This is a genomic window from Cloacibacillus sp. (assembly GCF_020860125.1).
GTDB lineage: Bacteria > Synergistota > Synergistia > Synergistales > Synergistaceae > Cloacibacillus.
Genome location: NZ_JAJBUX010000070.1, coordinates 1 through 54,671 on the forward strand (window position 1 = coordinate 1; position 54,671 = coordinate 54,671).

Consider the following 54,671-nt stretch of genomic DNA (forward strand, 5'->3'; position numbering starts at 1 on the left):
GATATAGACGGGGGTTGTTTTTGCTTGCTATATTGCTACTAAACAAATCACAACGAAAAGTTGATGTGATGCGCTATTGGAAAGGACTTGCGAGAATAGGCGGGCTAATATTAATAGCTTTATTTTTATGGGTTACGCTGATACCCTTATTCTTTAGTGTTGAGCCGTTTGGGGAACGAATACTTGGGATGGCCCGCCCGATTGAAGTATTTTTGTATTGTGTAGGTGTGATGATTTTTGCAAAAGATGATTTTTTTACAAAAAATCTATGTTCTTTTTCTATAATAAGTGCAATATTTATTTCTTTATTTGCCTTTACAAGACGCCTTCTTCTGTCTTTTTCAGCAATTCGGGATGATTGGGTATTCGGTATGCACGCCGCTTTAGCGGGTCTCATCTTATCATCTTTGTTGCCTTGGATCTTTTACGCAATATGCTCGAAAAACACTGACCGGCATCGCAGAATATTCTATATAATTGCGTTGTTTTTGTCGTTAACTGCGATTTTTGTGACATATTACCGTACAATATGGTTAGCTGTCATTGCTCAAATTATTATCGCTGTGCCGCTTTCATATTATTGTTTTAACGCTAACTTGTTGAATCATAAAAAATTGTTGGTTACAATTATTATTCTTATTACCACTGCTTTCACATATTCATATCATGTAAGTTTTACTGTGAGAAATAATATAGCGAGGTCTATGTACATATGCAGCGATTTTGAAGCATTTACATCAAGAAGGGGAGAAATATGGGTAGAGGCTATATCCCTTATCTCTAAGCGTAAGTTGGGAGGGTACGGATGGGTAAGCTATGATGATTTTGCAGTGATAAAAAAACATCATCCTCATTCAAGTTACTTGGAAGCGGCTTTTCATGCTGGTATTCCTGCTGCTATTTTATATTGCGCTGCTTTACTTATCTTTTTCCTGCTTGCATTACGGTATATTTTTACGAAAACAAAGCCCTGTTCAATACCCTATGTTGTTTCTTTGATGATATTGGCTTCCGCAGTAGCTGGGCTTACCGAAGCATTCTTTTTTGTAAGCCGCGAATATCTTATACCATTTTGGTCTATGGTTTCAATGCTGATTTCTCCTTTATTTGTAAAAAGAAAACTAGAGGTATATTATGACGAATAGGCAAACCGTTCTTCTAAGCATAATAATCCCTGCCTATAATGTTGAACTATATATCAAAGAATGTTTAGATTCAATTTTTTATAGTTTGACGGTAGAGTCTGCATGTTTAGTAGAAGTCATTGTTATAAACGATGGCTCCCAGGACAGAACTACAGATATTTTAGAGCAGTACGATAGCCGTCACTGTGTCTTCCGTGTTATAAATCAAAGTAACAAAGGGCTATCATACGCTAGAAATATAGGGATAAATGCAGCAAGAGGAAAGTATCTTATGTTTGTGGACAGCGATGATTACCTAGTCCCGGATTCTTTAGACAAACTGATCACTTTTCTTTCTGTCAATGAAAACGTAGACATTGTTGAATATGATTTTTACGAATTTGTAAGCGCAGATGAGATGATAAAAGATAAGCAAGAAATGCCTTCTATTTCTAAAGGTAGTGGACAGGAAATTTATGCTGCTTGGGTAAAGCAATCTTATTTTCGTCATTTGGTTTGGACAAAAATTGTTTTAAGGGAACTCGTAACCACACATAGGATATTCTTTTATGAAGGTATTGTCCATGAAGATGATGAGTGGACTCCGAGAATATTTGCATATGCTAGAAAAGTTCTTTATTTACCATTGCATGTGTATGTTTATAGAATAAGACCTGGATCTGTTATGTCAACAATAACGTGGAAGAATTACTTTGACAAAATAAAGGTATTTGATTCGCTTGTACAGTTTTCATTGACTAAAGGATTTTCGAAGGAATATGTAAATGCCTTGAAAGTTAGTGCTTCTTCAATTTATTGGTGGTTGTTTTCCGGGATCAAGCGAAATGGGAAGTATGACGAAGAGCTGATATCGAAGATTCTCGAGCGTGAATATATAATTAAGTACAGCAGAACTTTTCACAGACGGTTTTTTTATAAACTTGTAGTAAAATTATTAGGGGTAAAGGGATTTTATTTCTTTAAATATGCAATAAAAGATTTGTTTAGATATAATTAACCGATTGTTGTTCAAAGAGATATCGATCAGAGTGGTACATAAACTTTAAATAAGTTAAAGAGGTATAGTGATGCATCCGTTGATTAGTATAGTCGTACCGGTCTATAACCTTGTAGATAGAGTAAAATTTATGATTGACTCACTGCTAAAACAGGATTATGGTGAGTTGGAAATTATTTTAGTTAACGATGCTTCAACTGATAGCTCGCTAATGTGTATGGAAGAGATTGTGAGTACTAATGTCAAATGCAATATCCATATTATAAATCACAATAAAAATAAAGGAGTATCCGCAGCTAGGAATACAGGGTTAAAAACGGCAAAGGGGGACTATGTTATCTTTGTGGATGGAGATGATATGGTCGAAACTAATTTTGTTTCTGTGCTGTATGAAACAATATCAAAAAATAATAGTGACATGGTTTCCTGTGGATATAGAACTATTGAAATAAAAAGAGGGACAAAGGAAGAACATCCATTAACAGTTCCTGCAAATATAAGCGATATTGACCTCATAAAAGGGCGTATTTTGAATAAAATAGAGGTTTCCCATTGGGCTACTTTGTTTCGTAAAGATTTTCTTCTTGAAAATAATTTGTTTTATGAAGAAGGGTGTACGGCAGGTGAAGATATAGAGTTCATTATAAAAGTACTGTGTCGCAGTAAAAAAGTTTCTTTTGTAAAAGATTGTCTATATATTTACGTTCAACACGATAACATGGGGTCACGAAAAGAGATAAAAAATAACGAAAAAAAAATAGAGCGTTATTTACATCATACGGAGGCGCATTTTAGAGAGGCCGAATATATTAAAAAATATACGAAAAATAAAACGCTGTACACGCTTGCCGAATATATGATTTTGCCGCAGGCATATCTCCGGATGCTCTCGGTTTGCGCTATGAAAAATGATAGAGATAAATTTGATAGTATGCGCAGATCTCAGAGTGTAAAAGACGTGCTTCTTAACAGCTATAGGTCTTTCTTGTATAAACCGGAGGTTTTTCTGCGGGCCTGTGTTGTTTTCTTTCTTCCTAATGTTTATTATAGCAAGTATCGTCATTACTTAAATGACTAGTTAAAAGAGAGTTGGTTATAATAAATGTATGAAGACCATGAAATTCAGGTAGCTCTAGCCTTTTGTGACCCGAAGGGAACCTATTCTCGCCATGCGGCGGTAACGATGGCGTCGATTTTTGCAAATACCAATGGTAATGTCTGTATTCATATTATACATGATGATACTCTTACGCCAACTAACAGAGAAAAACTAAGATCGCTTACCCAATTCTATAAACAGAAAATCAATTTTATCAATGTGGAAAATATGCTTGATGAAAAGAGCATAGACGTAAGTAAACTTACCATAGACGGCGCTCGCGGTACACTCTTCCGCTTGTTGCTTCCTGATATTGTAGCTGCGGATAAAATTATTTACCTTGATTGCGATATAGTCGTTAATATGGATATTTCTGAACTGTGGGGAATACAGCTCGGCGGTTATGCGGTTGCCGCGGTGAGGGATGTTTGGTCTTTAGATTTCCTCAATGGGATTCCTATACCTTGGCGTCTTAATAAAGCTTGGGAGTTACTTGGCGTGGCGCGCGGCGAGTATTTTAACGCCGGCGTACTGTTGCTGAATTTAAAAAAACTTAGGGATGAATATGACTTCTTAAAATCTGTAGCGGACTTCTATGCAGAATATAAGAAGTGCATAACCCTTGCCGATCAGGATTGTCTGAACTATATTTTTGCGAATGACAAACTGCTTATAGATGAAAAATTTAATCACATCAATTCAGAGGGAGTAGGGGAAGATGACCTTTACGGTTCAATCTGGCATATGGCCGGAGGCGCGGCTAAACCTTGGGTAACCTGTACCCGTCCTTTTGTCGATGACCTGTATTGGCGCTATCTTAGACTCACTCCATATTGCGAAGACGATAACGCGCTGATTAGGATGATGCTTAATGATCTGTCTTCTCCATCATATACGCACCTTCATTCCTCTGATTGTGTTAAACGCCTGAAAAGGCAGATCGCAGATAATATCTTCCGTGCGCATATTTGGACGGTTCCGCATATATTAATAAAGAAAATCAGTGGTGGTTCGAAATGAGGATTATAGAGGTTTTACCGGAACTTGATATCGGCGGTGTTGAAAGGCATGTCATTGACCTCGCAAATGAGCTTGCAGAACGCGGACATGATATTGTTGTGATATCCGCTGGCGGAAAAATGCAGTGTCAGCTCTCGCAGAAGGTCAGCCACCTTTGTTTGCCCGTGCATAAAAAAAATCCACTAACGGGCTGGTTTTGCGCGCGAAAAATAGCGAAATTTGCGAATGATGGAAAGTATCAGCTGATCCACGCCCATTCCAGAGTTCCCGCCTGGATCGCGCGGTGGGTTTCTAAAATGGCCGGTATCCCATACGTTGTGACAGCGCATGTGGACTTTGGTAATAAATCAAGATGGATTTACTCTCCCTACCGTGAAGCGGCTCGTGTCATATGCGTCAGCGAAGCGGTCCGCGACGGCATGAAAGACTGTTTTTATGAAAATACGCAGATCGTATTGAATGGCCTTGATGAGCCCAAAGTTCATTGGAATGATGACAATCCCAAAGACTTCGTAAAATTTCTCTTTGTCGGACGGCTCTCTTCTGTTAAGGGGATGCAAGATGTGCTGAAAGCATTGCCGTCGGATAAAAGTTGGACTTTGGATGTACTTGGCGACGGACCTATGCGTCCGGAGCTTGAGGGGCTTGTTAAAGAATTAGGGCTTAGTAAAAAGGTGACATTCCATGGCTATTCCGACAGAGCTGATGAATTTATGGCCGATTCATCCTGCCTTCTTTTCCCCTCATATATTGAAGGTATGCCTCTCACACTTGCGCGGGCGGTGCAGATCGGCATTCCCGTACTGGCCTCTGATATAGAACCGGTCGCGGAGATGGCGGGAACGCGAGACGGTCTGCTGAAACCAGGCGATATAGAAGAATGGCGCCGTGCGATAAATAATTTTCTTTGCACCAGGGCTGTAACGCTGAATATTTCATCTTCAAGGGTTCCCACCCTGAAAAAAATGGCCGATGAAGATGAAGAAATTTATGAAGAGGTTTTGCGGATGCAGTGTCAGGGAAAGGAACGTTGAATGATGCGTGTCCTGCATTATGTAGATGAAAACAACCTTACTTGGTGCGAATCCTGGAGATCGCTGCTTTGCAAATTGAAAGAACTTGGTGTGGAAAGCACTGTTGTCTGCCGTCCCGGTGGTACGCTCTCTAAATATCTGCAAGACAGTGGCTTGGCTACAATTGAATACAAACCGCTTTTACCGGCTCTCCCCTGTACGGCTTTTGGTGTTGCCTCCGCTATCGATAAAGTCCGTCCCGACATAATTCACACAAGATTATCTTCCGCTGCTATGGTAGGCGGCTGGTGGGGCAAACTTAAAAATATCCCTGTGGTGTCAACGGTTGATAAGCACGCGAAGATGAAATATTACTGGAATGCAGATATGGTAGTGCCGTGTTCAAGGGCTGTCGCTAAACACATGCAGGCGCAGGGATGTCAATTAGCGAAAACGAGGGTCATATACAACCCGATAGACCTATCGTACTACAAGGCGTTTCCACAAGTGCGCGAATCTGTCAGAGAAAGATATTCAGTACCGCCAACTGCAAAGGTGGTTGTAGCCGGCGGCCGGTTTGACGAGGGCAAAGGTTTTGAAAGTCTTATTAAGGCTTATGCCCTGTTTCTGGATCATTATAAAAATCGTGAGGATATGCGGCTGTGGCTTTTAGGGGACGGACCGTATCGCAATAAGATCGAGGATTTGATCAAAGAGTGTTCCCTTGACAATAATGTGATGCTGCCGGGGTATGTGTCCAATATCAGAGAATGGTTTTGGGCCGCCGATCTGTTTGTTTCGCCGTCAGAGTTACCGGAGGGGTTTAGCGTTATATTGTTGGAAGCTATGGCTTGCGGACTCCCTGCGTTAGCCACGAACATTGGCGGATCGCCGGAGATCGTGATAGACGGTGTAAACGGCATGCTTTTTTCTCCTGGCAGAACGGAAGAATTGGCCGAGAAACTTGGAGCGGTGCTGGATGCTCCCGACAGATTACCGACGCTATCAAAAGAGGCAAAAAAAAGTGCCGCGATATTTGATTTAAATGCCATAGCCAAACAGACTTTGGAAGTATATGCGGAGTTGGCGTCCGACGGAGCGAGGTTGTAAATTGTATAAGATAAAACGCGAAATTATCCGGCTGTGGATGCAGATGGCTGTAAAATATCCTAATCTAATCCCAGCCATATTTTCGAAATATATAAAGATGATGTGGAACGATAATCAGCGCCGCTGCGCAGAGAAGGAATATCGGACGGTGAATTTTGACGTTAAGGCCGATGATTTAAAAAAAGATACTCAAATCCTTGACCTTTCATGTACGTCGGGTTTTGGCGAGACTGTCCACCCGGACGTACTCTTTATTCCAGGCGGTTTTGGTGAGTTTGGCTGGAAGTATGTTATGACTCTGACGCCTCTGCCAAGAGGAATAGAATATTTTGAAAATCCTGAATTTTTAGTTAGCCATGACGGCATCTCGTGGGAGATACCATGCGGCGGGAAATCCCCGCTTGTCGATGCCCCCTTCGATTGGGTTGGCTACAATTCAGACCCGACCCTGTTTTATGAAGACGGTATTGTCCACATGATCTACCGCCGGACTGAGTATAAGGGAAACGGCGCGGATGTGCGGCTGCTTGTCATGCACAGCTCTGACGGAGTCTGCTGGAGCGTACCTTTGGTGATTATGGAGGAACACCACCACCGTAAGGATTTGGCGGTACTGATGTCCCCCACTGTGGTCAAGTTGGCTGGAGAATATTTAATGTGGTATGTACAGGGAAGCGGTGGCAGCTTTTCTGTGGTACGCGCACAGAGCAAAGACCTGTACCAGTGGTATGGATTCATGTCTTCGATGTTAAGGGGGATGCCCGAGGGTACGGAGCCGTGGCATCTTGATGTCATTAAGAAGGGCAAGGAAGAATTATTAATGGCACTTTGTTATCAGCATGTTGGAAATTATAAGTCCAACAGAGGAATATTGTTTGCCTCAAGCAACGACGGGGGGATATTGTGGAATATTTCAGGTAAACACCTTGAGCCTGGGGAATCAAATTTTTGTAAAAAGAGTCTTTATAAAGCATCCGCCGTTTTTGCGGAAAACGGCGGATTGCTGTTGTATTATTCTGGCCAAGATAATTTGGACCACTGGCTTACTGTGAGGAGAGAAATAACTCTTTAGACCTGCCCTCTTTCAAACCTCCACGAGTCCCTGCACATATCCTCCACCGAGCGGTGGGCCTTCCAGTCAAGCTCCTGCTCGGCTTTTTTCGTCTCCGCGTAGCAGGTGGCGATGTCTCCCACGCGGCGCGGCGTTATTTTGTAGGGGATTTTGATGCCGTTGACGCGCTCGAAGGCGGTGACCAGCTCGAGCACCGAGGTGCCGCGGCCGGTTCCGAGGTTATAGACGGAGACGCCGCCGCCCATTTTTTTCAGCGCCGCGGTATGTCCCTCGGCAAGGTCCATCACGTGTATGTAGTCGCGGACGCCGGTGCCGTCCACGGTATCGTAGTCGTCGCCGAATACGCGCAGCTCCTTCAGCTCGCCCTTCGCGACCTTTGTGATGTAAGGCATCAGGTTGTTGGGAATGCCGTTCGGCGCCTCGCCGATGAGCCCGCTCTCATGCGCGCCAATGGGATTGAAGTAGCGCAGCAGGGCCACGGAGAATCCCGGGTTGGCGGCGGCGGTGTCTGAGAGGATCTTTTCGCTTATGACTTTCGTCTCCCCGTAGGGGTTCGTCGCGGGCATCAGCGGCATCGTCTCCACGAACGGCGCTTTGTTGTCGCCGTAGACTGTGGCCGATGAGGAAAAGACGAAATTTTTCACGCCGCGCATCACGCAGGCCTTTGCCAGCTCGATGGTGCTCACTAGATTGTTGTAGTAATAGGCGAGCGGCTTTTCGACCGATTCTCCGACCGCTTTGAAGCCCGCAAAGTGGATGACGCCGTCTATCTTATTTTCGTCAAATATCCGCGTGACCGCGGCGCGGTCGGTGACGTCCGCCTCACAGAAGACGAAGCCGCGTCCCGTTATCTCCTTTATGTGCTCCAATGTCCGCGGTTTACTGTTGGAGAAGTCGTCGGCGATGACGACGGAATATCCCGCCTCAAGCAGGGCGACAGAGGTGTGCGAGCCGATGAAGCCCGCCCCGCCGGTCACTAGTATGTTCTTCATCTATAAATTTTTTCCCAGTTCATAGGCCTCGAAGAGATATTTGCGCCCCTTTTCTGCCATGTCCGTCTTGGGGTACATATCTGGCGCGCAGATCATGCCCGCGATGTTCCAGTTCGCGAAGTTACAGGCGAGGCGGAAAGAGGCTTTCAGTCCGTCGAAGCAGCTTATCTCCGTGTCGCCCGCCGTTGCCAGCAGTACCGCCCGCTTGTCCTTAAGATTGGTTTTGGCGTCCGCCGCGAAAAATGGCAGCAGCCGGTCCCATACCGGCTTTATCTGCGCGCTCCAGGAATAGTAGTAGAGCGGCGACGCGAAGACGAGGACCTCCGCCGCCGTGATGTCTTCATATACCGGGGCCATGTCGTCCTGCTGTATACATGGAGAGCCGCTGCTCCAGCATTTGCGGCAGTCAAGGCAGCCGTTCAGCTTTTTACCGGCGAGGCGCACCTTGCGCACTTCGTAGCCTCTCTCCTCCGCTCCCTTCACGAGAGAATCGGCAAGCTGTTCGCTGTTGCCCTCTTTACGCGGGCTTCCAAGCAATATCGTCATTACTTTTTTACCGGTCATCGTGGTTTCCCCCAATTATATTAATCTTTAACGGCTCTATTATATTATTTTTATGGTGAATAGGCTAATGCGGGACATTCAGGTGATACAATCTGTATTTGAAGCCATTCTTTCCATAAAGAATGCGCCGCGCCGTCGGTCCGCTGTCGTTTACGCGGAATTTTTACGGGTAAACAGTGTCGCGGCTACGTGGTAGAATAAAGTCGCGTAAAAATAAACTTAGGAGGAATAGGAATGTTACTGTGCCGTGATTTTAAATTTGATGCAGCACATAATCTTATACATTATCATGGAAAGTGTGAGCGTCTTCACGGCCACACCTACCATCTGCGGGTGACGCTTGAGGGAGAGCCTGACGCCGAGGGGATGATCTTTGACTTTGTAGACCTCAAAAAGGCCGTTAACGAGCTTGTGCTCTCTAAGCTTGACCATGCCTATATAAACGATATCCTGCCGCAGCCTACCGCGGAATATATCGCGGTCTGGATTTTCCGCGCGCTTGACGGGCCGCTTTCGCGCGCCAACTGCCGGCTACATGAGATACGGCTGTGGGAGACGGAGAGCTCTTCCGTCATCTGCCGCCGCGAGGATGTAAAAGATGCGTGACGTACAGAACGAGACCGACAACAGGAATATGGTGATCGACCGGGTCGGTATCCGCGACATCTCGTGGCCGATCTCGGTGCCTGACCGCACGAACGGAACGCAGGAGATGGTCGCCCAGGTGAGCCTCTCGGTCTCGCTGCCGCAGGACTACCGCGGCACGCACATGAGCCGCTTTGTAGAGGTCCTCGGGGCGCAGGAGAAGCGCGTCACCTTTCATAATATGGAGGGGCTGCTGGTGACTCTCAAGGAACGGCTGAAGGCCCGCGACGCGCACGCCGTATTCGATTTCCCCTATTTCATCACGAAGGCCGCGCCGGTCAGCGGCGCTAAGGGGCGGCTGCGCTGCGATGTCCGCTTTGATGCGGCGCTCCGCGGCGATGATTTTGACCTTGTGACGACGGTCACCTCTCCGATCCAGACTCTCTGTCCCTGCTCAAAGGAGATCTCCCAATTTGGAGCTCACAACCAGCGCGCGCACGCGGTGATGGAGGTGCGCCTCGCCGGTTTCGTCTGGCTTGAGGAGTTTGTTCAGATGGCCGACGACTGCGCCTCGGCACCGATATACAGCCTGCTCAAGCGTGAGGATGAAAAGTATGTTACGGAGCGCGCCTACGAGAATCCACGTTTTGTCGAGGATTCAGTGCGGGAGCTCGCTCTCGCGATGCAGGCCGACGAGCGTGTGGTCTGGTACCGGGTCTCTGTGACGAGCCATGAGAGTATACATAACCACGATGCGTTCGCCGTGATAGAGAGGGATAAACGCACCGGCAATCTTCCCTCGCGGGAAAATTTACTATGTTCGCTGCGGCGAACGGAGGAAGGTTTATTATGACATCAATAAAAAGAGCGCTGCGCCGCGCCGTCCTGAACGATAACGGCGTCGAACGCGTAAAGTCGCGCCATCCGTGGCTCTTTCGCGGCAACCTGATCCAGGCTCCCGTCTGTGCCCCCGGCGACATTATCGCCTTCACCGACAAAAGGGGGATGGTGCTTGGCTGGGGCCTTTGGAGCGAGGGGGCGCTCTGTATCCGAGTACTCTCATTTGGCAGCCATGAGCCTGACCAGATGGAGCTGCTGCGCAGCCGCGTCGAGCGTGCGCTCGCGGTGCGCAAATGCTGGTGCGCCGGCGAAGAGTCCTTTCGCTGGGTACACGGCGAGGGCGACCGGCTTCCCGGCATCACCGCCGACCTCTATGGAGACGTCCTCTCCCTGCAGCTCTCGGTGATGGGGTGGTACCGCCACGCCGACGAGGTGGCGAAGATATTCCGCAAGGTGAAGAAACTCTCCGCCGTCATCCTGCGCAACGATACCAAACATCTTGAAAAAGAGGGGATACCGCGCGAGATAAAGCCGCTGCTCGGCGAAATGCCGGCGGAACCGATCAAGGTGAAGATCGGCGAAACTTATGAGCTCGTTGACATCGCCGGTGGACAGAAGACCGGCGCCTATCTTGACGTTCGCCGTGTCCCTGCGCTGCTTGACCCGCTTTACAAAGATGCGAAAGTGCTTGACTGTTTTTCATACCAGGGGCACTTTACTCTCCACGCCCTTGGCAAAGGCGCGGCGGAGGTCACGGCGATAGACCAGTTGCAGTCCGCGCTTGAGTGCGCGAAAGAAAATATCGCCCTGAACGGCCTGCCCTGCGATAAAGTAACGTTCCGCTGCGGTAACGCCTTTGATATAATGCGCGAGATCGACGCCGACCGCGCGCGTTACGACATTGTGATAATGGACCCGCCGCCCTTCTCGCCGGCGCGCGGGCAGCTGGATTCCGCGCGGCGCGGATACAAGGAGCTAGCGGTGCGCGGCTTCCGCAGGCTGGAGGTGGGCGGACACCTTGTGTTTATGTCGTGCAGCCACGCCTTCACGCGTGACATGCTGCTTGACACGCTGAACGACGCGGCGCGGGATGCCGGCGCGGTCTGCCGCATCGTGCATGAGATACATCAGCCCCAGGACCATCCGGCGCTGCTCGGCGTGCCGGAGACGGATTACCTGAAGGGGTTTGTAATGGGAGTTGAAGAGTAATGAAGAATGAGACAAAGGCCGTTATTTTTGATTTTGATATGACACTGGCGGACAGCAGCTACGCGATACACCACTGTTCGAATCTGCTGGCGCGGAAGTTTGGGCTCAAGGAGATATCGCGCGAGGTGGTCCTCGCGGGGATCGGACTGCCGATAGAGGACTGCTGGCGCCTTTACTGGGGAGATTTTAAGGATGAGTGGCTCAGCTACTACCGCAATGAGTTCCGCGGTGTGGAGCAGACAGGTATCCGCCTCTTCCCGAACACCGTCGCGGCGCTTGAAAAGCTTCGCGGCGCGGGGATAAAGACAGGTGTCGTATCCAACCGGCGCTTTGCCCGCCGCGTGCTGGACGCGACGGAACTCACGCCCTATATGGACGTCATCGTCGGACTTGAGGATGTGACGAACGCGAAGCCCGACCCCGAGGCCCTCTTCAAAGCAGTCGGCAAGCTTGGCGTCGCCGCGGGGGAGGCCGTCTACGTGGGAGACACGGACATCGATATGCGGACCGCCGCCGCCGCCGCGGTGCGCGGCGTGGGCATGACAACGGGCAACTTCGACGAAGAGGGACTCTCCGCCGCGGGGGCGTGGCGCGTGTGCTCCGACCTCATAGAGGTACCGGGACTCTTCGGCCTTAAATAGGGAGCGCGGAATGGTCAGACGCTACACGCCGGAGGGAAAAAAGAGAAGCTTTCGCGTTGCCTACTGGCTTGGCGTCGCCGCGATCATTGTGCTCTGGATATGGGCTTTCAAGTCTTACTTTGACCGCTATGAGTACCTCCACCCGGAGATAACCTGGGCGGTCCCGGGGATAGACAACCAGATAATAAAGGTCAAGGGGCTGCTTCTCTGGAAAGAAAACGTCCTGCTCTCCCCGGCGGCGGGAACGCTCACCTACCCGCTTGGCAGGGGACCGGTGCGCGTGGCCCGCGGCGCGGTCGTCGCGCGTGTCGGCGGCCGTGAGGTGAAGGCATACCAGCAGGGCTACTTTGTCGCCGGAAAAGACGGCCAGGAATCGACGTGGCGCTACTCTTCGATATGGCCCTCCGAACAGAAAGAATTTTCTAAGCCGTACAAGCTGCAGTTCCTCTCCGACAACACCGCCGCGATGAGAGGACAGATCGTCGGTAAGATCATCGAACAGCCGCAGGAGCTGCGCTTCATCGGCTATATGCCCATGCGGGGCGACGTCGAAGAGCAGATAAGGCGTAAAAAGCTGCGTGTGCGCATCGACAGTGAGGACACCGTCTCTACGGCAAAGATCCGCGTCACGCAGAAGGCCGGTAATCTGATTAAATTCTATCTGACGATGCCGTGGTTTCCTCCCGAGCTGGCACTCTCCCGCAACTACACCCTGATAATAGACGCGGGGCAGACGGAGGGGGCTCTCGTGCCGCAGAGCGCTATACTTGAAAAGGGCGGACGCACGGGCATATATATGGTGCGCGGAGCGCGCGTCGTCTTCATTCCCGTGGAGGGGCGGAAACTTGCCAATGATAAATTTCTCGTGACAAAGGGTATAACTGTGGGAGACGCGGTCGTAGAAGACGCCGCCTCCGCCCGCGAAGGAAGGATTCAGCTATGGTAATGAACATTGCGGATAATATTGCGAAGATAAGGTCTGATATGGCGCTGGCCGCGAAAAAGAGCGGACGTGCGCTCTCTGAGATAAAACTCATGGGCGTCACGAAATACCACCCCGTTGAAATGATGACGGAGGCGGCACCGCACCTTGACCTCATCGGGGAAAACAAGGTGCAGGAGGCCGTAAACAAGCGCGCCGTCTGGCCTGTGGGAATGGAGAGCTGTCCATGGCACATGATCGGCCACCTGCAGCGTAACAAGATAAGACGCGCGCTTGAGAGCTTTGACCTCATCGAGAGCATAGACTCGCTGGAGACCGCCGTGGGGATAAACCGCGTCATCTCCGAGGGCAGGCCGCGCAGATTCCCCGTATATATAGAGGTGAACATGTCGCGCGAAGCGGCAAAGAGCGGCGTCGCTCCCGAAGAAACGGAGCGCCTGCTTGAAGAGATGATGACGGACTGCCAGCTCCTATCGGTGGAGGGGCTGATGACCGTCGCTTTAGACACGGAGGACGAACGAGTCCTGCGCGAAATATTCGGCGGCCTGCGGGAACTGCGCGAGGATCTGCGCCGTGCCACGGGGCTGCCGCTGCCGGAGCTCTCTATGGGTATGAGCGGTGATTTCATGACCGCTATTGAAGAGGGCAGCACGATAGTCCGTGTGGGAAGCGCGATCTTCGGCCCGCGAAATTACGGATAGAAACCGTCGGCTGCGCGCCGCGGGTATTTCTCATAATTGTTTTCATAAAGGAAAGGAGCAGAAAAAATGTCCGAACACTTGACCTCGCTTGATGTTGTGAACCAGTCATTCAAAAAGAGCCTTCGCGGCTACGATGCCGCCGAGGTCGACGAATTTCTCGATCACGTGGCGGAGACCCTGCAGAGCTACAACCAGAAGAACAAAGAACTTGAGCGTGAGCTCGCGGCGAAGCAGGAGAGCCTTGACGAATACGAACGCATGAAAGACGTGCTCCACGAGGCGCTGCTCATGGCGCAGAAGAGCGCCGACGAGCGCGTGAAGAGCGCGCGCGAGCAGGCGAACAAGATACTCTCCGACGCGCGTGAACAGGCCGAGGAGATGTGCCGCGAGGCCGCCGCCGAGGCCGACCGTCTGCGCGCGGGGGTCGAGCAGATACGCAACATCCGCGACATGTACGCGCAGGAATTCCGCGGCATTCTCGCGAAATTCGATACCCAGCTCAACCAGGCGCTGGGTTCCTCCCAACTGTCGGGAGCGGTGGACAGCGTCCTTGAGGGAATGGAAAAGCCTCAGCCTGAAGAGGAGCCTGAGGAGCTTCACTCCGAACCTGAGGTGAAGTCAGACCCTAAAGATTTTGAGGCGGCCTGCGGTATCCTTGGTGTCGACCCGCGGGATCTGATCGGCTCCAATAAGGGCGCCTAAGACAATACCCTCCGCAAAGAGGCCGTCCCTGCCGTCCCGGCGCATATCCCTGACAGGCTTTTGCCGGGGGCAGTGTTTTTTACTTTGTCTGCGGGAGCTCTGCGAGACTAAAAACATTATGGAACATATCAGAGTCCATGTCGACAATTATATGATGTGCCCGGCCTCTTTTTGTTCGCCCGGGCCTATTGAGATGTGAGCCGTTTGGATAAAAAAACAGCGGAAAAGAACCCCTCCCTGTCGCTCTCGGCTATTAAAGGCGTCGGTCCGCGCAGAAGCGCGCTGCTTGAGAAGTTCGGCCTGCGGACTGTGGAGGATATGCTCTGCCTCTTCCCGCGCCGCTACGAGGACCGCAGGAGCGTAAAAAAGATAGCGGAGCTTGTGCCCGGAGCTCCGGCGGTCGTCTATGCCTCAGTCTGCGGCGTAGAGGTACGCCCGCTTCCCGGCCGCGGACGGCGTCTGATAACCTGCCGCCTCTCGGACGGTAGCGGTTTTCTTGACGCCGTATGGTTCAATCGCAGGGGACTTGAGAAGACCCTCGCGAAAGATACGACGGTGGCGTTATACGGAACGCCCTCACTGAGGTCCTCCGTATTTGAGATAACGGAGCCGGAGTTCGAAGTTGTGAAAGAGGAGGGCAAAAAGAGCTCCTTCGCAGGCATCGTGCCGGTATATCCCTCCACAGAGGGGCTTCCGCAGAAGTGGTTCCGCGGCGTCGCCCGCTCTCTCGTGGAACAATATCACGATCAGGCGGAGGAAGTACTGCCCGCGTGTCTGATTGAAAAAAACGCCCTTATGCCCATATCGCGGGCGATATATGAGATGCACATGCCGGAATCGCCCGAGAGCTGGAAGGAGGCGCGCCGGCGTTTCGCCTATGGCGAGCTCTTCACCCTCCAGCTCATTCTCGCCGCCTCGCGAAAAGAGCGCGCGGAAAGTTCTGCCGTACTCCTAAAAAGAGGGGCGCTCTTTGAGGCGATGACCGCCTCGCTTCCATTTTCTCTGACCGCCTCGCAGAGACGCGTAATCGACGAAATATTCGCCGACGGCGCGTCGGGGCGTCCTATATCGCGTCTTATTCAGGGGGATGTCGGCTCCGGCAAGACCCTTGTCGCCATCGCCTTCGCCGCCGGCCTCTGTGACAGCGGCGCGCAGTGCGCGGTGCTGGCCCCCACGGAGGTGCTCGCGGAGCAGTTACACGCGCAGACGGTCAAATATCTTGCCCCGCTTGGCGTCGGATGCGCGCTGATAAAGTCGCAGCTGCCGGCGCGGAAGCGCCGCGCGGTGCTGAGCGGCGCGGCCGACGGCTCCCTTGGCGTCGTCACCGGCACTCAGGCGCTGCTCTCCGACGAAATCAAATTTAAAAACCTCGGCGCGGTGATCATCGATGAACAGCAGCGATTCGGCGTGCACCAGCGCGCGCGGCTGCTTAAAAACGGCGTAAAACCGCACCTGATCATGATGAGCGCCACCCCGATACCGCGGACGATGGCCCTTACGCTGTACGGCGACCTCGACATCTCGGTGATCGAGGATAAACCGGCGGGACGCGCGCCTGTTGAGACGCGGATAATAGGCAAAGACCAGCTGGCGAAGCTGCTGCGTTTCATCGCCGCAGAGATCATCTCGGGAGGCCGGGTCTACTGGATCTGCCCGCGCGTCGAGGAGGACGGCGGCTCAGAGCTGCCCGCGGCGGTAAAACGCTTTGAGTGGCTTGAGAAAAAACTCCCGCCTGTGAAGATGTCCCTGATACACGGGCAGATGGAAAGCGCTGATAAAGAGGCGGCGATCGCCGGCTTTCGTTCCGGCCTCTCGCAGCTGCTTGTCGGCACCACCGTCCTTGAAGTTGGGGTGGACGTGCCGGAGGCGACCGTGATCGTCATCGAATCTCCCGAACGCTACGGCCTCTCCCAACTGCACCAGCTGCGGGGCCGGGTCGGGCGCGGGGCGCGGCGCGGCCTCTGCGTGCTGCTCTCACTTTTGCCGGAAGACAGCGAACGGCTGCGGATATTCGCCTCCACCAACGACGGTTTTGAGATCGCGAAGGCCGACCTCGAGCTGCGGGGCGCGGGAGAAATCACCGGCACGGCGCAGCATGGCCTCGCCCGCTTCCGGGTCGCCGATCTGCAAAAAGACTATCTTCTCGCGGAGACCGCGCGGAACGACGCGCGGGAATTTCTCGAAAAAGAGGGGCTGGAGGCGCTGCCCTGCGCCATGCGCAAAAAGATCGACGCTATGCGTGCCGAGGAACTCTCCTGAAATAAAAATACTTGAAAAGAATTCACGGAAAGTAAAAAATAATTATAAAAGTCTGTCTCTCCGCGCGCTGCTGCCTGCTATGAAACAAAATGGCGGCTATCAGCCTCATAAGAGATTGTGGAAAATTACAAAAAAATTTTCGATTTTGTTTGTAAAAAAACTTCCAGCCGCGCACTATTATAGATAACGCCGCAGATAAGGGCAGATTACGCCCGCATACCCAGTCCAGAGTCACGGCGGCGGCTTTTCGTAAGCCGCAGCCGGTCAACCTGGACACGGCGGCGTTTACCTTTTTCGTGACGCCGCCGTGTGTGGCGGCCCCTCTGTCTTTTCCCTTTTATTCCGGTATTGTGTGTTACTCCTCAATGTACTGATTTTCCAGTCAATTGACATACGGTGGCTATCTGGATATCATAAAAACATTGAGAAAAAGCTTAACAGCCAGAGAAATATACTATATACGCTAACATTGGAATGGACTGGCGGCCTCGTAAATAAAAATTCCCGATACCGCGCCTCCGGGAGTAAGGGATTCGCGCCGGCCGGCAGAGCCGCCGGAGAAAGGAGAGATGGACGCCGCAGCTATGGGCGCGCCATATCGATAAGATGACCGACGAAAGAGAAGATGTAATCGGCCTTACAAGGGAGATATTGAATCGTTACTTTACCGAAAACGACCTGTATTTTCTCCTCTCATACCTTGACGACGACGTTGTCTGGATCGGCGGAGGCAGAAAGCAGAAGGCGGAGGGGCGCGAAGCGGTCAGCAGGTGGTTTCTTGATCACTGGGACGACTCCTTTCCAGTTATCCTTGAAAACCAGCGATATGAATACTGCAAGCTGTGTGAGGGCCACTATATATGCGAGGGGTTCAGCGAGTTCAACAGCCGCCAGGAGGACGGATTTGTTCTCAGCTCATATCAGCGCTGTACGATAGTCTACCGCCGAAAGGCCGACGGTTCGCTGAAGATTGCGCATATCCACCATTCCATCGCCTATGACGCGCTTGAAGAGGACGAACTCTTTCCCGAGACCTACGGAAAGGAGCAGTACCAGATTCTTCAGGATGCCTTTGAGAAACAGTCGCGGGAGATACAGGATGTCAGCCGCGCGCTGAACCGCCAGGCTATCCAGCTGCAGCAGCTGTACCAAAGCGTGCCCTGCGGCATCATCCAGCTGCGCCGCCGCGAGCCGTTCGACATCCTCTCCGCGAACCAGCAGGCGGGAAGGATATTTGAGGCTGCCGGCGGCGGTGAAGGCACCACCTCCTATCTTCGCTCGCTCCGTGAAAAAATCATTGCCCTGCCAGGGCTGGCGGACTCCCTCGTCGGCGACGGCCCGCGCCAGTTTGAAATATGCTTCCCAACAGCTGACGGCAAAAAAAGGTGGGTATCGGTCCGCCTGCAGTCTCTGCGTAACGAGTATGAGGAGGAAACCATCCAGGCGATCATAATCGACGTCACCTCGGAGAGGCAGATCCAAATAGAGAAGGAAAACAGACAGCTGCTTGAAAACAGACTGCTCAGCGGCGCGCTGATGGTCAGCAACAATGTCATTTCAACGATGAACCTGACGAAGGGAATGTGTACCCTCACAGTCGATGAAGGCTATATCCGCAGACTTCCGTTGGATATTACCTACGGAGAGCTCTTCGACCATATCATAGAGACGCTGCACCCCGACGACCGGGCGGAATTCCGCGAAAAATTCGCGCAGCGTGATCTCATGGAGACGGTCTCCAGCGGCTGTGACGAGGTAGGCATGGAGCTGCGTCAGCTCGGCGACGACGGTAAATATCACTGGGTCTCCTTTACCTTCATCCACGTCGATAATCCGGTAGGCGAGGATTTGATGGGGATCGGCGTCATCAAAGTGCTGGATGCGCAGAAGTCGGAGAAGCTGCGGCAGGAGAGCCTGCTGCGCGACGCCCTGGAATCCGCGAAGGCGGCCAGCGAGGCCAAGTCGGACTTCCTTTCACGAGTATCCCACGACATACGTACGCCGCTGAACGCGATAATCGGCATGAGCTCGCTTGGCCAGATGCGTATCGACGACAGGGCGGCGGTAAAAAACTGCTTTGAGAAGATAGATCAGTCGTCGAAATATCTGCTTTCGCTGATAAACGATATCCTCTGTATGTCGAAGATAGAGAGCGGTAAGATCCGCCTTGATATCGGGCCCTTTAAACTTGAGGAATTATTCGGCGGCCTTTGGCAGCTTATTGAAACGCAGGCGGCGGATAAAAACATCACCTACCGCTGTACGGGGCTGGAAAATGTGCGTGGCTCCTACGACGGCGATGTGACGAAGATACACCAGGTACTGCTTAATCTGCTGACGAATGCCGTTAAATTCACGCCGCACGGCGGGGAGGTTACGCTGTCGGTGAAGGAAAGCGGACGAGACGGCAAATATACGAAACTGTTATTCTCTGTGACCGATACCGGCTGCGGCATTTCGGAGGAATTTATGGACAGGCTCTTCCTGCCCTTTGAGCAGGAAAAATCCGGCGGGGCGAGGAACCTCGAGGGTACGGGACTCGGCCTTGCCATCGTCTACAGCCTGGTGAAGCTGATGGACGGCGCTGTCTCCGTCCGCAGTAAAAAGGGTGAGATGAGCCGCTTTGAGGTCATGCTGCCAGTGTTGGCAGCCGGCGGTGAGGCGCTTACTTGCGGAGCGGAAGAACAGCCCTCCGGAGCCGCTCCCGCCGCCGAGGATCTCCGCGGTATGAGGATTCTTATCGCCGAAGACAACGAAATAAATATGGAGATCGCTAAATCCTTCCTGAATTTCAAGGGAGCGCTTGTCGATACGGCGGAGAACGGAGCGGCGGCCGTCAATAAATATGCCGAAGCGCCGGAAGGTTACTACGGCTGTATCCTGATGGACATCCGTATGCCGGTGATGGACGGCCTCGAAGCCTCATGCCGCATCCGTGCGCTGGAGACGGACGGAAGGAAAAGGACGCCGATCATCGCCCTCTCCGCCAACGCCTTTGAGGAGGACCTCCGCTTGGCGCGGGAGGCCGGTATCGACGAGTATATTGTCAAGCCGATAGATTTCAGGAAAGTCACCGCCGCGCTCAGCAATTGCCGGTGTTTAGAACGGTAGCGCCTGTGTCCCGCGCGGGAGATTTCACGGAAGAGCTATAGGTCTTTGAACCGACCTCTTGTGAAAGAGACGTTTTTTATGTACAATACCAGACGTTGGCATAAAATTCATTATTGATTTTATCTGATACAATTTTACGTCTGACAAACAAAACATAACATGGACCATGACAAAAGAATAATGAGGTGAAAGGAAAATGGAATTTACCACAGCTGTACTTGTACTATGTATAATCACCGGACTCGCCGTAGGCGCCCTGGTAGGTTTTACATATCACAAAAAAAGCGAAGAAAAAAAATTCAGAGAAGCCCTTTCGGAATCCGAGCGCATTATACAGGAGGCCACTAAAAAGGCCGAAATTGCGAAGCGCGACATTCTCGCCGAGGGCAAAGAAGAGATACACCGGCTGAGACAGGAGCTTGACCGCGACACGAAAGAGCGCCGCGGGGAAATTCAGCGCTCTGAGCGCCGTCTGGAACAGAAGGAAGAAAATCTCGACAAAAAGATCGAGAATATCAGCCGCAAGGAAGAGGAACTTAAGAACCGCAACGAACATGTGCAGGAAAAGCTGAACAGGCTCTCCGCGCAGGAACTGGAACTTATCGCTAAGCTGGAACAGATCGCCCAGCTGACGCGTGAAGAGGCGCGCGAGCAGCTTCTCGCCGAGGTGGAGTCCGATGCGAACCATCTGATCGGGCTGCGTCTCAAAGAGCTTGAAGAGCGCGCGAAGCGCGAAGCGGACCGCAAAGCGCAGGAGGTCATCGCGACCGCCATCCAGCGCTGCAGCGTCGAATTCGCATCCGACGTGGTCGTCAGCGTCGTCAGCCTCCCCTCCGATGAGATGAAAGGCCGTATCATCGGACGCGAGGGCCGCAACATCAGGACTTTTGAAACACTCACCGGCGTCGACCTCATCGTCGACGACACCCCGGAGGCCGTCACTCTTAGCAGCTTTGATCCCGTGCGCCGCGAAGTGGCCCGCCTCTCGCTCGAGAGACTGGTCGTCGACGGCAGGATCCATCCGGCCCGCATAGAGGAAATAATAGAGCGGGCGGAGAAGGACGTTCAGGTTCAGATCCTAGAGACTGCCGAAGAGGCGCTTCTCGAAACGGGTATCAAAAACATGCATGGTGAACTGGCAAAAATAATCGGACAACTGCGTTACCGCACCAGCTACGGACAGAACGCCCTCGCCCACAGCCTTGAAGTGGCGCATCTTTCGGGCGTGATGGCGGCGGAGCTGGGACTCGATGAATTGAAGGCCCGCAGAGCAGGGCTTTTACATGATATAGGCAAGGCCGTTGACCACCAGATAGAGGGTACGCACGCGAAGATCGGAGCCGACCTGGCAAAACGCTACGGTGAAAGCCCAGACATCGTGAACGCGATAGCCTCGCACCACGAAGACGAAGAACCTCTGACGATCTACGCCGTACTCGTAGCGGCGGCTGACGCCGTCTCCGCCTCACGTCCCGGCGCGCGCCGCGAAAGTCTCGACGCCTACGTGAAACGCCTTGAAAAACTCGAAGAGGTCGCCAAGACCTTCTCGGGCGTCAGCAAGGCTTTCGCGATCCAGGCGGGACGCGAAGTGCGCGTGGCGGTGGCTCCCACCGTCACCGACGACGGCGAGATGCAGAAGCTTGCATACGACATCGCGCGTAAGATCGAGGAAGAGCTCAGATATCCCGGGCAGATAAAGGTCACCCTGATAAGGGAGACCCGCGCCGTGGAATACGCGAAATAGGCGCGGCCCGTGCGCATATTGTTCATCGGCGACATCATGGGCCGACCCGGGCGCGAAGCGGCGGCCCGGGAGATCCCCGGGCTTCGGGAAGAATTCGGCGGCTTTGATTTCATCATCGCCAACGGGGAAAACAGTGCCGGCGGCTTCGGACTCACCGAAAAGGTGATGAAAGAGCTTTTCGCCTCCGGCATCGACATCCTCACGAACGGCAACCATGTCTGGGACAAGAAGGATTTTATCCCTCTGCTGGACAGCGAAAAGGCAGTCCTGCGTCCCGCTAATCACCCGCAGGGCACACGCGGGCGAGGTTACGCTGTCTACGAGAAGAACGGCGACAGGCTTGCAGTCCTCTGTCTGCAGGGACGTACCTTCATGCCGCCCCTTGACTGTCCGTTCCAGACGGCCGAGAGGCTGGTAGCCGAATGCCCAGTACCGTCGATATTCGTCGATATCCACGCGGAGGCGACCTCCGAAAAGAGGGCGCTCGGAGTATACCTCGACGGTAAGGTCTCAGCCGTAGTCGGAACTCATACGCACGTTCAGACGGCGGACGAGGAGATACTTCCTGGGGGTACCGCCTTTCTCTCCGACGCCGGTATGACCGGCGGCCATGGAGGCGTAATAGGCATGACGGCGGAATCTGTGCTTCCCAAATTCCTCACCGGGACGCCATGTAAATTCGAGGTCTCCGAGGCGGACGTAAAGTTCCAGGGGGCCATCATCGAAATAGATGCGGAGACGGGGCGTTCCCTTGATATAGTTAGGATAAACAGAGCGGTAACTGAATAACAAAAATAAACCACGCGCGCAATATGAAATGCGCGTGGTTTATTTTTTTTTGCTTTCATTACGGATAAAACGGCTTTTTTAGTAAATAACAAAGTACGGAAATATAAAGGCTTTTTCAAAAAAGGGTAAATAAACGGTAGAAAGACATAAAATAAATTTATCTGACATTTGTTTTGAAAATCAATTTATGATATATAGATAAAGCCGAATAAAAAACGAACTTATAAATTAAATTCAAAAGTCGGCATACTTTTGAGAGGAGAGGGTTTTTGTGGAAGGAAACTCAGGAAACAGAGAGCAGTGGGGGAGCAGGTTCGGCTTTATCATGGCCGCCGCCGGCTCCGCCGTCGGGCTTGGGAACATCTGGCGTTTTCCATATATTACCGGTAAATACGGGGGCGGCGCCTTCGTTCTCGTATACCTTGCCATCGTTGTCATCATCGGGTCGTCGCTCATGCTGGCGGAGTTCGCCATGGGCCGCAGGGCGAAACTAGACTCCGTGGGGGCCTTCAAAAAACTTGGCGGCGGAGCCTGGCCGATAGTCGGCTGGATGGGCTTCTTCTGCGGCTTTGTCATTCTTTCATACTACGCGGTCATCGCCGGCTGGACCCTCGCCTATATGTTCAAGTCATTCGGAGGGCTGATGGAGGCCGCGGCCGCCGGTAAGGCCGGAGACGTCTTCGGCGCCTTCGTCTCCGATCCCCTGCAGGCGATAGCCTATCACGGCGTCGTTATGGCGATCGTCATCGCCGTCGTCTACCGCGGCATCAGCGGCGGCATCGAAAGAAGCTGCAAGATCCTCATGCCCGCGCTCTTCTTTATTCTGATACTGCTCATCATCCGTTCCGTCACCCTGCCGGGATCGACGGAGGGGCTGCGCTTCTACCTGCTGCCTGATTTCTCGAAACTCACGGGAGAGGGCGTGCTGGCGGCGGTAGGGCAGGGCTTCTATTCGCTCTCCCTGGCGATGGGCATCATCATCACCTACGGCAGTTACCTCGGCAAACACGAATATATGCCCAAGATGACCAGCACAATCGTGCTGCTCGACACCTGTGTCGCGATCATGGCCGGACTCGTCATCTTTCCGGCGGTATTCGCCTTCGGCGTCGACGCCGGAGCCGGTCCCGGACTTACCTTTGTCACGCTGCCGATCGTCTTCGCCAAGATGCCGATGGGAGCCTTCTTCTCATTCGCTTTCTTCGCGCTGCTTTTCATCGCCGCCATCACCTCCGCCTTCTCCCTGCTTGAGGTCGTCGTCACCTTCGCGATAGACGAGCTCGGCTGGTCCCGCGCTAAATCAGCGGTCGTCATGGGCATAGCCATCGCGCTGCTGGGCGTGCCTTCCGCCCTCTCAGTAGGCGGCCACTTCCCGAAGATCTGCGGCAAAGACTTCCTTGACGCGATGGACTTCATCACCAACAACGCCATCATGCCCGTAGGCGGAATGCTCACCTCCTTCTTTGTCGGCTGGATTTGGACGAAGGGGGCTAAGGACGAGGTCACGAACTTCGGAGAGCACGACTTCCCGTTCTACACGGCCTGGCTGTGGGTGTGCCGCGTCGTCACGCCGGTCTGTATCGGACTCATCTTCATCACCGGGCTCAAATGGTAGAAACGGCGGTTCCGTTGTTCTGAAAAATAAAAAAGCGTCTCTTTTGCCAAAAAGGAGGCGCTTTTTTTATGCTATAGTATAAAAAATCAGATAATATTGGTGCAAAATATCACAAAATACCTTCGAAAGCTGTTGACAAGAATTTTGCTCTTGATATACTAAGGTCAAGCTGAATGAAAGCGGCAAGAGAGACCCGTCCATTTTAATTATGGGCGCCGAAGGGGCAAGACCGTGAGGTTGAAACTCTCAGGCATAAGGATTGTCGCCGGACAGCACTCTGGACACGTCAAAAACAGGCGAGGACGAAAACAGAGGATATTAGCCAGAAAGGCGGTGTCCTATGGGTTTGTTCTCGTATTCTTATGTATGCATTTCAAACAACCCTAATCTCAAAGGTCATGTACAGTCGCTTGACTACCTTGACGGAGGCGCGCTGGATGTCCTATATGCCGGACGCGATCTCATCCACCTTGGCTGGGAGCTGCTTGCCAATCCCCTCTATGGGAATTTTAAGCCGAACCAGCAGCCCTACCGCTCCCTGATCCTTAAGAAGGACTGTTCGAGGGGCGGAGCCATCGACCTGCAGTCGCTCGATCTTATTGAAAACGCGATCAGAGTCTTTGAAAGCTCGCCGAAGCTTATGCGCCCCGGCGAACTCGCGGAGAAGATAGATAACGACTTCCGTTATCTTGATTTCATTTTGCTGGAAGAGACCTTCCACCAATATTCGGTCTTAACGCCTCCGGAGAGACGGTACCCGGAAGCGGTAAACAGATAGACATTTACAGCGCGCTATTTCCCTCAAAAATCACTCAAGGAGGATCATTATGAAACTCGAACTGCAGAAGGCAAAAGTTAAGAACATCGCATGGGGCGACAAGACCGCCCTTCTTGCCGACGGCACCCTTCAGATCAACAAAGAAGAGTTCCTCGCAGCGGCCTCGGACACAGAGCATTTTAAGACTCTGAACGCCGATCTCGCTCGTCCCGGCGAATCGGTCCGCATCTGCCCTGTCAAAGACGCCATCCAGCCCCGTTATAAAACGGAGGGCGTGGGCCAGGTATTCCCCGGCATGCTCAGCGGCGTTGAAACCGTTGGCAGCGGAAAGACCTTCGTCCTTGACGGAGCGGCCGTCGTCACCTGCGGACGCATCGTCGGATTCCAGGAAGGCATCGTCGACATGAGCGGCGAGGGCGCGAAATATACCCCTTTCTCAAAGACGATGAACGCCGTGCTCGTATTCGAGCCCGTCGAAGGCATCGAGCCCCACGAATATGAGAAGGCCTGCCGCCTCGCCGGATTCCGCGCCGCGCTCTACGTCGCGGAGGCCGCCTGGAAGGCCGGCGCAGCCGTAGATGAGACAAAACCCTACGAGCTTCCCTCATTTGCGGAGGCCATGAAAGCCTATCCCGGACTTCTGAAGGTCGCCTACATCTATATGCTCCAGACCCAGGGACTTCTTCATGACACCTACGTCTACGGCGTGGACGCGAAGAAGATCATCCCCACGCTGATCCACCCCAACGAGACCATGGACTGCGCGATCGTCTCCGGCAACTGCGTCTCCGCCTGCGACAAGAACAGCACCTATGTCCATCAGAACAACCCTGTCATCCGCAGCCTCTATGAGCGCCACGGAAAAGACATCAACTTCATCGGCGTTATCATCACGAACGAGAACGTCACGCTGATGGACAAGCAGAGAAGCTCCTCATACGCGGTGAAGCTCGCCTCGATGCTCGGCGTCGACGGCGTCGTAATCAGCGAAGAGGGCTTTGGCAATCCTGACGCCGACCTCATCATGAACTGCCGCAAGGCAGAGCAGGCCGGTATCAGAACGGCTCTCATCACCGACGAATACGCGGGCCGCGACGGCGCTAGCCAGTCGCTCGCCGACGCCACGAAAGAGGCCGACGCGGTGGTAACGGCGGGCAACGCGAACATGATCGTCGTACTGCCCCCGCAGGAGAAGCTGATCGGATTTACGGACTACACGGACGTTATAGCCGGAGGCTTCGACGGTTCGCTCAGAGCCGACGGGTCGATAGAGGTTGAGCTGCAGGCTATCACAGGCGCGACATGCGAGCTGGGCTTTAACCCCCTCAGCGCCAAAACCTGGTAGGAGGACGAAAGACAATGACTAAGAAGAGGATCGTACACTACATAAACCAGTTCTTTGCCGGTATCGGCGGAGAAGATAAGGCTGACACCAGGCCCGAGTCACGTCCCGGCGTAGTCGGACCCGGCATGGCGCTTGCCCATGAACTCGGCGACGCCGCCGAAGTCGTCGGCACGGTGATCTGCGGCGACGGCTACTACGCGGAGAACATGGAATCGGCGACCGAAGAGATACTCAAGCTCATCTCAGCCTTCCAGCCCGACGCGGTCGTCACCGGCCCCGCATTCAACGCCGGACGTTACGGCACCGCCGCCGGCGGCGTAGCCGACGCGGTACAGAAGAAGCTCGGCATCCCCGCCGTCTCCGGTATGTACGAGGAGAACCCCGGCGCGGATATGTTCAAGAAATCGGTATTCATTGTCCCGACAGCAGACAACGCGCGCGGCATCAAGACGGCCGTTCCCGCGATGGCGAAGCTCGTACTCAAAGTTATTGAGACGAACGGCAATCCCGGCTCGCCCGAAGAGGCCGGCTACATGACCCGCGGCGTGCGCGTCAACTTCTTCCAGGACAGACCCGGCGCGGATCGCGCGGTGGAGATGCTCGTCAAGAAGCTCAAGGGCGAAGAGTTTACCACCGAATACCCGATGCCCAGTTTTGACCGCGTAGCCCCCGGCGAGGCGATCAAAGACCTTAAAAACGCGACGATCGCGCTTGTCACCTCCGGCGGTATCGTCCCGAAGGGCAACCCCGACCACATCGAATCCTCCAGCGCGATGAAGTTCGGCACCTACGATATCGAAGGCGTGCAGGCGGCAGACGGAGAGCATTACGCGACGGCGCACGGCGGTTACGACCCGACCTACGCCAACGCCGACCCCAACAGGGTGCTTCCCGTCGACGTGCTCCGCGATATGGAGAAAGAGGGCGTCTTCAAGAAGCTCTACAGATACTTCTTCACGACCGTCGGCAACGGAACATCGATCGCCAACGCGAAGAAATTCGGCACCGCCATCGGGGAGCAGCTCAAGAAAGACGGAGTTGACGCCGTGATCCTCACCTCCACCTGAGGAACCTGCACTCGTTGCGGTGCAACGATGGTAAAAGCGATCGAAGCCTTTGGAATGCCCGTGGTACATATCTGCACGATCGTACCGATCTCGCAGACGGTTGGCGCGAACCGCATAGTTCCCGCGGTCGCCATCCCCTATCCCCTCGGAGACATCAGCAAGAGCGCCGAGGAAGAGAAGCAGATCCGCCGCGCGATCCTGGACAAGGCCATGAAAGCCCTCCAGACGCCGATATCGGAGCAGACAGTATTTTAATAGTTAAATAATAAAAAATAGAGGGACGGTTTCTTGCCGTCCCTCTATTTTTTATATCTATCCCTCGCCATCACCTGTATAACGTATCAATCTTTTGCTCTCCCAAAGCCCGCTTCTGAAATAGAGCAGGCCGGCTGCCGCGGGTAAAACAGGGGAGATGGCCTGTCCGATATATACCCCTAAAGGTCCAATACCGGCTGCAAAGGCTAACAGACAGCCGACCGGCAGACGGACGATCGCCGCGTCTAAAAGCGCGTTTATCATCGCGATATTCGCGGAGCCTACGCCGATGGCAAAAGAGTCGAAGGTGTACATCGCCGCGTATATCAGACTGTTTATTCCGCAGCACACTCTCAGGTAAAGGACTCCGTCCTTAATGACTTCCTGACTTCCAGGTTCAAAGAGCATGATAATTTGTCGGGCGAACATCTGCACGGTTATCACAACAATGAGGGTGATAAGTATATTTAAGCGCAGTCCGATTCTCGTCGTCTTTTTTACCCGCTCTATATCGTTAGCCCCCATGTTTTGTCCCGCCATGGCCGTTACAGCCTGCCCTATCGCCCAGCAGGGCATACCCGCGAAAGAATTGACTTTAAGCCCGATCCCAGCCGCTGCGGCGACCGATATGCCGAAATTATTGAGCATTCCAGTAACCAAAAGATAAGAGATATTAACAATTACCATCTGTACGGCGGCTGGCAGTCCGATTTTCAAAATAGCCGCCAGCTTATCCCGACGAATGGTAAAGTGCTTCAATTTGAAATCGAAGATAAAACGCCTCCTCTTCAAATAGATTATTGAAATCAAAAGGGAGATACCCTGCGAAAAAATGGTGGCATAGGCGGCCCCCTCGGTTCCCATGCCTAAGGGACCTACTAGAATCAGGTCCAGTACGATATTCACCGCGGCTGCGGCCGCTATGAAACAGAGAGGGCTTTTCGAATCCCCCAATCCTTTCATAACGGAGCATACGGCGTTATAGCCGAATACGAATACGGTGCCGCGGCAGATGATTTTCATATAACCACAGGCCTCCCGCATGGAGGCCGCGGGAACATTAAGCGCCTGAAAAATGGGCCTGTAGGCAAGCGACCCTAAAATTGTGACGAAAATCGAAGCGATGAGGGATATTGAAAATAAGGTCCCCGCGGTTTCACTCTCTCCCCGTTCGTCACCGGCTCCCTTATATTGAGCGGCGAGGACGGTGCCGCCCATTGTAACGCCGATACAGATGGAGTTTATGATAAAACTTATCATCGAAGCGTTACTGATCGCGGCAAGCCCAGTCTCGCCTACGATATTGCCGACAACGAGCATATCCACGATGCTGTAAAAGGACTGCAGCAGGTTGGCGGCTAACAGTGGAAAAGCAAATATAATTAATTTTTTAGAGACGCTTCCGGTCGTCAAATTTTGTTCGTCTTTCATTAAACAGCATCCTTTCCAAACGCGAACAAGCGGGGGACGAAGCATGCCCCCACTTGTAGATCCGATTTTATAAACAAAGGGCGGCAGACAAAACATTGTCTGCCGCCTATAGGTCAGAATAATAAGAATACACAAACTACAGCGCTATCTTGGAATAAGAGCGATTCTAGATATTTCTGTGTTCTTTAGGCTCCGTACAATGTTTTGAGATATTAAATTGTATGGAGCCGCAGTCAATGCAGAACTTCCCAAATAACATTGTACCCACCCTTTCACAGAATTTATCATATTCATTATGTCGGTTTGCTCCGGAGCTGTCAATAATCCCATTTTTTCAATATTTCAATATAAAATCGAAGGTGTTTTTCAGGCATTTTTTATCTCTCTTTGCACCTTCGCGGCTAATCAGCCAAATATCCCTTTTTTGTATCCGCGCCTGAGCATAAAATACAGCTCCCTCCCGTTGCTTTATACGAAAGATTTTTGCGGCTTGCTCCAGATTTTTGGGACTTAAACCTACTTTTGAAGGCCGTATAGGCCCCTCAAAATATTTCAGAAAGGTACCGTAGAAAAATCGCCGACCTAACTTTAATCTGCCAGCTGTGTAAATTTTTGCGTCGATTGCGATATTTTTAAGGTAAAAAACTGAAACACGGGTTCCTTCTTTTTCTGTAAACTTAGCGAAGTTCGTAGAAGGAAAGCTCTTTCGCACCTTTATAAATCAATAACGGAATGTCGCGATCGTCTTTGCTAATATGTGCCGCCTGTTGCCGAACATCGGTTTTGGGCGGAAGACCGCAGTATGGATGACTATTTTACAAAGTACGTAATGAACTGTCTAAGACTATATGGCAGGAGCTGTTCCGTATCTTGATGGAGATTTGGGCCCAATTCACATCGGAGAAATTGTTTTTCGGAACAAGAGCCACCCTCCTATACTTGAAGACCTCACTGACGTCATACCGAAAATCATTGCAGTCTAAATTGAAAAAGCGCTTGACGACGCGGGATTGTCTCTATACTCGCCGCTTATTGTTTTGTTGGTGTTAGAGCGTTTCTCTCGGCTTAAGGTTTGAGCTTTGGCATATTGAAAGTATTTCATGTAAAATGCTGGGAGTGTGAAGAGTTTGGAACATACGAAAAAGCTGAGAATAGGTAATTTTCATGTTAAGGACATCGTGTTTGGTGAAAAGACCTCATTCAAAAACGGCGTGCTCACGATCAATAAAGGTGAAGCTGTCGCCTCTCTGGACCCGGACAAAGAACTTAAGAACATAGATATATATATTGTCCATCCTGGTGACGAGACACGTATCCTGCCCTGCAAGGTCGGTTTGGAGCCGCGCTTCCGTCCCGACGGACGCGCCACCTTCCCTGGCGTGACCGGCGGTCTGACGATCGAAAGCTGCGGCGACGGCGACCTTTACGCGATGAAGGGCATCAACGTCATCGCCTGCGGCAAGTATTCTCAGGCTGCCGAGGGTATGCTTGATATGAGCGGCCCCGGCGCGGAGCACTCCATCTTTGCGAAGATGGTAAATCTTGTGGTATACGCGGAACTGGTCAACCCCACAAAGCTGGACCAGCCCTTCAGAAATGAGGCCCCGCTGAAGATGGCCGCCCATTATCTGGCGGATTATGTGGCCGCTTCGCTGAAGGGGCAGGAGCCGGAAGACTGGGAATGCTACGAGCTTGAGCCCGGCGCCGAAGAGGCGGAGAAGAAGGGGCTTCCGAGGGTCGCCCTCTTCTTTCAGATCAAGGCTCAGGTAGGCAAGGATAAGTTCTTTAACGAGAGAATTTTCGGTATCGACTGCGAAAACATGCTGCCCTTCCTTATGCACCCCAACGCGGTATTCGACGGACAGATCACCAGCCAAGGCGGTCTCTACGGCGAGGGCTACTGCACCTATACCTATCAGAACTGGCCGATAATCAAGCGCCTCTATCAGGAGCACGGCAAGACTATCAATTTTGTCGGAGTTGTTCCCTTCGCGGTCGACGTGCCCAACCACTTCAAGCAGACAGTAAAGGTTGCCGGCGGCGAGCTGGCCTCCCTGCTGAAGCTTGACGGCGCGATCGTCGCCTCCGTCGCCGGCGGCAGCAACTACGACGTCGACTTTTTCTTTATGTGCTCCGAGCTGGAACATCGCGGTATCAAGACGGTGGGGCTTACTCCGGAACACAGCGGCAAATCGATGCTCGATCCCATCGCCGACGCCATCGTCTCCACCGGCGACTCCGGCACGGTCTTTGAATTCCCGCCGATGAAGAATGTGATCGGCGATCTCGCCTCCGTGACACGCGACTTCTATCACGCCGCGTGGACCGCTCACGAGAAGTACGGCCCCAGTCTGCGCCCGGACGGTTCCCTGATCGTAAACGGCTGCATGATCGCGGACAGCACCAACTGCGCCGGCATCACGACCAAGACAGTGAAGGAATACTAGCTCAGACATATCGTATGGGGGGATAAATAAATGAAAAAAGTTATATTCTATGCCAACCAGTTCTTTGGCGGCGTCGGCGGAGAAAACGAGGCGGATTTTGAGCCTGTCATCAAAGAGGGTCCCGTAGGCCCGGCGCTTGCCTTTAAGGCGGCTCTGAAAGATGCCGAGGTCACGCACACCATCATCTGCGGTGACAACTTTATGGCCAGCCACAAGGACGAGGCGCTGAAGCGCATCGCCGTCTTCCTTGAAGGCAAAGAGTTCGATATCATGGCCGCCGGCCCCGCCTTCCGCGCCGGACGTTACGGCGTCTGCTGCGGCGAAATATGCAAATTCGCGCACGAGAAATATGGCGTGCAGGCGGTCACCAGCATGCACGAGGAAAATCCCGGCGTGGCGATGTTCAAAGAGGAACCCTTCTATATCATGAAGGGCGGCGCGAGCGCCGCCAAGATGCGTCAGGACGCCGCGGCGATGGCCGACATCGTCAACAAAATGATCTCCGGCGAAGAGATACTCTGGGCCGACGCCGAGGGTTACTTTCCGCACGGCATCAGAAAAGAGGTCTTTGCGGAGAAGACCGCCGGCGACCGCGCCGTCGATATGCTTCTCGCCAAACTCTCAGGTCAGCCCTACGAGACCGAACTGAAGATCGAGCCGCGCGATAACGTAGTCCCTTCCAAGGCGGTCGGCGATCTCAGCAAGGCCAAGGTCGCCTTCGTCAGCACCGGCGGACTCGTTCCCCTCGGCAACCCTGACCGCATTCCCGGCGGCACCTGCTCTATATGGGCGACCTACGACGTCACCGGGAAGGATGTTCTTGTAAAGGGAGACTTCTACAGCGTCCACTGCGGCATCAACACCGACTTCGTCAACGCCAATCCGGAGGTCCTCTTCCCTCTCTCTTCCTTCAGGGAATTTGAGAAAGCCGGCGTGATCGGCGAGCTCTGCAACACCCTCTACTCGACCACCGGCAACCTGGCCACCCTCAAGGACGCCCGCCGGATGGGCAAAGAGATCGCCGAAGCGCTCAAGAAAGAGGCGGTCGACGCCGTAGTCCTTGTCAGTACCTGAGGAAGCTGCACTCGTTGCGGCGCAACGATGGTAAAAGAGATAGACAGAGCCGGTTTCCCCATAGTGCATGTCACAAACCTTGTCTCCGTATCCAAGGTCACCGGCGCGAACCGCATAGTTCCCGGTTATGGGCTTGTATCTCCCTTCAGCGATCCCCTGCTTACGGCCGAGGAGCAGAAGGCGATGCAGAAAAATCTCGTCGAGCGCGCCCTTAAGGCGGTCTCCACGGACGTTACGGAACAGACTTTCTTCTAAACCATAAGAGTGGGCTTTGCCACGGCAAAGCCCACTTTCGCCAATGCTGTGAAGATGGGAAAATAGCGGTCCAAAATGCAGGGTGACGCTGCCGGATAGAGATATACCGAGAGGCGTCGGAGCGATTTTTTGAAAGGGGAGATGCCGGCGGAAGATGACATTTATGTAAAGGCGCAAGCAGGTTTGAATTTTGCGGGCAGCATAGGAAAATAAGGAGGAGGAAAAAATATGTTTCGTTCAAGAATTAATTTAACAGCCGCGTTTATCGTTTGCCTTAGTGTTCTTTTGTTCAGTTGCAGCACCGTCGCCGCCGCTCCGGCCTATCCAAAATTTGTCAAAATCGGCACGGGATTCCCCGGAGGCATATGGTATCCCGCTTCCGCCGTCCTGGCCTCGGAGCTGGAGGCCGCTTTGAAAAAAGCCGGTATCAACGCTCCCTGCTCCGTTCAATCCACCGGCGGCGCCTTTAATGTCTCCGCCGTGCACGAAGGCAAAGATATGGTGCTGACGCTGACCACCGCGCAGAACCAGTATCTGGCCTATAAGGGGATGGCTCCCTATGAAAAGCCGCTGACGAATCTGCGTCTGGTCGGGACCCAGGAGCTGATGCTCGCGCAGCTGATCGTTCCGGAAAAATCTGATATTAAAGATCTTAGTCAGCTGAAAAACAAGAAAGTCAACGGCGGCAAGCTTGCGTCTACCGACAGGATGATGATAGAAGCGCTCCTTAAAGCCTACGGCATGACGTTTAACGATATCAAAGCCGCGGGCGGAGAGGTCATGGCCCTTGGCTGGGACGACGCCTCCACGATGATGCAGGACGGGCATATGGACTTTATCGGTACCTACGGCGGGCTCATGCCGAGTATCGTCAACCTTATAGTGCAGCCCGGAGTCAGGTTCCTCAGTATAGATGACGCCCATGCCGACAAGGTGCTGGCCGACCCCTCGATGACCGGTTACGTGAAGGCCACCATGCAGCCTAAGACCTATGACAAGCAGAATTACCCTGTCAAGACAATCGCCATCCCCACCACCATCGTCTGCAACGCCGACCTCCCGGAAGATTTCGTCTATATTGTTACCAAGACTATCTATGAGTCCGGCTACCATAAAGATTCTTTTAAGGCCACTGAGGCGAGAGGCTGGCCGCAGATCTGTAATCCGCAGGACCTTCCCAAGGTCGCAAATATACCTCTCCACCCCGGCGCGTTAAAGTATCTCAACGAAAAGGGCATAAAGGTTAAATAAATATTAAGAGGACACCTTCCAAGCGGGAAACAGCTCTTATTGAGCTGAGCTGTTTCCTGCGTTTCGCATTTCTATTAGGGAGCTGGCTGCCGTTCAGCGGATATATTTTCGTGTCAAAAGAAATAAATCATCTGTAGATAAAAAATTTTTAAGAGGCCATAAATATGCCGGATATCTTTACCTTTCGCGTTTGCTCCTTGTGTGATTTGGCTGCCGTTTCCAAAGTATGAGGCTCGATGATATTACGAAAGTTAAGCTAAAAGGATATAAGGATATAAGGAAAAGGAGAAATAGAAATAATGGCTCACACAGAAGAATCTAATCCAACGACTGCCTGGGGATGCCTGCTTAAAGCCCGTAAGTTCGGGGCAAAAGAGATATTGGCATTTCTCATCGTCGGTTTGTCTTTTGCTTTTGTAACCTTCCATCTTTACACGGGGATGTTTGGCCACCCTGAGGCGCATTTCTACAGGTCCCTGCATCTGACCGGCGTCTTATTGTTATGCTTTATACTATTTCCCCTCAACAGGAAGTCATGGAGCGATAGTCCGAATATATGGACGGTGATCGATGTCGTATGCATCCTGTTGACGGTGGTTTTAGAAGTCTATTATCTTTGGGACATTGAAGCCTTTGAACTGCGTCAGGTCATCTCTCCCAACACTGCCGACGTCTGTATGGGGATCATCCTCTGGCTTCTGGTCCTGGAGGGTACGCGGCGTTCTTTGGGGCTGCCGATGGTGCTTATCGCTATCTTCTTCACCTTCCAGGCGCTGTACAGCGAACAGATGTTCTGGATCTTTTATGGGCCGAGCACGAGTTTGAAATCACTGGTTCTGGATATGTTCATGCAGGAGGGCGGTATCTTTGGCATGCCCCTCGGCACGATCGCCTCTTTTGTCGTCCTCTTCCTGATATTTGGCGCTTTCATGGAGGAGACCGGTACCGGACGCACCTTTACTGATCTTACCCTTGGCGCCTTCGGCGCGAAGGTCGGCGGACCCGCCAAAGCGGCGGTGGTTGGCAGCGCCTTCTTCGGCATGCTCTCAGGAAGCTCCTGTGCCAACGTTACGACCACCGGAACATTTACGATCCCCTTGATGAAAAGAGTCGGCTACGAGAGTACATATGCCGGCGGCGTTGAAGCCTGCGCCTCCACCGGCGGTATGTTTACACCGCCGATCATGGGGGCGACCGCCTTTGTCGTCGCCGCTTATTTGGGGCTTTCCTACGTAACGGTGGCGCTGGCCGCCGCCATCCCGGCGTTATGCTACTATTTCGCGCTTTTCGCCGCTGTGGACTTCCATGCCAGGAAGTCGAAAATCCCTCCTCTGAGAAAAGAGGAGATGCCGGTGGTGAAAGATGTCTTAAAAAACGGCGCACATCTGTTGATCCCGATCGCCCTCCTCGTCTATTTTCTGGTTTCGGGTTATACGGCCACCACGGCCTGTTTCTGGTCGATCCTTGGCCTGTTCCTGGTCAGCTTCCTGAAAAAATCCAGCCGTCCCGGCGCCGAAAATATAGTATCCGTTTGTGAGGCGGCGGCCAAGGCGACGGTCGTGACGGCGATGGCCTGCGCCGCGGCGGGGATCATCGTCAGCACCTCGACATTATCGGGCGTGGGGCTGAAACTGGGGACGCAGATCGTGAGTATCTCCGGCGGCCATCTGTGGCTGGCCCTGCTTCTGGCGGCAGTCCTGGCCGTAATACTGGGCATGGGGCTGACCACCACCGCGGTCTATATAATCATGGTCGTAACGGTCATTCCCCCTATCATGCAGATGGGCGTCCCCGCTCTGGCGGCTCATATGTACGCGCTCTTCTGGGGCGTGCTCTCGAATATCATACCGCCGGTGGCGATCGCCTCTTTCACCGCGGCCGGCATAGCCAAGGCCGGGCCGATGAAAACGGCGGCCAAGGGGTTCTGTATCGGCTTTCCCGGACTCCTGGTCTTTGCCACCTTCGTCTATAACCCCGGATTGATCATGATCGGCTCCGCGACAGATATTATTGTTAACAGTGTCGGATGCCTGATCGCGGTAATTTGTTTTGCGGCTGTCATGGAAGGATATGCCTTTACGAAGATCAACATCTTCCTTCGCGCCATATTGGCGGTATGTTCCATAATCTCCTTAAGCCCGCATTGGGGTCTGACCTTTGCGGGGCTGGCGGGGGGAGTTGTCATCCTAACGCTCAACTATCTCGCTTATAAAAAAGAGGGTCTTGATTTTGAACGGGGCGGAGAATTGGAGGCTTAAATAATAAACCATGAAAAGAAAATATATCAGGTGGCTGTTCCTCGTTGCTTTTGTGGTTTTCTCGGTGATCATGAAAGAATCACGTCTACTGAGTTCACGTCCCGGCATGTTCATCATCCTCTGGCTGCTGGCCTCTTATGCCGTCGTATTCGGCGTGCTCTATTTCCGCGATAAGAACGTGGTGATCGAGGCGGATTCAATCAGCGCGGAGGAGGCAAGGATCAAAGTCGGTCTCGAATAGGGGCTGGCGGAGCTATTCACAGCTCAATATCCCGTGTTGACAGGCGTTACCGAACCTTGAAAAAATAATAGCCGGAAAAAATCGAAATACGTCCGCGCCGCGCTTTGTCTGCTTTCCAAGCTCCGTTTATAATGGCGCGGCGCCCTGTTCATGAAATCCGCAGACGGCGGCAGAGAGGGGCCGTTTCGCCTGCCAGCCGGTTAAGAACTTCCGCTTCACGGCTCATGCCGGAGATAATTACGTGTACTGTCGTATATATTCAACGGGTTCTGATGTATGATGTTATCAGTTTAAAATATTGCAGCTATGAAGGGAGTGTCACGATGTTTATTATTTTTCGTACCCAGCAGTGGAATTGGCGCAATCTGCATTTTCACAAAGGGATGGAGATATTGCTGACCCTCTCCGACGGCGGCAAAATGTATATAAACAACGCGGTCTATCCCATCCGCCGGGGCTCTCTCTTTGTCATGAACAGCATGGATTTTCACCGCAGCGACGGCGCCAGCGACGAGCAGCCCTATCAGTTTTACGCGGTCAACTTTGACGCGGATGAGGTGAGTGGCGTTTCCACCGCCGAATTTGACCTAACCTCTTGTTTTCTGGATCACCGCAACTTCAACCACCGTTATCAGCTCGATGAAAATCAGCTGGAGAGGCTGCTGAAGCAGATCAAAAGGCTGGATTATTACCTCTCTCCGGAGTGTTCCGACTATGGGAAGGAGGTCTACGGCAAGATCTGTCTGGCGGAGATGCTCATACACATCAACGCGCTGTATGAGTCGACGAAAAACGAAGCCGCGCTTCCGCGCAGCAAAAAGCCACTTGACAGGATATTTCCCGTCGTCCAGTACATCCAGGAGCACTACGCGGAGGACCTTTCGCTGGAGAACCTCGCCAACACGTTCTTTATCAGCAAATCGCAGCTGTGACGCACCTTCAAAAACGTGACGGGCATCACGTTGAGAGCGTTCATCACCAACATGCGGGTGTTCAAGGCTAAGGATTTCCTGCGCGCCGGTTACAATGTGAAGATTGCGGGAGAAATGGTGGGGTTCCAGAGTACGAGCTACTTTATCAGCACGTTTACGAAGCTAGAAGGGGTATCTCCCAAACGGTACTCGAAACTCTCGTCATCATCGACCGCATTTGAATGGAGCATATCCGGTCCGTCATAACAGATATGTCCAACCGGACGCTCATCGTTTACGCGGCAGGCGGTACACGGGCGTTAAGCCCACGTACCGCCTGTAACTGTATGCGCTTCCCGCGGCGGGCGGCAGCATACTTATTTTACGAGGAGGATGAAAAATGCCTATATTGCTTGAAGAGCAGCTGAACTACCCTCTTCCCAAAATGCACAGGGTCCGGCAAAGTTTTTCCAGACCGAAGCTTGAGGACATTGAGGCGCATATAAAACTGGAGATCACTAAAAAAGAGATATCAGAGAAGATCAAGCCCGGCGCGAAGGTCGCCGTCGCCGTTGGCAGCCGGGGCATCAAAAATCTCGCGAAGATCGTGAAAGAGGTCATCGGGCAGATCAAAGAACTTGGCGGCGAACCGTTTATCATTTCCGCCATGGGCAGCCACGGCGGCGGAACGCCGGAGGGCCAGCGCGAAGTCCTCGCCTCTTACGGCATCACAGAGGAGAATATCGGTGTCAAGATAGTCACCTCCGTGGATGTGGTCCGCCTGGGCAGGACGTCGGGCGGAATAGACGTTTACTTCGATTCCGCGGCGCTCGGAGCCGATCTTATCGTGCCAATCAACAGGGTCAAGCTTCACACGGACTTTGTCGGGGATATCCAAAGCGGCGTCTGCAAGATGCTAGTCATCGGGCTCGGCAACCATGTCGGCTGTACCGCGGTGCACGAGGCGGATTTTGATAATTTCGCCGATATCCTGATCGAGGCCGCCGGGATGATAATGAAACACGCCAGCGTCGGATTCGGTGTGGCGATACTCGAAAACGCCTACGATGAAACGGCGATGATCGAGGCGATCCCCGCCGAAAAGATCATCGAACGGGAAAAAGAGCTGGTAAAGATCGCAAAGGACAATATGCCGACTTTGATGATCCCCGACATCGACGTCCTGATAGTCGAAGAGATCGGCAAAAACATCTCCGGCTCCGGCTTTGATCCCAATATCCTCGGCAAGAGTTTCCTGCTCAAGAAATTTGTCCTTCCGGTGCCGAAGATCAAACGCATGGTACTTTTCGACGTCACGAATGAATCTCACGGCAACGCCGTTGGAGTAGGCATCTTCGATGTGATAACGCGCAAAGTCCTGAATAAGCTGGACCTGCCTCTGATGTACGCCAACGCGCTTGCCGTCAAGTCGCCGGAGGGCTCCAAGATCCCGATCACCGCCGACTCAGAGGATGAGGCGCTGCGCTTCGCGATCCAGCTGGCGAGGGGAGCCGACAGGAATAGGCTCAAAATAGTGAAAATTAAAAATACACTTGAGCTTGAAACGATAGAGGTCTCAGAGGCCCTTCTTGATCATGTGGCGGCGCACGAGAGACTGACGCTGGTTTAGCCCTCAAGTACAGGCCATATCGCGGCCAGCGCGCAGGCGCGGCTCGAATAACGAATTTATAAAAAATTATATGAAGGTGGTTACGTCATGCAGGAGAGGAAAAAAATAGTCGTTTTGGATGGTTTTACCGTAAATTCAGACGATTTGAGCTGGGACGAATTGGGCGCTTTGGGAGATCTGACCGTATACGACCGCACGTCGCAGACGGACGAGCGGGAGGTTATAGCGCGTATCGGAGACGCCGAACTGGTCTACACGAAAAAGGTGCCGATCATGAAAAATATCATTGACGCCTGCCCGAGCGTAAAATTCATCAACATGCTGGCGACCGGTTATAACATCATCGACGTCGTCTACGCGAAGGAAAAGGGCATCCCCGTCGCCAATATCCCCACATACGGCAGCGCGGCGGTGAGCCAGTACGCGATTGCGCTGATGCTGGAGGCCTGCCTCCATATAGGCCACCACAGCGAGACCGTGCATGCCGGCAAATGGGAAAACAACATAGACTGGTGCTACTGGGATTATCCGCTGATCGAACTCGACGGAAAGACCCTGGGGATCTTGGGCCTCGGTAAGATCGGCACCCGCACCGCCGCCACCGCGGGCGCACTCGGTATGAAGGTGCTGGCCTATGACCCCTATCCCACGAACGCCGGCCGCGCCGTCGCCGATTACGTCGATTTTGAAACGCTGCTGACATCCTCCGACGTCATCGCGGTGCACATGCCGCTGAATCCGTTCAGCAAGGGGCTTATCAACAAGAGCAATATAGAAAAAATGAAGGATGGCGTGATAATCGTCAACAACAGCCGCGGGCAGATAGTGGTGGAGCAGGATCTGGCGGATGCGCTGAACTCCGGCAAAGTCGCGGTGGCGGCCGTCGACGTCGTCTCTTCCGAGCCGATCACGAAAGACAATCCGCTGCTCAAGGCCAAGAACTGCATCATTACACCGCACATCTCCTGGGCCTCGAAGGAATGTCGGCAGAGGATCATCGACTGTGCCGTCGCCAACGCGAAGGCATATATCACGGGCGAATGTATCAACATCGTCAATAAATAACTCCTTATTTGTAATGTGAGCCTCCTTTTGGGCGGCGCCGCCGCGTGATATATAATAGTCTGCGTCCGCCGCGGAAAAACTGCGGCGGGCTGATCAAGGAGGAATATATGATGTCGGAAAACGCTCTTAATCTAAATGAAATTCGTAAAAAATATGAGGAGCTGAAGGGGCTTGGCCTGAAATTGGATATGTCCAGGGGCAAACCTGATACGGCTCAGCTTGACCTCTCCATTCCGATGCTTCACACACTGGACGATAATAATTTTATCTGCGAGAACGGAATGGACGTCCGCAATTACGGTGAATTCAAGGGGATACCCGAGGTGCGCCGCCTCTTTGCCGAAATATTCGGCGTGCCGGCGGAGCAGGTCCTCGCCGGTGGAAGTTCGAGCATCAACATGATCTCCGACGCGCTCAAAAGATGCTTTATCAACGGTCCGATGGAGGGGTTCACGCCCTGGTCGAAGCTGGAGAAGATTAAATTTATCTGTCCTGTCCCCGGTTATGACTGGCATTTCCATATCTGCGATACCTACGGTATTGAAATGCTTCCGGTGGTGACCCGTGAAGACGGCCCAGACATGGACGAGGTCGAGCGGCTGGCTAAGGCCCCCGACGTGCGCGGGATGATCTGTGTGCCGATGTATTCAAACCCCACCGGCTTCACCTATTCCGACGAGACGGTCGAGCGCCTGGCGGCGATGGAGACGGCGGTCCCGGACTTCCGTCTGATATGGGACAACGCCTACTGTATGCACCACCTCTACGACGGCGACCGGGACGAGCTTGCCAACATCTACGAGGCCTGCCTCAGGCACGGAACGGAGGACCGGGTCCTCATGTTCACATCCACCTCCAAGATAACCTTTGCCGGCGGCGGAGTCTGCGCGATGGCGGCAAGCCCCGCGAATATCGCCTTTGCCGCCGACCTTATCCGCTACCAGCTTGTCTGCTACGACAAGGTGAACCAGCTTCGTCACACGCGCTTCCTGCCGGACAAAAAGGCTGTGGAGGCGCATATGAGAAAGCACGCGGATATCGTGCGTCCGAAGTTTGAACTTGTGCTTCAGACGCTGGAACGCGAGCTCGGGGGGCTGGAACTCGTCCGCTGGGGCAGGCCGAAGGGCGGATACTTCATCTGCTTCGAGGCGCCGGAGGGCTGCGCGAAAAAGATAGTCCGCCTTTGCGAAGAAGCCGGCGTAAAGCTGACGCCGGCGGGCGCGACATATCCCCACGGACTGGACCCGAAAGACAGCATAATCAGGATCGCGCCCACCTATCCGCCGACGGATGAGCTGCGTCAGGCGCTGGAGGTCTTCACAACTGCGGTAAAGTTGGCGGCTGCCGAGAGGGTTTAGCTTACTCGGAGAAAAAGCGTATAGCACGATATATATGGGGCCTCCGTGGTAAAGTTCCTGACATAGGACGATACCGGTCAGGAGGTCCCGATTACGTTCAAAGATGTGTAAAAAGCGGAGAAAATCTCTTACTTTCAGTGTGTGGTGATTTCCGCTGTGGAAAGAGCCGTTGTATAAGGTCTGTATAAGCTATTCCAGAGGGGGGCAGTATAAGATGATAGAGTGCGTTAAGATGAATGGCAACGGGAACGATTTTCTTGTCTTAGATAATATGGCACTGCGTTATGACGCGGAATTTCTCTCAAATCTCGCGGCAAAGGCCTGCCGACGGCGTCAGTCGGTCGGCGCCGACGGACTGGTTGTCGCGGAGCCCTCGGCCGCTGCGGACTTCAAAATGCGTATCTTCAACCCGGACGGAACGGAGGGGGAGATGTGCGGCAACGGCGCGCGCTGCGTCTCGCGCTTCGCGCTGGACTATGGGATAGCGAAGTCAGGAGAGCTGACCTTCGAAACGCTTGGCGGAATGGTACGCGCCGTGGTGGACGGCGGCCGCGTGACGATGGATCTCGCCCCTGTTTCGCTTCGCGGCATGGTCACGGACGGACGCCTCTGCGTGGGGGAGGATGAATTCGAATACTCTTTTATCACCGTCGGCGTCCCCCACTGCGTAATCTTTGAGCGCGAAAGGAGCCGCCGCTTTGAAGAGTACGCGCCGGTCGGACGCGCGATCCGCCGCAGATCGGACCTCTTTCCGCAGGGAACTCATGTAAACTTCGCAGTCATGAGCGGCGAAGCGGATATGATCGACATCATGACATACGAGCGCGGCGTGGAGGATATGACGCTCTCCTGCGGCACCGGTTCGGTGGCCTCGGCGATCGTCTCGTGGCTTTCCGGACACACGGGGCCGGATGTTCGCGTTAAGAACCCCGGCGGCGTGAACGTCGTGAGTCTTTCGCGGAGCGAAAATGGGGATATCCTGCCTAAGCTCGAGGGGCGCGCTGTCGCCGTCGCGGAGATATCGATCATGCCGGAGACGCTCCTCTGAGCTTATCCGGTCTTGTCAGCCGCGGCCCTCTTTGCGTCGATAGAGACATTTTTGTGATAAAAAACTGAAACATAGCTTTCCTCTCATTTTGTATAATAACTTTAGTTCGTAAATAAGGGGTCGTCAGCACGAAAAATCCGCAGCCAGACGGAAGAGCGGCCCCTGCTGAGGATGTTTGTGGCCGAACGGCAGCCCTTAGATGGACGGCCGGCGCGGAAAATTTCTTTGCCGGAAGAAAATTTCCGCCGCCGCGGGAAGGTTTAGCGAACGCGCTGCGGAAGCCGTTACAAAACTACCATTTTGGGCTGTCTGCTTTTTAAGGTAACCCCGATATTCCTCCTCCCTATTTGAAGGCGCGGCCTGTGAAAACGCAGGCCGCGCCTTTTTAAGAGGATTTAATAAAGGCGCTTGATACCGGCGGCCGCGTTTGTTCGAAAGGGGGTAATGAAAATAGACCGTTTGTCTCATTGTCAGCCATGCGAATATAGAGAAGACTATGATCTCCATGACGATATAAAGACATATGGAGATATGTTGTCCGTATTGGGGCTGCTGTCAGAAAACTCCCGACGTGATTTTACCTCCATGGTCTTACGGGATATCGACAGACGGTCGGACTACAAAGCTATACGGGACACCTTTATGGAGTGGTGCGAATCGCCGTTTTCAAGCAGCGGTTCCGTGCGCCGCCTGCGCCTTCATAGAAACAGCCTCCAGTACAGGCTTAAAAAAATCAGAGCTTTGACGGGAAAAGATCCCTGGAAATTTAAAGACGCCTTTGACCTCTGGGTGGCATTCTCGCTGAAGGATATGGAAAACCTTAAATCATAAAGCCTTCGCCCGCGTAAGGGGCAAAGTGGGAAGCGATAATGGAATGGCAGGCCCGCAAAAATCGGTTGATTTTGAGCGTCATTTCCTCGTATTTTATTCCAAATTACCTTTTCTAACCGTGAAAAGGGGCAGAGTATGTGAAATATTATTCATAAGCATAAAGACATATCAGGAAAAATAAAATATACTATCTCGTAAGATATGGTAATATGGAGTTTGTTGTAAAGTTATATACGGTCAACAGAGATAAATTACGCGATCAAACCAACAGGAGGAGTAATTAAAATGCCAAACGCAGCGATCAAAGCGGCAGCCTATTCATTAAACCACACACCCGAGCTCGGCCTCTGGTACGGCAACACCCCCTTTGTAGAGAGGGAGACGCACCCCGATTCAGAATTCCTCAAAGAACTTCCCAAATACCAGCAGAACTACCACGAAGCGGCCAGTTACGCTCCGAACCTCACATACATCGGTGCCATGGAGATAGAGGACTTTGAAACGCGTCCCCAGCCCTGGTACAAGAACCTTGAGCCGCAGGAGATCCGCTTCGGAAAATACGGCGAGATCATGCCCGAAGACGAGACGATCGCCTTCCTCGACATCTGCGACGTATTCGACCTTATCTGGCTTGATAAGGATTTCTCCGCCGCCGTCAAGGAAAAGATCGCCAAGCACCCCCTGATGCGCGAAGATATCGTAGCGCGCCTTGAGGCGGGCCACGACGCGGCTGAGATAGAGAACGAAGTCAAGACGGCTGGCGCGCTGCCCCTCTATGTCGACGGCAAGGTAGTCGGCTGTGCGAGAAGGGGACACGAAGTGGACCCGAACCTCACCGCCTATGAGCTGCTGGTGAACATCACCTGCAAGGCGAGCGCCGTGCTTTCACTGCTTCACCTCATTCAGAACAGCGGCATGAAGCCCGAAGATATCGACTTTGTCATCGAATGCTCGGAAGAGGCGGCCGGCGACATGAACCAGCGCGGCGGCGGCAACTTCGCGAAGGCCATCGCAGAAATAGCTGGCTGCGTGAACTCCTCCGGCTGCGACGTGCGCGGCTTCTGCGCGGGCCCCGTCAATGCGGTCCTCTCAGGCGCTTCGATGGTCGCCGCGGGAACCCGTAAAAACGTCGCGGTCATCGCGGGCGGCGCGATCCCCAAGCTCTACATGAACGCGCGCGACCACGTTAAGAAAGAGCTTCCAGCCCTTGAGAACTGCATCGGCTCCTTCGGCGTCCTCATCGTTCCCGACGATGGCACCCTGCCCGTGATCCGCCTCGACGCGATCGGAAAGCATACGGTCGGCGCTGGCGCTTCGCCGCAGACCGTCACCTCCGTCCTCACCTACGAGCCGCTCCAGAAGGTCGGACTGACATTTGCCGACGTAGATAAATTCTCACCGGAGCTCCACAACCCCGAGATCACCCTTCCCGCGGGCGCGGGAGACGTGCCGACGGCGAACTTCAAGATGATCGCGGCCCTCGCGGTGATGAAGAAGGCCATCGAAAAGGCCGACATGGTGAAGTTCACAAAAGAACATGGCATGACGGGCTTCGTCCATACGCAGGGACACATTCCCTCCGGCGTGCCGTTCATGGGCCACGCCGCCGACGCCATCAACGCCGGCAAGATGACCCGCGCGATGATCATCGGTAAGGGCAGCCTCTTCCTCGGACGTCTGACCAACCTGGCCGACGGCGCCTCGTTCCTCATCGAGAAGCCGCAGCCCAAGCAGGCGGAAGCCACCGTGAGCAAAGAAGAGATCCGCGAACTCATTCTTGAGAGCCTCGGAGAACTTGCCGCTAGCCTCAAAAAGTAAGGGGAAAAACAATGACAGATAACGCATCCGTAAAGGCCTTGATAGGCGACATACTGGGCGAAATAATAGAAGAGGCCAAAGAGGGCGGCGGCAAAAAGACTAAAGTCGGCCTTATGGCGTACGGCAGCGAGCTCGGCCAGGAAGAGCTCTGCCGCGGCGCGCGCCTCGCGATGCAGAACGATCCCAGTGTGAAAGTATTCTGCATCGGTCCGAAACTCGCGGGCTACGAAGACCTCAACTGGGTCGAGACGGCGGCGGACGAGCACGAAATATCCGCGGCGATGGAAAAGGCACTGAGCGACGGGATCATAGAAGGTGCGGTAGCCCTCCACTACCCGTTCCCCGTCGGTGTAACCACAATAGGAAAGGTATTTACGCCTGGCAAAGGGAAACCGTGCTTCGTAGCCTCCTCTACGGGCACGTCCTCCCCGGTCAGGACGGAGGCTATGCTCCGCAACGCCATCTACGGTATCGCGGTGGCGAAGTCCGCCGGTATACTGGAGCCGACGGTCGGCGTCCTCAACCTTGACGGCGCTCAGACTGTTCTGCGCGCCCTTCAGAAGCTTAAGGACAACGGCTACGGCATCAACTTCGCGGAGAGCATCAGAAAAGACGGCGGCGCGATCCTTCGAGGCAACGACCTGCTCGCCGGCGCGGCCGACGTCTGCGTGACGGACACCCTCACAGGGAACGTCCTCATGAAGCTCTTCGGAGCCTGGACCACCGGCGGCAACTACGAAGCGATGGGCTGGGGTTACGGCCCCTCCGCCGGAGAGGGCTGGAACAAGGTCATCTCGATCATCTCCCGCGCCTCGGGCGCTCCCGTTATCGCCTCCGCGCTCTTGCTCAACGCGAGCGCCGCGAAAAACGGACTTCCCGCGATCGTGGCGAAGGAGCTGGCGGCGGCTAAGGCAGTTGGACTTGACGATCTCATCGAGGCCATGCAGCCGAAACAGGCGGCGGCCGAAGAAGATGTCAAAGCCCCCGCGGCCGAACCGACAGACGAAGAGATCCACGGCGTCGACGTCCTTGAGATAGAGAATGCCGTCAAGGCTCTCTGGAAGGCCAGCATCTACGCCGAGTCCTCAATGGGCTGCACCGGCCCCGTCATCAAGTTCGCGAAGAAGAACGAAGAAAGAGTCAAAGAGGTTCTGGTCGCCGCCAACTACCTCTAATAGCGGCAGACTGCGAAAAAACTTCCCATAAATAAAAAAGACGCCCCGGCATTTTTGTCCGGGGCGCCTTTTGTCTGCCGCGGCGTTTTGTGAAACGCTAGGCAAGCCCCCAGGCGGCCATCTCTAATAACCGCAGCAGCCATGAGGCAATTATTAGCCATAGGGCAAGCAAAAATGAGACCAAAATAAATCCCGCGGGGCTGTCTTTGCACAAGGACCAGTAATCCTTCTCTTTGGCCCTCGAAACATGGACTACGATGAATACAAGGCAGAGATGTAACAAATTAAGGAGCCAAAATATCCGTGGTTTATTTTTATACAGATCTATCATAACCTCGGCTCTTTCAAACCGCGTGCCAAAAAACAGCAAGACCCAGGGGCGTCTGTGAAAACGATGCATGGCCGACATGGTGACCCAAAACTTGGATTCGTAGGGATTATTTACATAGATATTCACACAGCAGACGGCGTAAGCTGCCGGCTTATGCTCCCAGGGACGCTCGTATTTTAATATTATATGGGTATGTCCCGTTACGTCTCCATAATGTTTTGTTGACGTGTGGTATCTGCGCCTTTCAATGCCGGGCGTGTCAAAGGGGCCTCCAGCGGCTGCCTTCGCCTTAAAGGTCGAGGAGACGAATGTTATTCCCTGCGGAAGGCGCTGGTATTCGCGCCATACGTGGCCCGTAGCCGGATTTGCCTCAAGGCTTATCACAAAGTCGCTGTCGTAAAATGCCGTAACTTCAATATATCTGACATCAGTCTCCTTCGTGACGGGAAAGGGCAGATCGAATTTGTGACGCATCTGTGCATGTGCCGCCGCAAACGGATAGATGAGAACAGCAAGCAAAAGGAGAAAGAACAACCTCTTTTTAATATATCCGCCTCGAAAGATATAATAGGGCATATATCCCCGCCTCCCGGGATAATCTATATAACTATCAATTTATTCGACACGAAAATTTATATAAATATCTACCGCGGCATCCTCTTTCTGTCAAGGGTTATAGGAAAAACGGCGGAGACGCCAATCAGCCTGTGTCTCCGCCAACCGCTTTATATACTTACGTCCCGCAGGATTTCCAGCTGCTCTAGTCCCACGTTGCCGCCGGAGATGAGCAGGCAGACCTTCTCATCCTCCCTTACGGAGATACGTCCCTCGAGCAGCGCGGCTGCGCCAATGCAGGAGGCTGGTTCGGCGAGCAGCTTTCCCTCAGTCAGCAGCAGCTTCATCCCCTTTTTGATGTACTCCTCCGAGACGCGGGCGACCCCCTCCACGTTGGCCTGCACGACGGGAAAGTTCCTGGCCCCAGGCGTCTGCGAGGCGAGGGCGTCCGCCAGCGAGCGCCGCTGCGGAACGGTGACACGTTCTCCGGCGGCGAGGCTCTCGCTGTAGCGCGGCAGTATATCAGGCTCCGCGCCGACGACGCGTATCTTTCCCTCCGAGACGGCCTTCAGCGCGGTGGAGAGACCGCCGATCAGTCCGCCGCCGCTGACAGGGGATATCACGCAGTCTAGACCAGGCTCCTGTTCCATGATCTCCAGACCGGCGGTGCCCTGACCGGCCATTATCTCGTAGTCGTCGTACGGCGGCGCCATCGTTCCGCCGCGCTCGCGGCAGATATCCTCGGCGATCCTGAAACGCTCGGAGGTCTCGCAGAGCACGACCTCCGCCCCGAGTTTCCCGATCGCCTCGATCTTATTCCGCGGCGCGGTCCGCGGCATGACGACGGTGCACTTCGCCCCCAGCAGCCCCGCGGCGTAGGCGAGCGCCTTCCCGTGATTGCCGGAGGAGGCCGCGACGACGCCGCGGCCAAGCTGCTCGGCGGAGAGCGACAGCAGCTTATTGACGGCCCCGCGCAGCTTGAACGAGCCCGTCTTCTGCATAGACTCAAGTTTTGCGTAGACCTGGCATCCGAGGTATTGATCCAGATTACGAAGCCTTATCAGCGGCGTCTCCGTGATATACGGAGCGATGCGCTCTCTCGCCTCTTTTATCTGACTGAAGGTGAACAGCATATGAAGCCCTCCCTATTTGATTTTTCTCTATCATACAGTCGCGGCAAATAATTGTAAAACGGCACGCTCTATCCCGGTACAAACGCATAAATAATGGCCGGAGGCGATAAACAGCGGTTTAGCATCCAGCACGTCTAAACGCCGATTTAGCTTTTTCCTTTGTAGCCTCCCTCTTTGAGGGAGGTGGATCGCCGCCGCCTTTGCGGCGAGACGGAAGGAGTGTTGCTCTGTTTGGCGCGGTTCCTGCGCCAAACAGAGCTCGCGGCAAAAGCCGCGGAAGAACCGAAGGTCAACTCTCCCTCAGTCTCGGCGAAAAAACATCGCCGAGCCAGCTCCCTCAGAGAGGGCGCCTTTAAGAGCAAGGGCAAAAGCAAAACCGCTATTTATCTCTTTTTCCTCTGGGGAATAAACCGCTGTTTATATCCTTTTTGACTCTTGCTGATGTGTTTACCACACTGTCTCTCATCGCCTGGCTTCATTGCGAATGAAGCATTTCACGGGAGGAAATCCGGGCGGCATGATGTAAAATTTACCGAGAACCTTACGGTCCGCATCATATATTCTTTAATATTGGAGGACGCGCGGCATGCTGTCGGAGGAATTCAAAGACTTTTTATATGGTATCGGCGCGAAGCTCGTCGGCTTTGCGGATATGGGCGGCGTGGCTGGGTGCGGCTATCCGCGCGCCGTCTCGGTGGCGCTCCCTGTACCGCCGCACATCCTGCGGGAGATTGCTGACGGCCCGACAAAGAGCTACTATTACATGTACCATGAACTTAACAACGGGCTGAACCGGATAGTGACCTCCGGCGCGGAATACCTGCGCGGACGCGGCTATTCCGCGCAGCCGCAGACGACCGACGCCGTGAGCTATGACGCGGACTGCCGCAGCGCCCTGCCGCACAAAACGGTGGCGGTGCGGGCCGGTCTTGGCTGGATCGGCAAAAGCTGCCTGCTCGTCACCCCCGAATACGGCTCCGCGGTGCGCATCTCTTCGCTGCTCACAGACGCGCCGCTTGCCTGCGCCTCATCCGTGAGGGAGCCGCTCTGCGGCGGCTGCGGCCTCTGCCGCCGCTCCTGCCCTGGGCAGGCTTTGAGCGGTCTTTTGTGGAACCGCGCCGTTGACTGCGACCTGATTGTGGATACCGAAAAATGCACACATAAGCAGCGGGAGCTGATGATGTTCCGCACGGGCATAGAGGCGGACATCTGCGGCAAATGCTTCGTCGTCTGTCCCTACACGGCGAAATATCTCAGCGCCGCGGAAAAATAGGCGGCGATAAAAAACGCCCTCCGGAGCGGCGGGCGCGGTATTTCCGTTATATCTACAGCTGGCTTGGCAGCTTCACATACACGCAGCAGACGGCATAGGCCGCCGGCTTGCCCTCCCACGGGCGCGCGTACTTCAGGATGATGTGGTTGTGTCCTGTGGCGTTCGCGTGATAGCGCAGCCGCTCCCTTCCCTCGGCGCCGGGCATGGCAACGGCGGGAGGATCATAGGTGCGCGAGACGAAGGAGATCGCCGATGGCAGACCGTCGTAGTCGATCCACGTATAGCCTGTGGAGGGGTTAGCCGCGAGCGAAATCTCAAAGTCGTCGTTGAGGAAGGTCTCCGCCTCCAGATAACGAACGTCGGTCGCCTCCGTCACGGGAAATGGCAGGACCATCGCATGACGTCTCTCCGCCTGCGCGCGGCCCGCCGAAAAGAGCAGCGTCAACGCGCACAGAGCGATGATAAATCTATACATCCTACTTTAGCCTCACATTCAGACTGAATATTACATATATCAGCGGAGTCTCGTCGCCGGGCCGCGCGTAGCGGAAGATGATCCTGTTGCGTCCCGTGGAGGAGGCGTGATAACTCCTGGTCTCGACCGCCGTCGGCGTCATGTCTGGCGATACCGCCTGCCTCTGGGTACTCGACACCGAGACGAGAGAGACCCCCGGCGGCAGGGAATTATAGAGGCTCCACGAATATCCCGGCAGAACGGGGGCTTCGAGAGTGAGCGTGAAATTGCCGTCAAGCTCCGCCTCCACCGCGGTCTCCCTGACGTCGGTGCTGGCGGTCTTTGGAAGCGGTTTTTCCGTTATATAACGCCGCGCCGCCTCCGCGCCGCTGGCCGGGAAGACAAGCATCGCGGCAGTCGCAAGTAAAAATAATATCCTCCCGGCAGCTTTCATTTTACCGGCTATTCCTTCCAGCAGCCAATGTGGAGGATGGAAGAATCCACGCCTCTGTGCGGCTCCTTTTCCTCGGCGGCGTGGCCGATCACGGCAATGCCGCAGACCTCCACGCCCTTCGGCACCTTGAGCGCCTCGCGTACCTGCGGCTCCTTCGCGGGGCGCGCGTATACGCCGTACCAGAGTGAGCCGAGCCCCATCTCCGTCGCCGCGATCAGGATATTCTCCATTGCCGCGGAACAGTCCTCAAGCCAGGCGCCCTCCTGGTCGTAGCCGCGGCGGTCGGCACAGACGGCGATAGCCCACTGCCCCTCGATAAAGGGCTCCTTTTGCGCCACCTTTTCCGCGAAGCGCGCCATCGCCTCTTTATCAAGCAGGATGAAGCGCACGGGACGCCTGTTCATCGCGCTCGGCGCGGCGGCTCCCGCTTCGACGATCCTCATCGCGCTGTCGGCGGAGACCTTTTCTCCCGTAAACTTTCTAATGCTTCGGCGTTTCATGATTGCAGAAACCATATCGATCACTGTCCTTTTCTTTATCGGTTTTTCATCTCCATTATATACAAAACAGGGGAAAAATGCCAGACGGCGGCAAAAAAGTGAGGTACGTAATAATACGGCTATGTTAAAATATAGGGACAGCGAATATACACCAGCAGCGCAAAATGACGAAGGAGGACTATGCAATGGCACAGTACATGCACCTTGGCGTTCCGGTGAAGACGCCGCAGCCCAATGAAGTATACTCCCCGGAGATGAAACTTTTCCTTACCGACCCGAAGGACCACCCCTATCAGTACGAATGCCTGCGCTTCGAGCCGGATTCGCCGATGCCGGAGGATCTTAAAAACTACCCCCACGTAGCCTACAAGGTCGACGACCTCAACGGCGAACTTGCGAAATGCGAGAAGATCGTCCTGCCCGTGACGCCGGTCGACGAAAAGACGAAGATCGCCTTCGCCTGGCGCGACGGAGTTCTCTTTGAACTGATGGAGTGCGCGGACTAAGCCGCGAACGCCGCCGCAGGGAACGAAACTTAGGCTAAATAGGAGGAAACATAAAATGGCAATGAAAAAATTTATCAACAACTCAGAGACGCTCACCAAAGAACTGCTTAAGGGTATGGCGCTCGCCTTCCCCGACAAGATTGAAGTCCGCGAGAATAACCTCGTCATCAACAAGAACATGGAAAAGGCCGACCGCGTCCACATCGTCACCCTCGGCGGCGCGGGGCATGAGCCCGCGCTCTCAGGCTTTGTCGGCGACGGCATGTTTGACATCTCCATCGTCGGCGACGTATTTGCCGCTCCCGGACCGGCCGCCTGCTTCGAGGCCCTCTCCCTCGCCTCGGCCCCGAAGGGCGCTCTCTTCGTCGTGCTCAACCACGCGGGAGACATGATGGCCGCCGAAATGACGATGGAACAGGTGGAGGACGCTGGGATCAAGGTGGCGCGCGTCACGACGCAGGAGGACATCTCCAACGCGCCGCGCTCCGACTCCGACAACCGCCGCGGCCTCGTCGGCTGCATCCCCCTCGCGAAGATCGCGGGCGGAGCCGCCGGTATGGGCAGGGATCTTGAAGAGGTGCGCGCCGTCGCGCAGAAGTTCGCCGACAACATGGCGACGATCGCCGTCGCCTGCCGCGGCGCGACGCATCCCGCCAACGGCGCCGAGATATCGCGCTTCGGCGAGGACGATATGGAGATCGGTATGGGACAGCACGGCGAGGGCGGCGGCGGACGCATGACGATGAAGAGCGCGCGGGAGACCGCGGCGATCATGACCCAGGCGCTGCTTGACGACCTTTCAATTAAAGAGGGCGAGGAGGTCATGCTCATCGTCAACGGCTCCGGCGCGACGACGCTCATGGAGCAGCTCATCGTCTTCAAGGACTGTGTCGAATACCTCAAAGGCAAGGGCGTCAAAGTCGTCGCCTCGCACGTTGGGGAGCTGCTCACCGTCCAGGAGGCGGCGGGCTTCCAGCTCTTCATGGCGCGTATGGACGGCGAGCTGCTCAAATACTGGAAGGCTCCCTGCGACACGCCCTACTACACGGTGAAATAGGGCGGCTTGCGCGGCGATGGAAAAACTCACATACGGACGCTTTGTAAAGATGCTCGGCTGCGCGGCCTCGGCGATTACGGACGCCAAAGACGAGCTGACGGAGCTTGATTCACAGATAGGCGACGGCGACCACGGAACGACGATGGTCAAGGTGATGGAGACGGTGAAGGCGACCGCCGAGGGCTGCCAGGGGAACGACTTCAAGGGGATGCTCTCGGCCGTCGGCATGGCCGTCCTCAACATGGGCGGCGGGGCGACCGTGCCCCTCTTCGGCTCGCTCTTCTCCGGCATGGCACGCGCCGTCCCCGAGGGAGCTGCGGAACTTACGAAGGAGCAGCTTGCGGAGGCCTTTAAGAGCGGCGAAGCGAGGCTTCTGAAATTCTCCAAGGCCCCCCTCGGAGGCAAAACCATGGTCGACGCGCTGACCCCAGCGGTCGCGGCCTTCGCGGACTACGGCGGCGGCGACATCGCGGCGGCGCTTGAGGCGGCCCGTCTCGCGGCGCACGAGGGCTGCATGAAGACGAAGGACTATGTGGCGCATTTTGGCCGCGCCAAGAACCTCGGCGAACGCGCACTGGGCATCCCCGACCCCGGCTCGGTCTCGGTTTCGATCATATTCAAGGCCTTCGCGAAATCGGCGGCCGAGGAATAAGGAGTGTCTTAAAATGGTAGACAAGATAGGGAATATCCTGGCGAAAGACTACGGCCTCGACAGGCCGGTGGAGCAGAAGAGCTTCTACGTCAAGGGGGCGGAACACTGCGATTGGGGCATGAAAGACCGCCTCGCGCGCATCTTTGACCCCAAGAGCGGACGTACCGTCATGCTAGCCTTCGACCACGGTTACATCATGGGGCCGACCGCGGGGCTCGAGCGCCTCGACCTCGCCATCCCGCCGCTCGCGCCCTACGCCGATGTGCTGATGGCGACGCGCGGGGCGATCAAGAGCTGTGTGCCGCCCACCTTCAACAAGGCGATCGCGCTGCGCTGCACCACCGATACCAGCGTGCTGCACGAAGACCTGAGCTACGGTCACGTGGGAGTGGACGTGGAGGACGCTATTCGCCTCAACGCCTCCTGCATCGTCGTCCAGACTTTCGTCGGCTCCAAAAACGAGGTCGGCAGCTTCAAAAATCTCAGCGATATGATAAACGCGGGTAACCGCTACGGCATCCCCGTGATGGGCGTTACCGCCGTCGGCAAAGAGATGGAGCGCACCAAGCGTTATTTCCAGCTCGCGACGCGCATACTCGCCGAACTCGGCGCGCAGGTGATCAAGACCTACTACTGCGAGGGGTTCGAGGAGGTCACCGCCGCCTGCCCAGTGCCGATCGTCATCGCGGGCGGCAAAAAGACGCCGGAAAAAGAGGCGCTGGAGATGGCCTATAACGCCATTCGGGACGGCGCGGCGGGTGTGGACATGGGACGCAACATCTTCCAGTCGGAGAACCCCGCTGCGATGCTGCGGGCCGTGCGCGCCGTAGTGCACGAGAACGCGAGCGCCGAAGAGGCGTATGATCTGTTCTTGTCCCTGAAATAACGGAAATCGGCGTTTATAAGCACGATTTGCGTCATAACTTCGGGCTCTGGCATCCTCACCGTATGAAGATACGGTTCCGGTACCAGAGCCCAAAGTTATTTAGCAACTCGCACTTCTAAACGCCGATTTCCTTCAGGTGGTAAAAGAGATAAATAGCGATTTTTTTTTGCGCCCTCTTTGAGGGAGCTCCCCGCGAAGCGGGGTGAGGGAGTTTTGGCCTTATATTCTCCCGCGGCTTTTGCCACGGGCTCTGTATGGCGCGGTTTCCGTACTAAACAGAGCAACACTCCTTCCGTCTCGCCGCAAAGACGGCGGCGATCCACCTTCCTCAGAGAGGAAGGCTTTAAGAAAAAAACCGCTATTTATCATTTATCATATCGAAGCTAAATCGTTATTTACAGTTTTTCCAACCCGAAGGAAATTGGTGTTTAGAAGTGCGAGTTGCTAAATAAAATGGGGGCTCCGATACCGGAACCGTATC

The 54,671-nt window shown here is 54.0% G+C and carries 50 protein-coding genes, 1 pseudogene and 1 riboswitch; of the genes and pseudogenes, 41 read left to right on the plus strand and 10 right to left on the minus strand.

Annotation, left to right across the window (positions count from 1 at the left end):
* The 7 genes from LIO98_RS08790 to LIO98_RS08820 all read left to right on the plus strand — a co-directional run.
* On the plus strand, positions 1–1,145 hold a 1,145-nt coding region (locus LIO98_RS08790; protein ID WP_291955651.1), incomplete at its 5' end, for an O-antigen ligase family protein.
* The gene (locus LIO98_RS08795; protein WP_291955654.1) at positions 1,135–2,142 is read left to right on the plus strand and encodes a glycosyltransferase; all 1,008 of its coding nucleotides are present in this window, start codon (positions 1,135–1,137) and stop codon (positions 2,140–2,142) included. The genes LIO98_RS08790 and LIO98_RS08795, both read left to right, overlap by 11 nt.
* A 70-nt stretch (positions 2,143–2,212) precedes the next feature.
* The gene (locus LIO98_RS08800) at positions 2,213–3,220 is read left to right on the plus strand and encodes a glycosyltransferase (protein WP_291955659.1); all 1,008 of its coding nucleotides are present in this window, start codon (positions 2,213–2,215) and stop codon (positions 3,218–3,220) included.
* Positions 3,221–3,244: 24 nt separating this feature from the next.
* On the plus strand, positions 3,245–4,261 hold the full coding sequence (locus tag LIO98_RS08805; protein WP_291955662.1) for a glycosyltransferase family 8 protein: 1,017 nt from the start codon (positions 3,245–3,247) through the stop codon (positions 4,259–4,261).
* On the plus strand, positions 4,210–5,295 hold the full coding sequence (locus LIO98_RS08810) for a glycosyltransferase family 4 protein (protein ID WP_291955666.1): 1,086 nt from the start codon (positions 4,210–4,212) through the stop codon (positions 5,293–5,295). Before LIO98_RS08805 ends, LIO98_RS08810 begins: the two co-directional genes overlap by 52 nt.
* Positions 5,296–6,384, plus strand: coding sequence for a glycosyltransferase family 4 protein (locus tag LIO98_RS08815; RefSeq protein WP_291955670.1), 1,089 nt, complete (start codon positions 5,296–5,298; stop codon positions 6,382–6,384). It abuts the gene before it with no gap.
* 1 nt (position 6,385) lies between these two features.
* The gene (locus LIO98_RS08820; RefSeq protein ID WP_291955673.1) at positions 6,386–7,456 is read left to right on the plus strand and encodes a hypothetical protein; all 1,071 of its coding nucleotides are present in this window, start codon (positions 6,386–6,388) and stop codon (positions 7,454–7,456) included.
* On the opposite strand, the gene galE is transcribed toward LIO98_RS08820, so the two are convergent.
* Together galE and LIO98_RS08830 are read right to left on the minus strand one after the other, a co-directional pair.
* Positions 7,453–8,448: a UDP-glucose 4-epimerase GalE gene (gene galE / locus LIO98_RS08825; RefSeq protein ID WP_291955677.1), complete on the minus strand. Its 996-nt coding sequence runs from the start codon at positions 8,446–8,448 to the stop codon at positions 7,453–7,455. The two genes, LIO98_RS08820 and galE, sit on opposite strands and share 4 nt — an antisense overlap.
* On the minus strand, positions 8,449–9,012 hold the full coding sequence (locus tag LIO98_RS08830) for a flavodoxin family protein (protein WP_291955680.1): 564 nt from the start codon (positions 9,010–9,012) through the stop codon (positions 8,449–8,451).
* Between the two features lie 234 nt (positions 9,013–9,246).
* Between LIO98_RS08830 and queD the strand changes: the two genes are divergently transcribed.
* The 15 genes from queD (at position 9,247) to grdB (ending at position 27,596) form a co-directional block, all read left to right on the plus strand.
* Positions 9,247–9,618, plus strand: coding sequence for a 6-carboxytetrahydropterin synthase QueD (queD, locus tag LIO98_RS08835; RefSeq protein ID WP_066746910.1), 372 nt, complete (start codon positions 9,247–9,249; stop codon positions 9,616–9,618).
* Entirely contained in the window at positions 9,611–10,450 is an 840-nt protein-coding gene (gene folE2, locus LIO98_RS08840) for a GTP cyclohydrolase FolE2 (RefSeq protein WP_291955685.1), read from the plus strand. Before queD ends, folE2 begins: the two co-directional genes overlap by 8 nt.
* Positions 10,447–11,646: a class I SAM-dependent rRNA methyltransferase gene (locus LIO98_RS08845; RefSeq protein WP_291955688.1), complete on the plus strand. Its 1,200-nt coding sequence runs from the start codon at positions 10,447–10,449 to the stop codon at positions 11,644–11,646. The genes folE2 and LIO98_RS08845 overlap by 4 nt, the downstream gene beginning before the upstream one ends.
* Positions 11,646–12,287 (plus strand): HAD-IA family hydrolase, encoded by a 642-nt coding sequence (locus LIO98_RS08850; RefSeq protein WP_291955691.1) that lies wholly within the window; start codon positions 11,646–11,648, stop codon positions 12,285–12,287. Before LIO98_RS08845 ends, LIO98_RS08850 begins: the two co-directional genes overlap by 1 nt.
* Before the next feature lie 10 nt (positions 12,288–12,297).
* Positions 12,298–13,233, plus strand: a complete 936-nt coding sequence (locus tag LIO98_RS08855; RefSeq protein ID WP_291955695.1) for an efflux RND transporter periplasmic adaptor subunit — start codon at positions 12,298–12,300, stop codon at positions 13,231–13,233.
* Positions 13,227–13,931: a YggS family pyridoxal phosphate-dependent enzyme gene (locus LIO98_RS08860; protein ID WP_291955698.1), complete on the plus strand. Its 705-nt coding sequence runs from the start codon at positions 13,227–13,229 to the stop codon at positions 13,929–13,931. The genes LIO98_RS08855 and LIO98_RS08860 overlap by 7 nt, the downstream gene beginning before the upstream one ends.
* Positions 13,932–13,997: 66 nt before the next feature.
* Positions 13,998–14,633 (plus strand): DivIVA domain-containing protein, encoded by a 636-nt coding sequence (locus LIO98_RS08865; protein ID WP_291955701.1) that lies wholly within the window; start codon positions 13,998–14,000, stop codon positions 14,631–14,633.
* Between the two features lie 204 nt (positions 14,634–14,837).
* Positions 14,838–16,892: an ATP-dependent DNA helicase RecG gene (recG, locus tag LIO98_RS08870; protein WP_291955703.1), complete on the plus strand. Its 2,055-nt coding sequence runs from the start codon at positions 14,838–14,840 to the stop codon at positions 16,890–16,892.
* Positions 16,893–17,498: 606 nt separating this feature from the next.
* Entirely contained in the window at positions 17,499–20,003 is a 2,505-nt protein-coding gene (locus tag LIO98_RS08875; protein WP_291955707.1) for an ATP-binding protein, read from the plus strand.
* A 196-nt stretch (positions 20,004–20,199) separates the two neighbouring features.
* On the plus strand, positions 20,200–21,747 hold the full coding sequence (rny, locus tag LIO98_RS08880) for a ribonuclease Y (protein WP_291955711.1): 1,548 nt from the start codon (positions 20,200–20,202) through the stop codon (positions 21,745–21,747).
* A gap of 9 nt (positions 21,748–21,756) precedes the next feature.
* Positions 21,757–22,536 (plus strand): TIGR00282 family metallophosphoesterase, encoded by a 780-nt coding sequence (locus LIO98_RS08885; protein WP_291955714.1) that lies wholly within the window; start codon positions 21,757–21,759, stop codon positions 22,534–22,536.
* A gap of 271 nt (positions 22,537–22,807) precedes the next feature.
* Positions 22,808–24,151 carry a sodium-dependent transporter gene (locus LIO98_RS08890; RefSeq protein ID WP_291955717.1) on the plus strand — a complete coding sequence of 448 codons (1,344 nt, stop codon included), beginning with the start codon at positions 22,808–22,810 and terminating at the stop codon, positions 24,149–24,151.
* A 173-nt stretch (positions 24,152–24,324) separates the two neighbouring features.
* Positions 24,325–24,423, plus strand: a riboswitch (glycine riboswitch).
* A gap of 68 nt (positions 24,424–24,491) precedes the next feature.
* Positions 24,492–24,929 carry a GrdX family protein gene (locus LIO98_RS08895; RefSeq protein WP_291955719.1) on the plus strand — a complete coding sequence of 146 codons (438 nt, stop codon included), beginning with the start codon at positions 24,492–24,494 and terminating at the stop codon, positions 24,927–24,929.
* Between the two features lie 49 nt (positions 24,930–24,978).
* Positions 24,979–26,274, plus strand: a complete 1,296-nt coding sequence (locus LIO98_RS08900) for a glycine/sarcosine/betaine reductase component B subunit (RefSeq protein WP_291955721.1) — start codon at positions 24,979–24,981, stop codon at positions 26,272–26,274.
* A 14-nt stretch (positions 26,275–26,288) separates the two neighbouring features.
* Positions 26,289–27,596 carry a glycine reductase complex selenoprotein B gene (gene grdB, locus LIO98_RS08905; RefSeq protein WP_291955724.1) on the plus strand — a complete coding sequence of 436 codons (1,308 nt, stop codon included), beginning with the start codon at positions 26,289–26,291 and terminating at the stop codon, positions 27,594–27,596.
* Between the two features lie 57 nt (positions 27,597–27,653).
* Here grdB and LIO98_RS08910 read toward each other — a convergent pair whose 3' ends face one another.
* Positions 27,654–29,027, minus strand: coding sequence for an MATE family efflux transporter (locus tag LIO98_RS08910; RefSeq protein ID WP_291955727.1), 1,374 nt, complete (start codon positions 29,025–29,027; stop codon positions 27,654–27,656).
* Positions 29,028–29,361: 334 nt separating this feature from the next.
* Positions 29,362–29,739 (minus strand): hypothetical protein, encoded by a 378-nt coding sequence (locus LIO98_RS08915; protein WP_291955730.1) that lies wholly within the window; start codon positions 29,737–29,739, stop codon positions 29,362–29,364.
* A gap of 415 nt (positions 29,740–30,154) precedes the next feature.
* Here LIO98_RS08915 and LIO98_RS08920 point away from each other — a divergent pair, with 415 nt between their 5' ends.
* From LIO98_RS08920 to dapF, 11 genes and pseudogenes are all read left to right on the plus strand, one after another.
* Positions 30,155–31,474, plus strand: coding sequence for a glycine/sarcosine/betaine reductase component B subunit (locus LIO98_RS08920; RefSeq protein ID WP_291955733.1), 1,320 nt, complete (start codon positions 30,155–30,157; stop codon positions 31,472–31,474).
* Positions 31,475–31,504: 30 nt separating this feature from the next.
* Positions 31,505–32,803 (plus strand): glycine/betaine/sarcosine/D-proline family reductase selenoprotein B, encoded by a 1,299-nt coding sequence (locus LIO98_RS08925; RefSeq protein ID WP_291955736.1) that lies wholly within the window; start codon positions 31,505–31,507, stop codon positions 32,801–32,803.
* A 228-nt stretch (positions 32,804–33,031) separates the two neighbouring features.
* Positions 33,032–34,054, plus strand: a complete 1,023-nt coding sequence (locus tag LIO98_RS08930; protein ID WP_291955739.1) for a TAXI family TRAP transporter solute-binding subunit — start codon at positions 33,032–33,034, stop codon at positions 34,052–34,054.
* A 299-nt stretch (positions 34,055–34,353) separates the two neighbouring features.
* A complete protein-coding gene (locus LIO98_RS08935) occupies positions 34,354–36,312 on the plus strand; it encodes a TRAP transporter fused permease subunit (RefSeq protein WP_291955742.1) in 1,959 nt (652 codons plus the stop codon).
* Positions 36,313–36,322: 10 nt separating this feature from the next.
* Entirely contained in the window at positions 36,323–36,553 is a 231-nt protein-coding gene (locus LIO98_RS08940; RefSeq protein WP_291955745.1) for a hypothetical protein, read from the plus strand.
* 323 nt (positions 36,554–36,876) lie between these two features.
* Positions 36,877–37,485 (plus strand): AraC family ligand binding domain-containing protein, encoded by a 609-nt coding sequence (locus LIO98_RS08945; protein WP_291955748.1) that lies wholly within the window; start codon positions 36,877–36,879, stop codon positions 37,483–37,485.
* 51 nt (positions 37,486–37,536) lie between these two features.
* A pseudogene (locus LIO98_RS15430) lies at positions 37,537–37,620 on the plus strand (hypothetical protein); the annotation flags it as partial.
* A gap of 244 nt (positions 37,621–37,864) precedes the next feature.
* On the plus strand, positions 37,865–39,094 hold the full coding sequence (locus LIO98_RS08950) for a lactate racemase domain-containing protein (protein WP_291955751.1): 1,230 nt from the start codon (positions 37,865–37,867) through the stop codon (positions 39,092–39,094).
* Between the two features lie 87 nt (positions 39,095–39,181).
* Complete coding sequence (locus tag LIO98_RS08955) at positions 39,182–40,159, plus strand: D-2-hydroxyacid dehydrogenase (protein WP_291955754.1); 978 nt, start codon at positions 39,182–39,184, stop codon at positions 40,157–40,159.
* A gap of 110 nt (positions 40,160–40,269) precedes the next feature.
* Positions 40,270–41,517 carry an aminotransferase class I/II-fold pyridoxal phosphate-dependent enzyme gene (locus tag LIO98_RS08960; protein ID WP_291955757.1) on the plus strand — a complete coding sequence of 416 codons (1,248 nt, stop codon included), beginning with the start codon at positions 40,270–40,272 and terminating at the stop codon, positions 41,515–41,517.
* Between the two features lie 214 nt (positions 41,518–41,731).
* Positions 41,732–42,565, plus strand: a complete 834-nt coding sequence (dapF, locus tag LIO98_RS08965; RefSeq protein WP_291955760.1) for a diaminopimelate epimerase — start codon at positions 41,732–41,734, stop codon at positions 42,563–42,565.
* A 195-nt stretch (positions 42,566–42,760) separates the two neighbouring features.
* Here dapF and LIO98_RS08970 read toward each other — a convergent pair whose 3' ends face one another.
* Positions 42,761–43,072 (minus strand): hypothetical protein, encoded by a 312-nt coding sequence (locus LIO98_RS08970; protein WP_291955763.1) that lies wholly within the window; start codon positions 43,070–43,072, stop codon positions 42,761–42,763.
* A 78-nt stretch (positions 43,073–43,150) separates the two neighbouring features.
* Between LIO98_RS08970 and LIO98_RS08975 the strand changes: the two genes are divergently transcribed.
* From LIO98_RS08975 to grdD, 3 genes are all read left to right on the plus strand, one after another.
* The gene (locus LIO98_RS08975) at positions 43,151–43,396 is read left to right on the plus strand and encodes a helix-turn-helix domain-containing protein (protein WP_291955766.1); all 246 of its coding nucleotides are present in this window, start codon (positions 43,151–43,153) and stop codon (positions 43,394–43,396) included.
* Between the two features lie 285 nt (positions 43,397–43,681).
* Positions 43,682–45,214 (plus strand): glycine/sarcosine/betaine reductase complex component C subunit beta, encoded by a 1,533-nt coding sequence (gene grdC, locus LIO98_RS08980; protein ID WP_273309096.1) that lies wholly within the window; start codon positions 43,682–43,684, stop codon positions 45,212–45,214.
* 11 nt (positions 45,215–45,225) lie between these two features.
* Complete coding sequence (gene grdD / locus LIO98_RS08985; protein WP_291955773.1) at positions 45,226–46,389, plus strand: glycine/sarcosine/betaine reductase complex component C subunit alpha; 1,164 nt, start codon at positions 45,226–45,228, stop codon at positions 46,387–46,389.
* Positions 46,390–46,486: 97 nt separating this feature from the next.
* Here the strand turns inward: grdD and LIO98_RS08990 are convergent, their stop codons facing one another.
* Both LIO98_RS08990 and LIO98_RS08995 read right to left on the minus strand, forming a co-directional pair.
* Positions 46,487–47,239: a protease inhibitor I42 family protein gene (locus LIO98_RS08990; RefSeq protein WP_291955776.1), complete on the minus strand. Its 753-nt coding sequence runs from the start codon at positions 47,237–47,239 to the stop codon at positions 46,487–46,489.
* 206 nt (positions 47,240–47,445) lie between these two features.
* Positions 47,446–48,408 carry a threonine/serine dehydratase gene (locus LIO98_RS08995; protein ID WP_291955779.1) on the minus strand — a complete coding sequence of 321 codons (963 nt, stop codon included), beginning with the start codon at positions 48,406–48,408 and terminating at the stop codon, positions 47,446–47,448.
* 586 nt (positions 48,409–48,994) lie between these two features.
* Between LIO98_RS08995 and LIO98_RS09000 the strand changes: the two genes are divergently transcribed.
* The gene (locus tag LIO98_RS09000; protein WP_291955782.1) at positions 48,995–49,681 is read left to right on the plus strand and encodes an epoxyqueuosine reductase; all 687 of its coding nucleotides are present in this window, start codon (positions 48,995–48,997) and stop codon (positions 49,679–49,681) included.
* A gap of 52 nt (positions 49,682–49,733) precedes the next feature.
* Here the strand turns inward: LIO98_RS09000 and LIO98_RS09005 are convergent, their stop codons facing one another.
* Genes LIO98_RS09005 through LIO98_RS09015 form a run of 3 tightly spaced genes read right to left on the minus strand, consistent with a single transcriptional unit; the run spans position 49,734 to position 51,104 of the window.
* Entirely contained in the window at positions 49,734–50,156 is a 423-nt protein-coding gene (locus LIO98_RS09005; protein WP_291955785.1) for a protease inhibitor I42 family protein, read from the minus strand.
* 1 nt (position 50,157) lies between these two features.
* Complete coding sequence (locus tag LIO98_RS09010) at positions 50,158–50,589, minus strand: protease inhibitor I42 family protein (RefSeq protein ID WP_291955787.1); 432 nt, start codon at positions 50,587–50,589, stop codon at positions 50,158–50,160.
* Positions 50,590–50,597: 8 nt separating this feature from the next.
* Positions 50,598–51,104 carry a nitroreductase family protein gene (locus tag LIO98_RS09015; RefSeq protein WP_291955798.1) on the minus strand — a complete coding sequence of 169 codons (507 nt, stop codon included), beginning with the start codon at positions 51,102–51,104 and terminating at the stop codon, positions 50,598–50,600.
* A gap of 170 nt (positions 51,105–51,274) precedes the next feature.
* Between LIO98_RS09015 and LIO98_RS09020 the strand changes: the two genes are divergently transcribed.
* Genes LIO98_RS09020 through lsrF form a run of 4 tightly spaced genes read left to right on the plus strand, consistent with a single transcriptional unit; the run spans position 51,275 to position 54,190 of the window.
* Positions 51,275–51,595, plus strand: coding sequence for a hypothetical protein (locus LIO98_RS09020; protein ID WP_291955789.1), 321 nt, complete (start codon positions 51,275–51,277; stop codon positions 51,593–51,595).
* Between the two features lie 55 nt (positions 51,596–51,650).
* Positions 51,651–52,652: a dihydroxyacetone kinase subunit DhaK gene (locus LIO98_RS09025; RefSeq protein WP_291955791.1), complete on the plus strand. Its 1,002-nt coding sequence runs from the start codon at positions 51,651–51,653 to the stop codon at positions 52,650–52,652.
* A gap of 16 nt (positions 52,653–52,668) precedes the next feature.
* On the plus strand, positions 52,669–53,304 hold the full coding sequence (dhaL, locus tag LIO98_RS09030; RefSeq protein ID WP_291955793.1) for a dihydroxyacetone kinase subunit DhaL: 636 nt from the start codon (positions 52,669–52,671) through the stop codon (positions 53,302–53,304).
* A 13-nt stretch (positions 53,305–53,317) separates the two neighbouring features.
* The gene (gene lsrF, locus LIO98_RS09035) at positions 53,318–54,190 is read left to right on the plus strand and encodes a 3-hydroxy-5-phosphonooxypentane-2,4-dione thiolase (RefSeq protein ID WP_291955795.1); all 873 of its coding nucleotides are present in this window, start codon (positions 53,318–53,320) and stop codon (positions 54,188–54,190) included.
* The last annotated feature ends 481 nt before the right edge of the window (positions 54,191–54,671 follow it).

Excerpts from the sequence above, each read along its gene's own strand:
- queD (WP_066746910.1), top strand. The coding sequence starts at position 9,247 with ATGTTACTGTGCCGTGATTTTAAATTTGATGCAGCACATAATCTTATA.
- LIO98_RS09010 (WP_291955787.1), bottom strand. The coding sequence starts at position 50,589 with ATGAAAGCTGCCGGGAGGATATTATTTTTACTTGCGACTGCCGCGATG.
- LIO98_RS08975 (WP_291955766.1), top strand. The coding sequence starts at position 43,151 with ATGGTCTTACGGGATATCGACAGACGGTCGGACTACAAAGCTATACGG.
- LIO98_RS08860 (WP_291955698.1), top strand. The coding sequence starts at position 13,227 with ATGGTAATGAACATTGCGGATAATATTGCGAAGATAAGGTCTGATATG.
- LIO98_RS08960 (WP_291955757.1), top strand. The coding sequence starts at position 40,270 with ATGTCGGAAAACGCTCTTAATCTAAATGAAATTCGTAAAAAATATGAG.
- LIO98_RS08855 (WP_291955695.1), top strand. The coding sequence starts at position 12,298 with ATGGTCAGACGCTACACGCCGGAGGGAAAAAAGAGAAGCTTTCGCGTT.
- grdD (WP_291955773.1), top strand. The coding sequence starts at position 45,226 with ATGACAGATAACGCATCCGTAAAGGCCTTGATAGGCGACATACTGGGC.
- LIO98_RS08940 (WP_291955745.1), top strand. The coding sequence starts at position 36,323 with ATGAAAAGAAAATATATCAGGTGGCTGTTCCTCGTTGCTTTTGTGGTT.
- LIO98_RS09025 (WP_291955791.1), top strand. The coding sequence starts at position 51,651 with ATGGCAATGAAAAAATTTATCAACAACTCAGAGACGCTCACCAAAGAA.
- dapF (WP_291955760.1), top strand. The coding sequence starts at position 41,732 with ATGATAGAGTGCGTTAAGATGAATGGCAACGGGAACGATTTTCTTGTC.
- LIO98_RS08900 (WP_291955721.1), top strand. The coding sequence starts at position 24,979 with ATGAAACTCGAACTGCAGAAGGCAAAAGTTAAGAACATCGCATGGGGC.
- LIO98_RS08935 (WP_291955742.1), top strand. The coding sequence starts at position 34,354 with ATGGCTCACACAGAAGAATCTAATCCAACGACTGCCTGGGGATGCCTG.
- LIO98_RS08875 (WP_291955707.1), top strand. The coding sequence starts at position 17,499 with ATGACCGACGAAAGAGAAGATGTAATCGGCCTTACAAGGGAGATATTG.
- LIO98_RS09020 (WP_291955789.1), top strand. The coding sequence starts at position 51,275 with ATGGCACAGTACATGCACCTTGGCGTTCCGGTGAAGACGCCGCAGCCC.
- LIO98_RS08800 (WP_291955659.1), top strand. The coding sequence starts at position 2,213 with ATGCATCCGTTGATTAGTATAGTCGTACCGGTCTATAACCTTGTAGAT.
- lsrF (WP_291955795.1), top strand. The coding sequence starts at position 53,318 with ATGGTAGACAAGATAGGGAATATCCTGGCGAAAGACTACGGCCTCGAC.
- LIO98_RS09005 (WP_291955785.1), bottom strand. The coding sequence starts at position 50,156 with ATGTATAGATTTATCATCGCTCTGTGCGCGTTGACGCTGCTCTTTTCG.
- dhaL (WP_291955793.1), top strand. The coding sequence starts at position 52,669 with ATGGAAAAACTCACATACGGACGCTTTGTAAAGATGCTCGGCTGCGCG.
- LIO98_RS08805 (WP_291955662.1), top strand. The coding sequence starts at position 3,245 with ATGTATGAAGACCATGAAATTCAGGTAGCTCTAGCCTTTTGTGACCCG.
- LIO98_RS08795 (WP_291955654.1), top strand. The coding sequence starts at position 1,135 with ATGACGAATAGGCAAACCGTTCTTCTAAGCATAATAATCCCTGCCTAT.
- LIO98_RS08945 (WP_291955748.1), top strand. The coding sequence starts at position 36,877 with ATGTTTATTATTTTTCGTACCCAGCAGTGGAATTGGCGCAATCTGCAT.
- LIO98_RS08865 (WP_291955701.1), top strand. The coding sequence starts at position 13,998 with ATGTCCGAACACTTGACCTCGCTTGATGTTGTGAACCAGTCATTCAAA.
- galE (WP_291955677.1), bottom strand. The coding sequence starts at position 8,448 with ATGAAGAACATACTAGTGACCGGCGGGGCGGGCTTCATCGGCTCGCAC.
- LIO98_RS08910 (WP_291955727.1), bottom strand. The coding sequence starts at position 29,027 with ATGAAAGACGAACAAAATTTGACGACCGGAAGCGTCTCTAAAAAATTA.
- grdC (WP_273309096.1), top strand. The coding sequence starts at position 43,682 with ATGCCAAACGCAGCGATCAAAGCGGCAGCCTATTCATTAAACCACACA.
- LIO98_RS09015 (WP_291955798.1), bottom strand. The coding sequence starts at position 51,104 with ATGGTTTCTGCAATCATGAAACGCCGAAGCATTAGAAAGTTTACGGGA.
- LIO98_RS08995 (WP_291955779.1), bottom strand. The coding sequence starts at position 48,408 with ATGCTGTTCACCTTCAGTCAGATAAAAGAGGCGAGAGAGCGCATCGCT.
- LIO98_RS08830 (WP_291955680.1), bottom strand. The coding sequence starts at position 9,012 with ATGACCGGTAAAAAAGTAATGACGATATTGCTTGGAAGCCCGCGTAAA.
- LIO98_RS08845 (WP_291955688.1), top strand. The coding sequence starts at position 10,447 with ATGACATCAATAAAAAGAGCGCTGCGCCGCGCCGTCCTGAACGATAAC.
- LIO98_RS08955 (WP_291955754.1), top strand. The coding sequence starts at position 39,182 with ATGCAGGAGAGGAAAAAAATAGTCGTTTTGGATGGTTTTACCGTAAAT.
- rny (WP_291955711.1), top strand. The coding sequence starts at position 20,200 with ATGGAATTTACCACAGCTGTACTTGTACTATGTATAATCACCGGACTC.
- LIO98_RS08950 (WP_291955751.1), top strand. The coding sequence starts at position 37,865 with ATGCCTATATTGCTTGAAGAGCAGCTGAACTACCCTCTTCCCAAAATG.
- LIO98_RS08850 (WP_291955691.1), top strand. The coding sequence starts at position 11,646 with ATGAAGAATGAGACAAAGGCCGTTATTTTTGATTTTGATATGACACTG.
- LIO98_RS08815 (WP_291955670.1), top strand. The coding sequence starts at position 5,296 with ATGATGCGTGTCCTGCATTATGTAGATGAAAACAACCTTACTTGGTGC.
- LIO98_RS08930 (WP_291955739.1), top strand. The coding sequence starts at position 33,032 with ATGTTTCGTTCAAGAATTAATTTAACAGCCGCGTTTATCGTTTGCCTT.
- LIO98_RS08970 (WP_291955763.1), bottom strand. The coding sequence starts at position 43,072 with ATGGAGATCATAGTCTTCTCTATATTCGCATGGCTGACAATGAGACAA.
- folE2 (WP_291955685.1), top strand. The coding sequence starts at position 9,611 with ATGCGTGACGTACAGAACGAGACCGACAACAGGAATATGGTGATCGAC.
- LIO98_RS09000 (WP_291955782.1), top strand. The coding sequence starts at position 48,995 with ATGCTGTCGGAGGAATTCAAAGACTTTTTATATGGTATCGGCGCGAAG.
- LIO98_RS08895 (WP_291955719.1), top strand. The coding sequence starts at position 24,492 with ATGGGTTTGTTCTCGTATTCTTATGTATGCATTTCAAACAACCCTAAT.